Source organism: Streptomyces griseoruber (genome assembly GCF_001514205.1).
GTDB lineage: Bacteria > Actinomycetota > Actinomycetes > Streptomycetales > Streptomycetaceae > Streptomyces > Streptomyces griseoruber.
The window spans coordinates 392,279-446,330 of the sequence record NZ_KQ948766.1 but is presented as its reverse complement, the minus strand read 5'-3'; the positions used below and the strand labels follow the sequence as shown (position 1 = coordinate 446,330).

Genomic DNA, 54,052 nt, shown 5'->3' with positions numbered 1-54,052 from the left:
GAGCCGTCGCCCTCGGCCGCGGCCGAGTCGGAGAAGGTGCACACGAGCTGGGCGAGCGCGTACGAGGTGAGGGTGTCCGGGGGCACGCTCAGCCGGAGCGCGTCGTCGGGATCCTTCGCGCCCGGCCCGCCGACCGCCATCCCCCCGCGTACATCGGTGGTGTACCCGGCCTCCTTCTCGGCGGCCGACGGCGACTCGGCGAGCTGGTCGAGCAGGCCCTGTGCCACCAGCGCCCGCCGCTGGGAGTCCGCCGCCCCGTCCGTGACCCGCACCGAGCGGTCGACGGCCACCAGCGACGAACCGCACAGCAGGAACACCTGCACCGGCACCCCCACGCGCGCGGACTGGGCCGTCACGTCCGGCTCGCTGAGCGAGCAGCGCACCCGGGACGGCGCGGCCCCGAAGTCGGTCGGCACCTCGGTGGCCCGGATCCCGCAGCCGGTGAGCAGACCGGCGAGCAGGGGTAGCGCGAGCAGACGGCGTACGTTCATCAGGCGTCCCCCTTGTTGTCCTTCCCGGCCTTCGCGCCCTGCGCGCCCGGGCCCCCCGGCACACCCGATCCGCCCCGCGCCCCCTGTTCGCCCGGGTCCACCAGCTCCGACGCGTCCCTCGGCAGCCGCAGCGTGAACACCGCGCCGCCCTCCTCGGAGTTGGCGGCGGTGATCTCGCCGCCGTGGATGTGGGCGTTCTCCAGGGCGATCGACAGACCGAGCCCGCTGCCGTCGGAGCGCGGCCGCGAGGCGCTCGCCTTGTAGAACCGGTCGAAGACGTGCGGCAGCACCTCCTCGGGGATGCCCGGCCCGTGGTCGCGTACGGCGATGACGACGTCCTCGGCCGACTCGCGCACCGACACCCGCACCGGGGAACCGCCGTGCTTGAGCGCGTTGCCGATGAGGTTGGCGAGGATCACGTCCAGCCGGCGGGGATCCAGCCGGGCGTGGATGCCGCGCTCGGCGTCCAGGTCGACCGCGTCCAGCCACGCGCGCGCGTCGATGCAGAAGGTGATCTGGTCGGCGACGTCGACGGTGTCCACGACCAGCCGCGCCGTACCGGCGTCGAAGCGGGTGACCTCCATCAGGTTCTCGACGAGGTCGTTGAGCCGCCGGGTCTCGCTGACCACCAGCCGTACGGCGGGCTCGATCATCGGGTCGATGCTGCCCGACTCGGCGTCCAGCTCCTCCTCCAGCACCTCCGTGACGGCGGTGATGGCGGTCAGCGGGGTGCGCAGCTCGTGCGACATGTCGGCGACGAACCGCCGGGACGCCTCGTCCCGCGCGGCCATGTCGTCGACCCGCTTCTCCAGGGCCTCCGCCGTCCGGTTGAACGTCCGGGACAGATCGGCGAGTTCGTCCGTCCCCGACACCAGCAGCCGGGTGTCCAGACGGCCCTCGCCGAGCCGCCGCGCCGCGACCCCCAGCCGGTGCACCGGCTTCAGCACGGTCGTGGCGGCGGCCTGCGCGAGCAGCGCGGCGCCGATCAGCGCGAGCCCGGTGGCGATCCCCAGCGACCAGGACAGCGAGTTGAGGTCCTTGGCCTCCGGCTCCAGCGACTTGCGCATGTACCCGGTCGGCCCGCCGCCGATCACCTTCGTACCGGCCACCAGATACGGCGTGCCGTGCTCCACGACCCGCTGCCAGTACAGGTGGTACGGCGACTTGTTGCCGTCGGTGACGTCCTGCCGCTTGTTCACCGCCGTCCGCAGCGACTTGGGCACGTCGTCCAGCGAGAAGCCGTTCAGCCCGGCGGAGTTGCCGTACACCTTCCGGCCGTTCGCGTCCTCGCCGACCAGCAGCACACTGAACCGCTGGCTGCTGTTGGCCATCTGCCCGGCGGTGTGCTGCAACTCGTCCTGTGTCGGATGCTCGGGCAGCGAGCCCGCCCGGTTCTGCATCTCCTGCTCGAAGTCCCGCAGCACCGCGCCCTGGGTACGGGTGAGCACGGCCTCGCGGTTGAGCCAGTACGCGATGCCGGACGCGGACACGGCGGCGGTCAGCGCGACCGCCCCGAAGACGACGACGAGCCTGAGGCGCAGGCTGGTGAACCGCAGCCGTGACAGATGACCCTTGCGCACCGCGGACCAGCCGCGGTGCGCCTCCTGCTCTTCCGTCACTGAGGGACGTCCAGGCGGTAGCCGACCCCGCGGACGGTACGGATCAGCGTCGGCGACGAGGGCACGTCCTCGACCTTGGCGCGCAGCCGCTGGACACAGGCGTCGACGAGCCGCGAGTCACCGAGGTAGTCGTGCTCCCACACCAGCCGCAGCAGCTGCTGCCGGGACAGCGCCTGCCCCGGCCGCCGGCTCAGCTCCAGGAGCAGCCGCAGCTCGGTCGGCGTGAGCTGGAGATCCTCGCCGTTCTTCGTGACGGTCATCGCCGCGCGGTCGATGACCAGGCTGCCGAAGGTCGCCGCGTCGTTCGACTCGCGCTCCCCGCGGCGCAGCACGGCCCGGATCCGGGCGTCCAGCACCCGGCCCTGGACGGGTTTGACGACGTAGTCGTCGGCGCCGGACTCCAGCCCGACCACCACGTCGATGTCGTCGCTGCGCGCGGTGAGCAGGATGATCGGCAGCTGGTCGGTGCGCCGGATGCGCCGGCACACCTCGAACCCGTCGATGCCGGGCAGCATGACATCCAGCACGATCAGATCCGGCCGCTGCTCACGCAACAGCTTCAGACCGTCCTCACCGCTCGCAGCGGTCGCCACACGGTGCCCCTGGCGCGTCAGTGAGAGCTCCAGGGCCGTACGGATGGCGTCGTCGTCCTCGATCAGCAACAGGGAAGGCACGGGCTCATTCTGGCCCATGAGGGGGCTGTCGTTCGACCTGTGGGTCGGGGCTGGGACGCCACAGGGAGATGCATTCCGCGGCGCGGGCGGCGTGGAGGGGGTCGGAGGTGTCCCGCGCGCGCCGGTGGCGGGGGTGGGTGTCCAGGCGGTCGCGTACCCGCGGACCTGCGGTTTCGAGGTGGGCGAGCAGTTCGGCGCGGGTGCGCGGACCGAGGTGTCCGGCGAGGCCGGAGAGGATCGGCCGGCCCTCCCCGCCGGGCCGCAGATGCCGTACGGGACCGGTCGGGAAACCGCGCGGCAACGCCTCCCTCCTCGTCGTACCCGCCGGGCTCCGGCGGCGCGGAGGGCCGGGCGGGCAGCCAGGCCGGGCCGCGGACGACCGGATCCGCCCGGCCTCCCGGCCACAGGCCGGCGCGGGGGCTGACGCCCGTCCCGACGACCCGCCCCACGCCCCGCCGGGCCAGGACGGCCGCGAGCCCCCGGTGCCGGTGCCCAGGCCGAGGGCGGTCGCCCGGCACCCCACGCGGACGCGGTGGGCGCGGGCGCGCCGGTGGAGGTGTGCGGTGGCGGCGCGCAGCCGGTCGTCGGCGAGGACCACGGGGTGCGGGACGTGCGGGAGTCGTGGGCCGGTGTCGGACACCGCACGCTCCTTGTGATCGTAAGTGCCGGGTCGCGGAGGGCACTTCGACGAGGGAGCGGGCAGGCACCAGGCCGGCAATCACCAGGTCGGGGCGGCGCGGTGGGGCCGCGGCAGCAAGCCGGCGGTGGTACCCCCGACGACTGTGAACGCGCTGTGGTGTCGGCATGACGGACCCCTGTGACAGGTCTGTGACAGTCGGCGGACACGGCGATGAAGTGGCCCGGGCAGTCTTTTCGGCACAGGCAAGAACGCAAAGAACGAAACACCGGAAGTCCACGACGGGGGGCGCGAGATGAACACGCTGCACGGCCTCAGCACCAGGGCAGTTGTCACGCGTCTCCACGACGTGAACGTCGGGCGGGTTTCCGAGAAGTCCGGTGCGGTGAGCGGGCGGGGGTGCGCTCGCGGCACCGGGCGTCAGCACACCGGGTTCATGACGGTGGTTGACGAGGCTCACGGGGGAGCCGCGTACAGGGAGGACACGGGGGAGCGCCGCTCGCTGACCGAGGCGGAGTTCACCGCCTACGTCCAGGAGCGCCGCGCCTCCCTGTACGCCACCGCCTACCACCTCACCGGCGACCGCTTCGAGGCCGAGGACCTGCTGCAGAGCGCGCTGTTCTCGACGTACCGGGCGTGGGACCGGATCAGCGACAAGGCCGCCGTCGGCGGATACCTGCGTCGCACCATGACGAACCTGCACATCAGCGCGTGGCGCCGCCGCAAGCTGAACGAGTACCCGACCGAGGAACTGCCGGAGACGCCCGGCGACACGGACGCGATGCGCGGCACCGAACTGCGCGCGGTCCTGTGGCAGGCGCTGGCCCGGCTGCCCGAACTCCAGCGGACGATGCTGGTCCTGCGCTACTACGAGGGCCGCACCGACCCGGAGATCGCGGAGATCCTCGACATCAGTGTCGGCACGGTGAAGTCCAGCATCTGGCGGTCGCTCCGCCGGCTGCGCGAGGACCAGGTCCTCAGCTTCGGCCGTGACGAGGAGGACGCCTTCGGGGAGCTTGTCGCCTGAGGGTCACGGGGGAAGCACGGGGGAGGGAACGCCGGGCTCCGGTCCGGTGACGGGGGAAAGCACGGGGGAAACGGGGGGGAGCGGTACCGCGGACCCGACGGGGGAAGCCGGGGAGCGGTGCCGCGCAGCACGGGGGAACGCCACTGGGGGGTGGCGTGGGGGGAACGGGGGAAGCGGGACTGGAGGGCCGGGGGGTCCATCCAGTCCCGCTTTTCATGTGTCCCTCGTTCGGGTGGATCCGGCGTGCGGGTGGATCCGGGAGGTCAGGCCGTCGTGCGTGCCGTGGGCGCGCAGCGGCCCGCCGCCGCGGACGCCAGCCGGCCCATCGCCTCGTCGCGGTCGCAGGCGTACGCGCCGAGCGCGGTCTGCCGCGCCACGATGGAGCGCTCCGCCCGCATCAGCCGCCAGCCCCGGCGCAGCAGGAACGGGACCGACTTGCGGCCCTCCCGCAGATCGCGCAGGAAACGGCGGCGGAACGTCTTCACCGGGCCGCGGCTCAGACACAGCGCGTCGGCCAGCACCCCCAGCTCACGGCAGCGCTCGACGATCTCGGCGGCGAAGATGCCCTCCGCGATGAACAGCGGGGTCCGCCCCACCTCGACGGCCTCCGTGCCGGTGCGGGCGCTGAGCGAGATGTCGTAGAGGGGTACGTGCGTACGGCCCGACGCGCACAGTTCCACGATGGCGGCGACGGCCGTGTCCGCGTCCCACGACCCGGGGTGGTCCCAGTCGATGTCGGAGCTCCCGGCGACCAGCGGCAGGGTCGGGTCGTCGCCCTCCTTGTAGAAGTCGTCGAGCCGCAGCACGGGCAGGCCGGAGCGGGCGGCGAGAAGGGACTTGCCGGAGCCGGAAGGGCCGCAGAGCAGCACGACTCGGGTGGGTATCGGCGGTTGGGAGCTCACGGGACACCAGTGTGCGGCATCCATCGGGCCCGGTACGACCCCGCGGGTCGGCTTTGAAGCGCGCGTCACACCTCGCCTACCCTTTGTGTCGATCCGATTACCTTGCGCAGCAGAAGGTGGCAGCAGCGATGGCCCGACACGCCTCTCCCCAGAACCCCACCGGCCGGCGCGTGCTCGCCGCCCTCGCGACCGCCTCGGTGGCGCTGGGGGCGGGCGCCGGTGCCGCGTCCGCGGCGCCGGGCGAGCCCGTCGTCGACGTGATGCGGACCCACCCCACCTCGCTCGGCAACCTCGATCCGCAGACCGGGGTGCGGGGCGTGCTCACGACCCTGCCGTACGTCACCGGTGCGCTCACCGGGCTCAAGCCCAACCCTCTCGCGGGGACCGGTGTCGACCCCCTCGACAACGGCGTCGGCACGCAGGTCGCCGACTTCCAGCCGCTCACCTCGCAGATGCTGACCGCGCCGGTGGCGCAGGCGCGGTCGCTCGGGGCGGTTCCCGTGCTGGGGGAGGTGACGCGGGTGCTGGGGGGGTGAGGCCGGTGGGGAACCGCGGGTCCGTGGTGGCCGGTCGCGCAGTTCCCCCGCGCCCCTGGTGAGGGGTGCCGGTCAGTACGCCGAGCCCGACGCGCCCAGCGATCCCGTCGGGTGCCAGACCGTCTTCGTCTCCAGGAAGGCCGTCATGCGGTCGATGCCCGGAGTCGCCGACCAGTCGTCCACAGGCTGTGGACGCAGGACCCGCTTGAGGTTGTCGGCCGCCGCGATCTCCAGTTCCTTCGCCAGGACCTCGTCCGCGCCCGCGAGGTCGATCGCGTTGACGTCCTGGTGCGCGGCCAGCGGGGCCGCGATCTCCGCCGTACGGCCCGAGAGGACGTTGACGACACCGCCGGGGACGTCGGAGGTGGCCAGGACCTCGCCGAGGGAGAGGGCCGGGAGCGGGGAGTTCTCGCTCGCGATCACGACCGCCGTGTTGCCAGTCGCGATCACCGGGGCCAGCACCGAGACCAGGCCCAGGAAGGACGACTCCTGCGGGGCCAGGACCGCGACCACGCCCGTCGGCTCGGGGGAGGAGAGGTTGAAGTACGGTCCCGCGACCGGGTTTCCACCGCCCACGACCTGGGCGATCTTGTCGGTCCAGCCCGCGTACCAGACCCAGCGGTCGATCGTGGCGTCCACGACGGCGGCCGCCTTGGACTTGCCGAGCCCCTCGGCTTCGCCCACCTCGCGCACGAACTGGTCCCGGCGGCCCTCCAGCATCTCCGCGACGCGGTAGAGGATCTGGCCGCGGTTGTAGGCGGTGGCGCCGGACCAGCCGCCGAAGGCCTTGCGGGCGGCGACCACCGCGTCACGGGCGTCCTTGCGGGACGACTGCGGTGCGTTCGCCAGCCAGTTGCCCTTGGAGTCCGTCACCTCGTACACCCGGCCGCTCTCCGAACGCGGGAACTTCCCGCCGACGTACAGCTTGTAGGTCTTGAAGACAGTCAGACGCTCGTTGGTGCGCTCAGACATCGAGGTATGCCTCCAGGCCGTGGCGACCGCCCTCGCGGCCGAAGCCCGACTCCTTGTAGCCGCCGAACGGCGAGGTCGGATCGAACTTGTTGAACGTGTTGGACCAGACGACACCGGCCCGGAGCCTGTTCGCCACCGCGAGGATGCGGGAGCCCTTCTCCGTCCAGATGCCCGCCGACAGGCCGTACGGCGTGTTGTTCGCCTTGGCGACGGCCTCGTCCGGGGTGCGGAAGGTGAGGACCGACAGCACCGGGCCGAAGATCTCGTCGCGGGCGACGGTGTGGGCCTGGGTGACGTTGGTGAACAGCGTCGGGGCGAACCAGTAGCCCGACTCCGGGAGTTCACAGGCCGGGGACCAGCGTTCGGCGCCCTCCGCCTCGCCCCGCTCGACCAGCGAGGTGATCCGGGCGAGCTGCTCCTCGGAGTTGATCGCGCCGATGTCGGTGTTCTTGTCCAGGGGGTCGCCCAGACGGAGCGTGGACAGACGGCGCTTGAGCGAGTCCAGCAGCTCCTCGTGGATCGACTCCTGGACGAGGAGCCGGGATCCGGCGCAGCAGACCTGGCCCTGGTTGAAGAAGATGCCGTTGACGATGCCCTCGACGGCCTGGTCGATCGGGGCGTCGTCGAAGACGATGTTGGCGCCCTTGCCGCCCAGCTCCAGGGTGACCTTCTTGCGGGTGCCCGCGACCGTCTTCGCGATCTCCTTGCCGACGGCCGTGGAGCCGGTGAAGGCCACCTTGTTCACGTCCGGGTGCGCGACGAGCGCGGCGCCCGTGTCGCCGTAACCCGGCAGGATGTTGACGACGCCCTTGGGCAGGCCCGCCTGGCGGCAGATGTCCGCGAAGAACAGGGCGGAGAGCGGGGTGGTCTCGGCGGGCTTCAGGACGACCGTGTTGCCGGTCGCCAGCGCCGGGGCGATCTTCCACGCGAGCATCAGCAGCGGGAAGTTCCACGGGATGACCTGGCCCGCCACGCCGAGCGGCCGCGGGGAAGCGCCGAAACCGGCGTGGCCGAGCTTGTCGGCCCAGCCCGCGTAGTAGAAGAAGTGCGCGGCGACCAGCGGAAGGTCGGCGTCGCGCGTCTCCTTGATCGGCTTGCCGTTGTCCAGGGTCTCCAGGACGGCCAGCTCACGGCTGCGCTCCTGGATGATCCGGGCGATGCGGAACAGGTACTTCGCCCGCTCCGAGCCGGGCAGCGCCGACCACTTCTCGAACGCCTTGCGGGCGGCCTTCACCGCGCGGTCGACGTCCTCGGCGCCGGCCTGCGCGATCTCGGAGAGGACCTCCTCCGACGACGGCGACACCGTCTTGAAGACCTTGCCGTCGGCCGACTCCACGAACTCGCCGTCGATGAACAGGCCGTAGGAGGGGGCGATGTCGACGACCGAGCGGGACTCGGGCGCCGGTGCGTATGCGAATACGGAAGCCATGGTGATCAGTCCACCGTCACGTAGTCGGGGCCGGAGTAGCGGCCGGTGGCCAGCTTCTGACGCTGCATCAGCAGGTCGTTCAGGAGGGAGGAGGCGCCGAAGCGGAACCAGTGGTTGTCCAGCCAGTCCGGGCCGGCCGTCTCGTTCACCAGGACCAGGAACTTGATGGCGTCCTTGCTGGTCCGGATGCCGCCGGCGGGCTTCACACCGACCTGGACCCCGGTCTGCGCCCGGAAGTCCCGCACCGCCTCCAGCATGAGGAGGGTGTTGGCGGGGGTGGCGTTGACGGCGACCTTGCCGGTGGAGGTCTTGATGAAGTCGGCGCCCGCCAGCATGCCGAGCCAGCTCGCCCGGCGGATGTTGTCGTACGTCGACAGCTCGCCCGTCTCGAAGATGACCTTCAGCCGGGTCGCCCCGCAGGCCTCCCGGACGGCGGCGATCTCCTCGTACACCTTGAGGTAGTTCCCCGCGAGGAACGCGCCGCGGTCGATGACCATGTCGATCTCGTCGGCGCCCGCGGCGACCGCGTCGCGCACGTCCGCCAGCTTGACCGGGAGGGCCGCGCGGCCGGCCGGGAACGCGGTGGCGACCGAGGCGACCTTCACGCCGGAGCCGGCGACGGCCTCCTTGGCGACGGTCACCATGTCGGGGTAGACGCAGACCGCTGCGGTGGTGGGCGTGGTGCGGTCGGTCGGGTCGGGGCGGACCGCCTTGGCGCCGAGCGCCCGGACCTTGCCCGGGGTGTCCGCGCCTTCCAGCGTCGTCAGGTCGACCATCGAGATGGCGAGGTCGATGGCGTACGCCTTCGCGGTCGTCTTGATGGAACGGGTGCCGAGCGAGGCGGCGCGCGCCTCCAGGCCGACCGCGTCGACGCCGGGCAGCCCGTGGAGGAAGCGGCGCAGCGTGCTGCCGGACGAGGTCACGTCCTTGAGGGCTGCGGTGGGTGCATTGGTGGGCATGGTCACCAGACGAGCATATCTACGCGCGTAGCGGATGTATAGCCCGGGGAACGGATCCCGCAGGGACCGGGTGAGTGGTCCGGCCCGGCAAGGTGCGCGGGAACTGCGCGACCGGTCCACGGACGGCCCGCACCCGCGCGCGGACGGCAAACCCCTACGGGCGCGGGCGGCTCGGCCCACCGCCGGAGGCGTGCGGCAGAATCGGCCCCATGACCACCCCGGAAGACCAGCCCTCCGCACAGCCCCCGGCCCCCGAGTCCGACGACCGTGTCCACCGGTCGTCCGCCGGTATCGCCAGTGGCGCCCTGCTGCTGGCCCTCGTCGGCTGGCTCGGCATCGACGCGATCGTCGCGGGCGAGGGGCGCACGCCGTGGCTGGCGCTCGCGATGCTCATCCTGGTCGTGCCGCTGGTGGTCGCCTTCACCCTGCGGCCCGCCGTGTACGCGGGCCAGGACCGGCTGCGGGTGCGCAACCCGTTCCGGGTGGTCGTGCTGCCCTGGGGACAGGTCGCGGCGCTGCGCTCCGGGTACTCCAACGAGGTCGTCGCCAAGTCGGGGACCAAGTTCCAGCTCTGGGCGGTCCCGGTGTCGCTGCGGGCCCGTAAGTCGGCGGCGCGGCGGGAGGCCCGGGCGGCGGCGCAGGGCACTCCGGGGAGCGGGAGCGGCCGGAGCGGGCTCGGTGGCTTCGGCGGTTCCTCGCGGGCGGTGCCGCAGGGGCCCGTGCGGGCCTCGACCGACCAGGTCATGGACGACCTGCGGAACCTGTGGGAAGGGCGCGAGAACGCGGAGAGCGCGCAGGGCGAGGTGACCGTGCGCTGGGCGTGGGAGATCCTCGGCCCTGCCGCCGCCGGCGCCGTGGTGCTGGCGATCCTGCTGGCGATGGGGTGAGCCGCCGGGGCCGGTGAGGTCTTTCGCGACTGGGTTGTGCCCCGGCCGTTCTTCCAGCCGCCTGGTGTCTTGCGAGGAGGCCCCGGCGTTCACGCCAGGGAGGAATCGCATCCCGCGACAACGACGCGGAGCGTGCTGCTGCGCGAGGGCCGGGACGGCGACATCGAGGTGTACGCCGCCGACGACACGGCGGGCGGGCGGCCCCGGTTCACGGTGGCGACCGAGGAGGCGGGCGAGGACGACGAGGACGACACCGGGGACACCGGGGACACCGGGGACGAGGACGGCGAGGACGGCGAGGACGGCGAGGAGTCGCTGGACCGGCTGGTCGAGGAGCGGGTCGGGCCGTTGCGGGAGGCCGTGCTGTACGGGGTGCCCTGGGACGGGGCCGAGGCCGTGGTCCTCGCCGCCGCGGAGGAGGCCGATGAGCCGCCGGTGGGGGAACTGGGCAGCGGGCCGGTGCGGCCGGTCACCGGGTGGAACCTCCGGCGCCGGGCCTGGGAGACGCGGCGCAGGGTGGCCCGGGAGCGCTGGTACCGGGCCCAGGGGCGGAGCGCCGAGGAGGCCGCCGAGCGGGGCCTGGACGGGGCTCCCGTCGCCCTGCGGCGGTGGCGGGCCGGGTGGGGGGACTGGATCAGCATGGCGGTGCTGGTGCTGTACGCCACCTGGTTCACGGGCGGTCACGGCATACGGCACTACGTCGTCGGCGTCGCGGTGAGCCTGCTGGCGGCGCGGGTGCTGCCGCGCCGGCTGTGCCGGCGTATCACCGCCGACCGCGACGGGCTGTGGCTCGCCGGCTTCCGTGGCCCGCGGCTGTTGGCCTGGGACGACATCCGGACCGTGCGCTGCCGCCGGAGCGAGCCGAGGATCGTGGGTACCCGGGCGTCCTCCGACGAATGGGCGGTGGACGCGTTCCGCCGGCCCTGGCTGGAGGGGCGGCTCGGGGTGCTGCACCGCTACGGGCGGACGGCCGCCGAGATCACCGCGATGTGGCGGGACCCCGGCGCTGCGGCCGACGGGGGCGGCGGACGAACGGCGGCGCGGGCGGGCGGTGTGGCCGCTCGGGGTGGTCATCGGGGTGGTGCGGGTGGCGGCGGTGCCGCTCCTGCCCTGAGGGGGTGCCGCTCGTGTGGCGCCGGGCCTCCGGTGCGGGGCCGGCGCCACACCGCCCGGGGCCGGCGCCCCCGGAGCGATCGTGGAACACGGCCCGACCCACGCCATGTTCCACAGCCCGCAGGACCCCCGCGCACCGCGGACTATGTCAACGGCCGCTTCGGCTGAGCGGCCCGGCGCGGCCGGTGCGCCCGGTGCGGCTCAGAGGCCGGCCGCCGCCGACAGCTCCCGCTTGATCGTGGCGAGGACCTCGGCCGCCTCGGCGCGGGCGGCCGGCAGCGCGGCGAGGCCGGCCACCGGGAGAACCACCTCCAGGTAGCACTTCAGCTTGGGCTCGGTGCCGCTGGGCCGGACGATCACCCGGGCGCCTTCGAGGGTGTAGCGCAGACCGTCGGTCGGCGGCAGCCGGTCCGTGCCCCGGGTGAGGTCCTCGGCACGGGTGACGGGCAGCCCGGCGAGGGACGCGGGGGGCCGCTCGCGCAGCCGGCGCATGGCGTCGGCGATGACGGACAGGTCCTCGACCCGGAACGAGAGCTGGTCGGTGGCGTGCAGACCGTGCTCCACGGCCAGCTCGTCCAGCAGGTCGAGCAGGGTACGGCCCTGTTCCTTCAGCTCGGAGGCCAGCTCCGTGATCAGCAGCGCGGCGGTGATGCCGTCCTTGTCGCGCACGCCCTCCGGGTCCACGCAGTAGCCGAGGGCCTCCTCGTAGCCGTAGCGCAGGCCCTCGACGCGGGCGATCCACTTGAAGCCGGTGAGGGTCTCCTCGTACGGCAGCCCCGCCTTCTCGGCGATCCGGCCGAGGAGGGAGGAGGAGACGATCGACTCGGCGAACGTGCCGCGCGCGCCGCGCCGGACCAGATGGGCGGCGAGCAGGGCGCCGACCTCGTCGCCGCGCAGCATCCGCCAGTCGCCGCCGTCGGGGACGGCCACGGCGCAGCGGTCGGCGTCCGGGTCGTTGGCGACGACCAGGTCCGGGCCCGTCGCGCGGGCCTGCGCGAAGGCGAGGTCCATCGCGCCGGGCTCCTCCGGGTTGGGGAAGGCCACCGTCGGGAAGTCCGGGTCGGGCTCGGCCTGCTCGGCGACCAGCACCGGCTGCGGGAAGCCGGCACGGGCGAACGCGGCGAGGAGGACGTCCTTGCCGACGCCGTGCATCGCCGTGTACACCGTGCGGGCGGTGCGCGCCGAGCCCTCGGCGAGCACCGCGTCCGTACGGGCCAGATAGGCGTCCAGGACCGAGTCGTCCAGGGTCTCCCAGCCGCTTTCGGGGCGGGGGACGTCGTCCAGCGAGGCGATGGCGTCGATCTCGGCGGCGATCTCGGCGTCGGCGGGCGGCACGATCTGGGAGCCGTCGCCCAGGTAGACCTTGTAGCCGTTGTCGCGGGGCGGGTTGTGGCTGGCGGTGACCTCGACCCCGGCGACCGCGCCGAGGTGCCTTATGGCGTACGCGAGGACGGGGGTCGGCAGGGGGCGGGGGAGCACGGCGGCGCGCAGTCCCGCGCCGGTCATCACGGCCGCCGTGTCGCGGGCGAAGTCGGCGGACTTGTGGCGGGCGTCGTAGCCGATGACGACGAGTCGGCCGGTGTGGCCGTGCTTCTTGAGGTAGGCGGCGAGACCGGCGGCCGCCCGGATGACGACGGACCTGTTCATCCGCAGGGGCCCGGCGCCCAGCTCACCGCGCAGACCGGCCGTGCCGAACTGGAGCGTTCCGCCGAAGCGGGCGGCCAGTTCGGTGACGTCCCCCGACTCCAGGAGCTTCGCGAGTTCGGCGCGGGTCTCCGGGTCGGGATCCTCGGCCAGCCAGGCCCGGGCACGGGTGGTCAGGTCGTCTTGCACGTCGGTCAGCCTCTCGTGTGTGGTGTCTCGCCGCGTCCAGGGAAGCCGGTTACAGGCGGTCCAGCACCTGGGTCAGCAGGGCGCCCATGCGCGTCGCGCTGTCGCGGCCCGCCTGGAGGACCTCCTCGTGGTTGAGGGGCTCACCCGTCATCCCCGCGGCGAGGTTCGTCACCAGGGAGATGCCGAGCACCTCGGCCCCGGCCTCGCGGGCCGCGATGGCCTCGAGGACGGTCGACATGCCGACCAGGTCCGCGCCGATGACCCGCGCCATCCGGATCTCCGCCGGCGTCTCGTAGTGCGGGCCGGGGAACTGGGCGTAGACACCCTCCTCCAGCGTGGCGTCGATCTCCTTGCACAGCGCGCGCAGCCGCGGCGAGTACAGATCGGTGAGGTCGACGAAGTTCGCGCCGACGATCGGAGAGGTCGCCGTGAGGTTGATGTGGTCGCTGATCAGGACCGGCTGCCCGGGACGCATGCCCTCGCGCAGACCGCCGCAGCCGTTGGTCAGGACGACGGTCTTGCAGCCCGCCGAGACGGCCGTACGGACGCCGTGCGCGACGGCGGCCACCCCGCGGCCCTCGTAGAAGTGGGTGCGGCCCAGGAAGACCAGGGCACGCTTCTCGCCGATGCGGTACGAGCGGATCTTGCCGCCGTGGCCCTCGACCGCGGGCGCTGGGAATCCGGGCAGCTCGGTGACCGGGAACTCGGCGTCGGGGGCGCCCAGGGCGTCCACGGCGGGGGCCCAGCCGGAGCCCATCACGAGGGCGACGTCGTGGGTCTCGGCGCCGGTCAGTTCGCGCAGGCGCGAGGCGGCGGCGTCGGCGGCGGCGTGCGGGTCGCCCTGGATGTCGTCCGGGAGAAGAGATGCGTTCACGCGGATGAGGGTAGCCGGTTCTTGCCTACGCGCGTAGATGACAGAGCCCACGGGAAAGGGATCGTTGTCTTGTCGTTTCCAACCAGCGGCGTCGCCTCGGGGGGCGGTCAGTCCTCCGGGACCAGCACGTCCTCGTCGCTGAACACCTCGACCACGAAGATCAGCAGCCGGCCCCGGCTGACGATGTACTCCGCGAACATGTGCTCGGTGAGCCGCACCGTGCGGTCGTCGCCCGTGCCGCTCACGGCGCGCGACGCGGGCAGGTAGGGGTCCCGGGTGAGGACGGCGACCCCCTTGTCGAACCTGGCGCGCTGCCGTGCGTCCAGGCGGTCGCGCGCCGCCGCAGCGTGCTCGGTGTACTGGACCTGGTAACCGTGACGTGCCCCGCTCATGCCTTCCAGGATCGATCAGCAGGGACGCTTCCGCAGCTCCATCACGTAGTCGTGGGGTGCGCCCGCCGACTCGGCGGCGTCCGCGACCTCCCCGAGGTAGCGGGCCGACGGCAGACCGCCCTCGTACCCGTTCAGCACGTACACCCACGCCGAGGCCTGGCCGTCCAGGGTGTGCACCCGCACCCGCAGCCGGCGGTAGATGCCGAGGCCGACGCCCTCCCAGCGGTCCAGTGACTCCTCGTCCATGGGCGCGATGTCGTACAGCGCGACGAACACCTGTGCCTCCGGGTCCTCGACCAGGGTCGCCAGCGCGCCCTCCCAGCCGAGCTGCTCCCCGCCGAAGGTCAGCCGCCAGCCGTTGAGCCAGCCCGTCGCGCGCAGGGGCGAGTGCGGGGCGCGGCGGGTCATCAGCCGCGCGTCGAGGTTGCCGGCGTACGCGGCGTAGAGCGACATGGGAGGAGGGTACGGCAGCCGGTGCGCGGGTCACTTGCGTCACAGGCGTATCTCCGTTCGGCCCCGGGCGGCGGGCACCGCGGACCGTGCGGGACAATGGGGCATGTGACTCGGATCGTGATCATCGGTGGCGGACCCGGCGGCTATGAGGCGGCGCTGGTGGCCGCGCAGCTCGGCGCGGAGGTGACCGTCGTCGACAGCGACGGTCTGGGCGGGGCGTCGGTGCTGACCGACTGCGTGCCGTCGAAGACCCTTATCGCTACGGCCGAGGTCATGACGACCTTCGACTCGTCGTACGAGGAACTCGGCATCATCGTCGCCGACGACACCCCACCGCTGGAGCAGGCGGCCCGGGTGGTCGGCGTGGACCTCGGCAAGGTCAACCGCCGGGTGAAGCGGCTCGCGCTCGCCCAGTCGCACGACATCACCGCCTCCGTCACCCGGGCCGGCGCCCGGGTGCTGCGCGGCAAGGGCCGGCTCCGGGGCATGCAGGCCCTCGACGGCTCCCGCCAGGTCGTCGTCACCGCCGCCGACGGCACCGAGGAGGCCCTCACCGCCGACGCCGTGCTGATCGCCACCGGCGGTCACCCGCGCGAGCTGCCGGACGCCCAGCCCGACGGCGAGCGCATCCTGAACTGGACCCAGGTCTACGACCTCGGCGAGCTGCCCGAGGAGCTCATCGTGGTCGGCTCCGGCGTCACCGGCGCCGAGTTCGCCGGCGCCTACCAGGCCCTCGGCTCCAAGGTCACCCTCGTCTCGTCCCGCGACCGGGTGCTGCCCGGCGAGGACCCCGACGCCGCCGCCGTCCTGGAGGACGTCTTCCGGCGCCGCGGGATGAACGTGATGGCCCGCTCCCGTGCCGAGTCCGCGAAGCGGGTCGGCGACCGCGTCGAGGTCACCCTCGCCGACGGCCGGGTCATCACCGGCTCGCACTGCCTGATGGCCGTCGGCGCCATCCCCAACAGCGAGGGGCTGGGTCTGGAGGAGGCGGGCGTCAAGGTCCGCGAGTCCGGGCACATCTGGACCGACAGGGTCAGCCGCACCACCGCGCCGGGCGTGTACGCCGCCGGTGACGTGACCGGCGTCTTCGCGCTGGCGTCCGTCGCCGCCATGCAGGGCCGTATCGCCATGTACCACTTCCTCGGCGACGCGGTGGCCCCGCTCAACCTCAAGACGGTCTCGTCGAACGTCTTCACCGACCCCGAGATCGCCACCGTCGGCTACACCCAGGCCGACATCGACGGCGGCAAGATCGAGGCCCGGGCCGTCAAGCTGCCGCTGCTGCGCAACCCGCGCGCCAAGATGCAGGGCATCCGCGACGGCTTCGTCAAGATCTTCTGCCGCCCGGGCACCGGGATCGTCGTCGGCGGAGTGGTCGTCGCCCCGCGTGCCTCGGAACTGATCCACCCCATCTCGATCGCCGTCGACAACAATCTGACGGTCGAACAGATCGCGAACGCGTTCACCGTGTACCCGTCCCTTTCGGGGTCGATCGCCGAGGTGGCCCGGCAGCTGCACACCCGACGCGAGCTCTGAGAAGCCCGGAAAGGGGACGGGGCGGGGTCCTATACCACTCCCCGTCCCCTTGTGCGAACAACTTCTACTATTCGGCGCAAAGAGCTGAAAGCAGACGGTCGCCCGCGTTACTGTCAGTTTCGTGTTCGCTGCAGAACGTCGCCAATTGATCCTCGAAATGGTGCGAGCGAACGGGGCCGTGTCGCTCCGTGAGCTCGCCCGCGTCGTCCAGACCTCCGAAGTGACCGTACGGCGGGACGTGCGCGCACTGGAGGCAGAAGGACTCCTCGACCGCCGGCACGGCGGTGCGGTATTGCCGGGCGGATTCACGCGGGAATCCGGCTTTCCGCAGAAATCCCATCTCGCGACCGCCGAAAAGACCGCCATCGCGGACCTCGCCGCGGGCTTCGTCGAAGAGGGCGAGGCCATCGTCGTCGGAGCCGGTACGACCACCCAGGAACTCGCCCGCCGGCTCGCCCGCGTCCCCGGGCTCACGGTCGTCACCAACTCCCTCCTGGTGGCCCAGGCGCTGGCCCACGCCAACCGGGTGGAGGTCGTCATGACCGGGGGCACCCTGCGCGGTTCCAACTACGCCCTCGTCGGCAGCGGGGCCGAACAGTCCCTCCAGGGGCTGCGCGTCTCCAGAGCCTTCCTCTCCGGGAGCGGACTGACCGCCGAGCGCGGACTGTCCACGTCCAACATGCTGTCGGCCTCCGTCGACCGGGCGCTCGTCCAGGCCGCCGCCGAGGTCGTCGTCCTCGCCGACCACACCAAGCTCGGCACCGACACCATGTTCCAGACCGTGCCGACGGACCTCATCACCCGCCTGGTGACCGACGAGCCGCCCGCGCACGACGACCGCGCCGCCACCGAGCTCCAGGCCCTCGCGGACCAGGGGGTGCAGATCGCCGTGGCCGGGGCGTCCGGGAACCCGGGGGGTGAGGCGGTCCCGGCGCGACCGCAGCCGCAGCGCCGGGACGTGCCGCTGCCTGCGCCGCGGCGGGGTCAGGTGCCGGGGCTGCGGGCGACCGCGGTTCTCGGTGACGCGCCTGTCGGTGGCGAGCGGGCCCGGGTCGCGGATCTTCGCCGCCGCTGATTCAGGCAGCACCGGCATTTCGTTGCCCAGGCGCCGTAGGGGTGTGCCTTGTGGGGCGAGTGCGGGTTTGTTGTGGCTGATCGCGCAGTTCCCCGCGCCCCTTTGAGGCGGGCGCGGGGAACCGGTGTGGTGAAAGTGCCCTCAGTCCTTGATCTCGCAGATCGGGGCGCCCGAGGTGATGGAGGCGCCGACCTCTGCCGCGAGGCCCTTGACGGTGCCGGAGCGGTGGGCGTTGAGGGGCTGTTCCATCTTCATGGCCTCCAGGACGACGACCAGGTCGCCTTCCTTGACCTCCTGGCCCTCCTCGACGGCGACCTTGACGATGGTGCCCTGCATCGGGGAGGCGAGGGTGTCGCCGGAGGCGACCGGGCCGGACTTCTTCGCGGCGCGGCGCTTGGGCTTGGCGCCGGCCGCGAGACCGGTGCGGGCCAGGGTCATGCCGAGCGAGGCCGGGAGGGAGACCTCCAGGCGCTTGCCGCCGACCTCGACGACGATCGTCTCGCGGTCCTTCTCGTCCTCCTCCGCCTCGGCGTCGGCCGCGGCGGCGAAGGGCTTGATCTCATTGACGAACTCGGTCTCGATCCACCGGGTGTGGACCGTGAACGGCTCGGCGGAGCCGGTGAGTTCGGGCGCGAACGCCGGGTCCGTGACCACCGCGCGGTGGAACGGGATGGCGGTGGCCATACCCTCGACCTGGAACTCCTCCAGTGCCCGGGCGGCCCGCTGAAGGGCCTGCTCACGGGTGGCGCCGGTGACGATCAGCTTCGCGAGCAGCGAGTCCCACGCCGGACCGATGACCGAGCCGGACTCGACGCCCGCGTCCAGGCGCACGCCCGGACCGGTGGGCGCGCTGAACGTGGTGACCGTGCCGGGGGCCGGCAGGAAGCCGCGGCCGGGGTCCTCGCCGTTGATGCGGAACTCGAAGGAATGTCCGCGCAGCGGCGGGTCGTCGTAACCGAGGGCCTCGCCGTCGGCGATCCGGAACATCTCCCGCACCAGGTCGATGCCCGCGACCTCCTCGGTCACCGGGTGCTCCACCTGGAGCCGGGTGTTGACCTCCAGGAAGGAGATCGTGCCGTCCAGGCCGACGAGGAACTCCACCGTGCCGGCACCGACGTAACCGGCCTCCTTCAGGATCGCCTTGGACGAGGAGTACAGCTCCGCGACCTGCTCGTCGGAGAGGAAAGGCGCCGGGGCCTCCTCCACCAGCTTCTGGTGGCGGCGCTGGAGCGAGCAGTCGCGCGTGGAGACGACGACCACGTTGCCGTGGCTGTCCGCCAGGCACTGGGTCTCCACGTGACGGGGCTTGTCGAGGTAGCGCTCCACGAAGCACTCACCGCGCCCGAACGCGGCGACCGCCTCACGGACGGCCGACTCGTACAGCTCGGGGACCTCTTCCAGCGTCCGGGCCACCTTCAGACCGCGGCCGCCACCGCCGAACGCGGCCTTGATCGCGATCGGCAGGCCGTGTTCCCGCGCGAACGCCACGACCTCGTCGGCGCCGCTCACCGGGTCGGGGGTGCCCGCGACCAGCGGGGCGCCGGCGCGCTGGGCGATGTGCCGGGCGGCGACCTTGTCACCCAGGTCACGGATGGCCTGCGGCGGCGGGCCGATCCAGATCAGACCGGCGTCCAGGACCGCCTGCGCGAACTCGGCGTTCTCCGAGAGGAAGCCGTACCCCGGATGGACGGCGTCCGCTCCCGACTCACGGGCCGCGTTCAACACCTTGTCGATGTCCAGGTAACTGCTCGCCGGGGTGTCACCGCCCAGGGCGAACGCCTCGTCCGCGGCACGCACGTGCAGAGCGTCCCGGTCCGGGTCGGCATACACGGCCACACTGGCGATACCGGCATCCCGGCACGCCCGGGCCACGCGGACTGCGATTTCGCCACGGTTGGCGATGAGCACCTTGCGCACGATTGAGGCTCCCTCCTTGAAACAAGCCGAGTTTAGGGACTGCCGACACGACACATCGACCCGTCCCCAAAGGTGAGCTTGCCCACACGGAGCGTGATGCCAGGCTCACTCGACCGCGAAATCCCTTGTAGTACCGCCGTACGCAGCACTCCACCCGGCAACCCTAGCCCTCTCGTGTGGTCAAGGTCTCTGTGAGAGCGTGCTGCGGCACACTCCGTTTCTTTGTGGAGTCCCTACGAATGGCCCAACGATTCTTTGCCCCGCACAGAACCCTTGTCCCCGGGTTTACCCGTTAGTAGCGTTCACGATGTTTCGAACGTACTTGGGGTAACTGAAACCCTGCTCGACTCCGGATCGAGCGAAGGCGAAAGTGGGTGGGGACCGGTGGTGCGAAGACCGCTGGCGGGGATCGTGGCTCTGGTGCTGTTCGCGGAGGGGTTCGGCATCGCTCTGCTGAACTGGGCCCTGGGGATCATGGCCGACTCCCAGAACATGTCCATGGCCGGGATCGACCCGGACGTCATGTCGACGTCCTCGAAGGTCGGCGGGATCGTCTTCGGCCTCTACTTCGCCGCCTGCGGCGTGGTCGCCCTGCTGGTGGCCGTACGCAACCGGGCGCCCTCCCTCCTCGGCCGCATCCTGCTGATCAGCGCCGCCGTGACGCACGGCCTGCTCGGTGCCTTCGCCTGGGGGCTCCTCGGCCGGACCCAGTTCGCGTTCATGGTCGTGGTGCTCGGGCTGATCGTCCTGCTCCTGATGACGTACGACGCCCAGCCGGGGCCCGCGGCCGAGGGCCCCGGGGACGGTGGCACGGGCGGCGGTGCGCCCGAGGACGCCGGTACGGCGGAGGAGAGCGGGGGACGCGAGGAGAGCGAGGAGGGTGACGGCTCGGCGGTCACGCCTCCGGCGGCGCCCACAGCTCAGTGATGCCGACGCCCAGCCGGCCCAGCAGTCTGCGGACCAGCGGCAGGCTGATGCCGATGACGTTGCCGTGGTCGCCGTCGATGCCGTCGATGAACGGGGCCGAGCGGCCGTCCAGGGTGAACGCCCCCGCCACATGGAGGGGCTCGCCCGAGGCGACGTACGCCGCGATCTCCTCGTCGCTCGGCTCGCCGAAGCGGACCACCGTGGAGGCGGTCGCGGAGGCGTACTGCCCGCTGAGGGTGTCGTAGACGCAGTGGCCCGTCTGGAGCGTGCCGGCCCGGCCGCGCATCGCCTTCCAGCGGGCCGTGGCCTCCGCGGCGTCGGCGGGCTTGCCCAGCGCCTCGCCGTCCAGGTCGAGGACGGAGTCGCAGCCGATCACCAGCGCGCCCTTGGTGTCCGGGCGCGCCGCCACGACGCTCGCCTTGGCCTCCGCGAGCGCGAGGGCCAGTTCGGCGGGGGTGGGGGCGGTCACCGCGTCCTCGTCGACCCCGCTGACGATGACCTCGGGGGAGAGGCCGGCCTGCCGCAGGAGGTTCAGCCGGGCGGGGGACTGGGAGGCGAGGACGAGTCTGCGCATGCGGTCAGCGTAGGCCCAGCACGATCATCGCGACCACCATGGCCAGGGCGAGGAAGAAGCCGAGCCGCCTCAGGGTCTCCTGCATGTCGCGGAGTTCCTCGGGCGGCTCGTTCTTCGGGTCTGACCACAGCATGCCTCTAGCGTGGGGCCTGCCCGGGGGGTTGGCCTGAGTAGGCGTACTTATTTCGGTGCCGTGAGTTGTCCCTCTGCGCGCGGTTCCCCGCGCCCCTGAAGGAACTCCGGTCACACCGGCCAGTAAGTGCGCGCCCACGCGGCCTGGCCCGGCTGAGGCGTGCGCCGCGCCGCGATCCGGGACGGGTCGGACCATGCGTCCCTCGGGCCCTCCGCGCCGGGCGGCGTGGCCGCTGCCGCCGCGGCGCGGGCTCTGACCACCGCCAGGGCGGCGGCCAGCTCCTCGGGGGTCGGGTTGCCCCGTACGACCTTGATCGTCACAGCGGCTCCTTAGAGGGGGATGTTGCCGTGCTTCTTCGGGGGCAGGGATTCCCGCTTGGTGCGCAGTTGACGCAGGCCGCGGACGATGTGGCGACGGGTGTCAGACGGCATGATCACGGAGTCGACGTAGCCGCGCTCGGCCGCGACGTAGGGGTTGAGGAGGGTGTCCTCGTACTCCTGGATCAGCCGGGCGCGGACGGCCTCCAGATCCTCCCCGGCCGCAGCCGCCTCGGCGATGGTGCGACGGTGCAGGATGTTGACCGCGCCCTGGGCGCCCATGACGGCGATCTGGGCGGTCGGCCAGGCGAGGTTGAGGTCGGCGCCCAGGTGCTTGGAGCCCATGACGTCGTACGCGCCGCCGAAGGCCTTGCGGGTGATGACCGTGATGAGGGGGACGGTGGCCTCGGCGTAGGCGTAGATCAGCTTGGCGCCGCGGCGGATGATGCCGTCGTGCTCCTGGTCGACGCCGGGCAGGAAGCCGGGGACGTCGACGAAGGTGAGCACCGGGATGTTGAAGGCGTCGCAGGTGCGCACGAAGCGGGCGGCCTTCTCGGACGCCTTGATGTCGAGGCAGCCGGCGAACTGCATCGGCTGGTTGGCGACGATCCCGACCGGGTGACCCTCGACGCGGCCGTAGCCGGTGAGGATGTTCGGCGCGAACAGCGGCTGCGTCTCGAAGAACTCGGCGTCGTCCAGGACGTGTTCGATCACCGTGTGCATGTCGTACGGCTGGTTGGCGCTGTCCGGGACGAGGGTGTCCAGCTCCAGGTCCTCGTCGGTGACGGAGAGGTCCGCCTCCTCGGGGAAGACCGGGGCCTCGGAGAGGTTGTTGGACGGCAGGTACGACAGCAGCTGCTTGATGTACTCGATCGCGTCCTTCTCGTCACCCGCCATGTGGTGGGCCACGCCGGACACGGAGTTGTGGGTCCTGGCCCCGCCCAGCTCCTCGAAGCCGACGTCCTCGCCGGTGACCGTCTTGATGACGTCCGGACCGGTGATGAACATGTGGGACGTCTGGTCGACCATCACCGTGAAGTCGGTGATCGCCGGGGAGTACACGGCCCCGCCCGCACAGGGGCCGACGACCAGGCTGATCTGCGGGATGACACCGGACGCGTGCGTGTTGCGGCGGAAGATCTCGCCGTACGCCCCGAGGGAGGCCACCCCCTCCTGGATGCGGGCGCCGCCGGAGTCGTTGATGCCGATGACCGGGCAGCCCGTCTTCAGCGCGAAGTCCATCACCTTGACGATCTTCTGGCCGTACACCTCGCCCAGCGCACCGCCGAAGACGGTGAAGTCCTGGGAGAACACGGCCACCGGGCGGCCGTCGACCGTGCCGTAACCGGTCACGACACCGTCGCCGTACGGGCGGTTCCTGTCCAGGCCGAAGTGAGTGGAGCGGTGCCGGGTGAACTCGTCGAGCTCGACGAACGATCCCTCGTCGAGGAGGAGTTCGATGCGCTCACGGGCCGTCAGCTTGCCCTTGGCGTGCTGCTTCTCCACGGCGCGTGCGGAGCCGGCGTGCGTCGCCTCCTCGATCCGGCGCTGAAGATCCGCGAGCTTGCCCGCGGTGGTGTGGATGTCGATCTCTTCCGGCTCGGACATCGGGATGCGGCTCCCTGCCTGCTCAAAAGGGGGGACGGTTACTCATCCGTAGAGTAGTGGTGCCCCCACCAATCAGCAGTGCGGCGTTTCACACACCTAGGGTGGCTTGCATGACGCCCCGAGATGCCTCAGACGCCGACGGCAGCCGCTGGTCCGACCTCGACCGGCCGCCCCTCAACGCCACCTCCCTGCGCCGGGCGCTGGTCCGTGACGGCGGCCACGGGGGCCTGTACCGCGACCTGGAGGTCGTCCAGCGCACCGGGTCCACCAACGCCGACCTCGTGGCCCGTGCCGTGGCGGGGGACGCGGACGAGGGGGCCGTCCTCGTCGCCGAGGAGCAGACCTCCGGGCGCGGCCGCCTGGACCGGCGGTGGACGGCACCCGCGCGTTCCGGCCTGTTCCTCTCCGTGCTGCTGCGGCCGGCCGAGGTCCCCGTCGCCCGCTGGGGCTGGCTGCCGCTGCTCACCGGCGTGGCCGTCGCCACCGGCCTGGCGCGTGCGGCGGGCGTGGACACGGCACTCAAGTGGCCCAACGACCTGCTGGTGACCGTGGGGGGCGAGGAGCGCAAGGCGGGCGGGATTCTCGCCGAGCGGGCCGGGGAGGACGGCGTGGTCGTCGGTGTCGGCATCAACGTCACCCTGCGCGCGGACGAACTGCCGGTCCCGCAGGCGGGTTCGCTGGCGCTGGCCGGCGCGGTGAACACGGACCGCGACCCGCTGCTACGGGCCGTCCTGCGGTCGCTGGAGGAGTGGTACGGCCGCTGGCGCGCGGCCGGCGGCGACCCGGCGGCGAGCGGTCTCCAGGAGGCGTACGCGGCGGGTTGCGCGACGCTGGGGCGTGAGGTGCGGGCCGAGCTGCCGGGGGACCGCTCCGTGGTGGGGGAGGCGGTGGCCGTGGACGGCGACGGCCGCCTGGTGATCGCGACGAGGGACGGGGTGCAGGAGCCGGTGGGGGCGGGGGACGTCGTGCACTTGAGGCCCGCGTAGGAGAAATGCGGCAGGGCCCGCGCGGACGCCGGGTGCCGTACAGCCGTACGGGACTTAACGTCGGCTCCACGGGCGTGAGCTACCGCACACTGCCGTACAGTTGAGGCCGGTCGATACCTGACCGCGGAAGATCGGAAGGGCAGCAGGCGTGACCGTCGACGACACGGGCTCCGGCGCGGGCGCGGAACGCCGGGTGGACCCCCACGCCGCCGATCCCGGCGAGGACAACCCGCTCGCGCTGCGCCTCGAACAGCTCATCCTCGGCGCCGAGCGCCGCTACACCCCGTTCCAGGCCGCCCGCAGCGCCGGTGTCTCCATGGAGCTGGCGTCCCGTTTCTGGCGGGCGATGGGCTTCGCCGACATCGGGCAGGCCAAGGCGCTCACCGAGGCCGACGTCCTGGCGCTGCGCCGGCTGGCCGGTCTGGTCGAGGCGGGGCTGCTCAGCGAGGCGATGGCGGTGCAGGTGGCGCGGTCGACGGGGCAGACCACCGCCCGGTTGGCGGAGTGGCAGATCGACTCCTTCCTGGAGGGCCTGACCGAGCCGCCCGAGCCGGGGATGACCCGTACCGAGGTCACGTACCCCATCGTCGAACTGCTGCTGCCCGAGCTGGAGGAGTTCCTGGTCTACGTCTGGCGCCGGCAGCTCGCCGCGTCCGCCGGGCGGGTGGTGCAGGCCGCGGACGACGAGGAGATGGTGGACCGGCGGCTCGCCGTCTGCTTCGCCGATCTGGTCGGCTTCACCCGGCTGACCCGCCGCATGGAGGAGGAGGAGCTCGGCGAGCTGGTCGAGGCGTTCGAGACGACCTCCGCCGACCTGGTGGCGGCCCGCGGCGGACGGCTGATCAAGACCCTCGGCGACGAGGTGCTGTACGCGGCGGACGACGCGGGCACCGCCGCCGACATCGCGCTGCTGCTGGTCGAGACGATGAGCAACGACGAGACGATGCCCGAATTGCGGGTCGGCATGGCGTTCGGCACGGTCACGACCCGGATGGGCGACGTCTTCGGCACGACGGTGAACCTGGCCTCCCGGCTGACGTCGATAGCGCCGCGGGACGCCGTGCTCGTGGACAGCGCGTTCGCCGAGGAGCTGATCCGCACCGGGGACGCGCCGGCCTCGGAGGCGGAGGCCGCCGAGGCGGCCGCGGCGGCGGAGAAGGAGGGCGAGGAGCCGCCGAAGTACCGCTTCGCGCTCCAGCCGATGTGGCAGCGCCCGGTGCGCGGCCTCGGTGTGGTGGAGCCCTGGCTGCTCAGCCGCCGCCAGGAGCCGGGCGACTGACCTGGCGCCCTGGGGGTGTCACCGTGTGGACGGCATGTTCAGTGCGTCCACGCACAGGCCTACGACGGGGACGCACACGCCCGGTTGCCGGGTCTGGGCGGGCTGTGGCGGGGCGGGGGCCGGGGAGGCGGCGGTCGTCGGCGGGGGTGCCGGGGGCGGCGGTGCGGGTGTGGTCAGGGGCGCGGCGGTGCGGGGCGGTGCGGGTGCCGGGGTGTGTGCGGGGGCGGGGGTGGAGGAGGCGCCCGGGGTGAGGGCGGCCGGGGTGGGCGTGCCAGGGGTGCCGGGGACCAGGCTGGCCTCGGGGGCCGGCTCGGGGCTCGCGCCGCCCATCGCGGAGGGCGCGGTCGGGGTGGCCGCGACGGTGGCCCCGGCGCCTGCGGCACGGTCCGTGGCGGTGCCGGCGCCGGTGACGGGCTCCGGGTGGGGTTCCGCCTCCGCGGTGCCGATGCCGGTGACCCCGCTCGGGCCGGACGACATCCTCACCAGGCTCAGCATCCCCGCGGCCAGCGCGAGGCCGCCCGCGGCGAACAGCACCTTGCGGGGCCGGGGCCGGCGGTGCCGGCCGCGCGGGGCCGCCCAGAGCCGAGTGGTCTCCACCTGCGTGTCGTCCACCGGTGTGCCGGCCATCGCGTTCCCTCCCGCTGCGGTCGCGCCCCCACTGCGCCGGGGCGGACGCACGTTATGCGCTCCTCTGGGCGGTCGGAGACGACTTGGGCGAGATGTCACTCGAACGGGTGGACGCCCCCGCTGAGGGCGTGTGAACGGGCCCCGCCGGGGAACCGCTGCCGCTCCCGTCGCCCGGGTCGGCCCTTTCCTCCGGCGGGCGGGCCTGGGATGATCGGGCGGTGCGCGGTGTTAACCGTCGTTAACTGGGTGCCTTGGAGGATGTCATGGGCGAGGAACGGTTCGGGGAGTTCGTGGTGGTGCGGCGGCACGGGGACGGGGGGCATGTCGCGGAGCTGGTGCTCGACCGGCCCAAGGCCATGAACGCCGTGTCCACCGAGATGGCCCGGTCCCTCGGCGGGGCGTGCGCGGCGCTGGGGGAGGACCGGGACGTACGGGTCGTCGTGCTCACCTCGACGCACGAGCGGGCGTTCTGCGTCGGCGCCGACCTCAAGGAGCGCAACTCCTTCACCGACGACGACCTGCGGCGCCAGCGGCCGGTCACGCGCGCGGCGTACACCGGGGTGCTGGAGCTGCCGGTACCGACGGTCGCCGCGGTGCACGGGTTCGCCCTGGGCGGGGGGTACGAGCTGGCCCTCGCCTGCGATGTGATCGTCGCCGACCCCACGGCCGTGGTGGGACTGCCGGAGGTGTCGGTGGGGGTGATCCCGGGCGGTGGCGGCACACAGTTGCTGCCGCGCCGGGTGGGGGCGGCGCGGGCCGCCGAGCTGATCTTCACGGCGCGGCGGGTGGAGGCCGGGGAGGCGCGGGAGCTGGGCCTGGTGGATGTGCTGGTGGAGGAGGGCCGGGACCGGGAGGAGGCGCTGGCCATGGCCGCGAGGATCGCGGCGAACTCACCGGTGGGGCTGCGGGCCGCCAAGCGGGCGCTGCGTCTGGGGCACGGGCTGGACCTGCGGGCGGGGCTGGAGGTCGAGGACGCCGCCTGGCGGACCACGGCGTTCTCGGGGGACCGGGCGGAGGGCGTCGCCGCGTTCAACGAGAAGCGGGCGGCCCGGTGGCCGGCGGAGTGACCGCCGTGCCCCGGGCCGCGGCGCCGTCCCCCGTCACTCCAAGTGCCCACTCGTAGCCCATTTCACAGTAAATATCCCTAACCTGGGGCAATGGGTGAGGACAGACGCCTTGCGGCCGTCGTGGCGCTCGCGCAGGGGATGGCCGCCGCGCACACGCCCCGCGAGTCGTGGCGGGCGGCGGCGCTCGGGGCGTGCCGGGCACTGGCCGGCGGGTTCGCCGCGCTGTCGGTGTGGGAGCGGGACCTGGGGCGGCTGCGCGTCCTGGTGAACGTGGGGGACCGGGCCGCCGACGAGGAGGAGTTCCCCGACGTCGAGGCCTACCCGGTGCACCAGTTCCCCGAGATCACCGAGTTCCTGCACGAGCGCTGGGCGTCCGGGGGCGAGCCCAACGCCTGGGTGGAGACGGCGGAGGGGGCGGCGGAGGGACGGCCCGGGTACTGCCATCAGAGGGTCGCCGCCCTGCGCCGCCGGGGCCGCGGCTCGTGCGTCGTCGCGCCGATCGTGCTGCACGGGCGCGCCTGGGGCGAGCTGTATGTCGCCCGCTCCTCCGGCACCCCCGTCTTCGACCGCGCCGACGCCGACTTCGCGACGGTCCTCGCGGCCGTCGTCGCCGCCGGGCTCGCCCAGACCGAGCGGCTGGAGGAGGCCCGTCGTCTCGCCTTCACCGACGCCCTCACCGGGCTCGCCAACCGCCGTGCCGTCGACGTACGCCTGGAGGAGGCGGTCGAGCAGCACCGTGCGCGAGGGGTCGTGGTGAGTCTGGTGGTCTGTGACCTCAACGGGCTGAAGCGGGTCAACGACACCCTGGGGCACGCCGTGGGGGACCGGCTGCTGGAGCGCTTCGGGTCGGTGCTGTCGCTGTGCGGGGCCATGCTGCCGGAAGCGCTGGCCGCCCGGCTCGGCGGGGACGAGTTCTGTCTGCTCGCGGCCGGGCCGAGCGCCGACGACGTGGTGCGGGTGGCCGGCGAGCTGTGCCGCCGGGCCGGGGAACTGGAGTTGGGTGAGGGCGTGGCCTGCGGGGTCGCCTCCACCGGCGACCCCATCGGGCCGGTGCGCACCGCCCGCAGGCTCTTCCGGCTCGCGGACGCCGCCCAGTACCGTGCCAAGGCCGTGCGGGCCGCCCGGCCGGTGGTCGCGGGCCGCGAGGGCCCCGACGATCCCGTCGTACGCCTGGCCGACGAGCCGCCGCGGGAGCGGCCCGCGGCCGAGCGGCGCAGCTTCCGCGGCCGGCCCTGAGCACCCCGGACCCGACTGTGACGTATTCGGTAAGGGGTGAACCGCACACCCACTGGTGACATCTTCGTCTTCACTGCGTACGCTCCTGAATATGGATATGCACACTGTGGTGGTGGGGACGTCCGGGGTGACCGCGTCCGACGTACTCGCCGTGGCGCGCGGCGGCGCCCGCGTCGAGCTCTCCGGGGAGGCGGTCGCGGCCCTCGCCGCGGCCCGCGGGATCGTGGACGCGCTCGCGGCCAAGCCCGACCCGGTCTACGGCGTCTCCACCGGGTTCGGCGCCCTCGCCACCCGGCACATCAGCCAGGAACTGCGCGCCCAGCTCCAGCGCAACATCGTCCGCTCGCACGCCGCCGGCATGGGCCCGCGCGTCGAGCGCGAGGTCGTCCGCGCGCTGATGTTCCTGCGGCTGAAGACCGTCTGCTCCGGCCACACCGGCGTACGGCCCGAGGTCGCGCAGACCATGGCCGACATCCTGAACGCCGGCATCACCCCCGTCGTCCACGAGTACGGCTCCCTCGGCTGCTCCGGCGACCTCGCCCCCCTCTCCCACTGCGCCCTCACGCTGATGGGAGAGGGCGAGGCCGAGGGCCCGGACGGGACCGTACGCCCCGCCGGCGACCTGCTCGCCGAAGCCGGCATCGACCCGGTCGAACTGCGCGAGAAGGAGGGCCTGGCCCTCCTCAACGGCACCGACGGCATGCTCGGCATGCTGATCATGGCCCTCGCCGACCTGGACCGGCTCTACAAGTCCGCCGACATCACCGCCGCCCTCAGCCTGGAGGCGCTGCTCGGCACCGACAAGGTCCTCGCGCCCGAGCTGCACGCCATCCGCCCGCACCCCGGCCAGGGCGACTCCGCCGCCAACATGCTCGCCGTCCTCACCGGCTCCGAGCTCACCGGACACCACCAGGACGACGCCCCCCGCGTCCAGGACGCCTACTCGGTGCGCTGCGCCCCGCAGGTCGCCGGCGCCGGACGCGACACGATGGCCCACGCCCGGCTCGTCGCCGAGCGGGAGCTGGCCTCGGCCGTCGACAACCCCGTGGTGCTGCCCGACGGGCGGGTGGAGTCCAACGGCAACTTCCACGGCGCCCCGGTGGCCTACGTCCTGGACTTCCTCGCGATCGCCGTCGCCGACCTCGCCTCCATCGCCGAGCGGCGCACCGACCGGCTGCTGGACAAGAACCGCAGCCACGGCCTGCCGCCGTTCCTCGCCGACGACGCCGGTGTCGACTCCGGGCTGATGATCGCCCAGTACACGCAGGCCGCGCTGGTCGCCGAGCTGAAGCGGCTCGCCGTACCGGCCTCGGCGGACTCGATCCCGTCCTCCGCGATGCAGGAGGACCATGTGTCGATGGGCTGGTCGGCGGCGCGCAAGCTGCGCACGGCCGTCGACAACCTCACCCGCGTCATCGCCGTCGAGCTGTACGCGGCCACGCGCGGCATCGAACTGCGCGAGGGTCTCACCCCGGCGCCCGCGACCCGCGCGGTCCTCGACGCCGTACGCAAGGCCGGTGTCGAGGGGCCCGGTCCCGACCGGTTCCTGGCGCCCGACCTCGCGGCGGCGGACGCGTTCGTGCGCGAGGGACGGCTGCTCGCGGCGGCGGAGACCGTCACCGGACCGCTGAGGTAGCACAGTTGGGCCCTGCCGTACGGAAGTGACGGCAGGGCCCTGTGTGGCGTGTGGGTTATTTGAGCTTGCCGAGCTGGGCCGTGACCACGGCCGCCGGGACCGGACCCATGTCGCCGCCGTCGGCGAACGCGGCGAAGTTGACCGTGTAGAACGTGGCCACGGTGTTGTCCTTGCGGATCACCTCGGCGTGGAACGTGGCCGTGCCCTCGCCGTCCATGTCGACGTCCTCGGAGAACGCCACCGACTCGTCGCCGCCCCCGGTGCCCTTCTCCTTGGCGACCTTGGTGACCTTGGAGGTCTCGCCGTCGGCCTTCAGGCCGTACCCGCCGGAGCAGGCCGCGATGCCGTCGGAGACGGCCTTCACGGCCTTCTGGGCACCGTCGCCGTCGTACGAGGACAGACCCACGAACGTCAGGGTGATGTCGAACGCGTCCTCGATGTCGGCCTCGCTGACGTCGTCCAGGGAGGTCGGGGCGTCCGAGGCCTTGTCCGCCGACACGGTGTTGCCGGCGTTCGCGTCCGTGTCACCCGGGGCGAGCGCGGCCGTGGCCCAGGCCAGCGGGTCGCACGCCGCCTTGTCGGTCTTCACCGCGGACTTGGACTTGGGGAGCGTGTCGTCCCCGTCGGCCACCTTGTAGCCCTTGACCTCGCCCTGCGCGAGCAGCAGCTTCTCCAGCTCGGCCGAGGTCAGCGCCTTCGCGTCCGAGCCGGACGACGAGGACGACGAGGACGACGAGGACGAGGCCCCCTTGGAGTCCCCGGAGTCCTTCTTCGACCCCTCGTCCGACGAGCAGCCCGTGAGCAGGGCGAGTGACAGTGCGCCGATCGCGGCTGTGGAGCACAGCCGCGCCCCCGTTGATCTCTTCATGGGCGGACTATGAAACGTCTGTCAAAGAAGAGTCAAGCCAATTCAAAAACCCAGACGTTCCCGGCGTACCGAATAGACGACGAAACCGGCGCCCAGAGCGAGCAGCGTGGTACCGCCGATCACGTACGGGGTGGTGTCGAAGCTTCCGGTGTCGGCGAGCCGGGTGCCGTCGTCGGACGCGGTCGACGCGGTCGACGCGGTGGTCGCGTGCGTCACGGTGGCCGTGGACGCGGCCCGCGCCTGGGCTGTGACCTGCGTCGTCGTCTCTGTTCTGGCCGCAGTGTCCTGGGTCGCGTTGGCGGACGGGACGAACCACAGGGCGCCCAGCAGGGTGCCCGCGGCGGTGGCGGTCAGCAACGGACGGCGAGCGGATGACACCGGATATCGATCCCCTTGTGGCGCTGGCGAATTGGCCCTGGGACCCGATGCTAGTGAAAGGCGCGGGTCGCGGGAAAGTTGCGGGAGCTGTGAGCCGTACGCTCCGGGCATGAGTGCCGAGGAGACATCACGTTTTGTACGGGTCCGGGTGGATCTGGTGGTCGAGGTGCACGACCCGGACGCGCTGACCGGGGCGGCGGTCGCGCGGATCGAGGACGATCCCGAACTCCCGGACGCCGAGCGCGTTCACGCCCGCAGCGCTGTGACGGAAGACACCGCCGAGGCGATCGCCTCTCTCGTGGATCCGTTCGACCTGGTCAGCGAGGTGCCCGGGGTGGAGCTGCAACAGGCCTCCTGGTCCACGGAACAGATCGACTACGACCCGGACTCGCCTGAGTGGGGTCCGTACGAGGATGATGGCGAGGACGAGTAAGGCGACGGGGGAATTACATGCCCCCGGAGGGCAACCGCCCTCCGCGGTTTCGCCGTCTCAGCGGACGCGTGGACCGACCACCGCACCACCCGTCCCGGGCGGGTCCCACCGCCCGCGTGGACGTGGCGTGGCCCACACATTCGGAGAATGTGGAACGGGGCCAACCGGTCGCAGCGTTTAAGTTCTTTAACGGGGACTCTCGGGGTTTCAGGGAATCGGCAACGATGGAGAAGCGTGTGATGACGGACAGTAGGCGGCGCCGAGGTCTGATGACGGCGTCCGCACTGCTCGGCGGTGTGCTGATGCTGACCGCGTGTTCCAGCGGCGACAGCAGTGCCTCGGACGGCAAGGACAGCTCCTCGCAGGCCAAGGCCGACGAGGCGGCGGCGAAGAAGTCCTCCGAGGCACAGATCAAGATCACACCCGCGGACGGCTCGAACAACGCCTCCATCAACAACTCGGCGGCCGTCACGGTGAGCAAGGGCACGCTCACCGAGGTGACGATGACCACCGCCGAGGGCACCGCCGTCGAGGGCACGCTCTCCGCCGACAAGACCAGCTGGAAGCCGAACGTCCAGCTGGAGCGTTCGACCACCTACAAGGTCGCCGCCAGCGCGAAGGACTCCAAGGGCCTGGAGGCCCATGAGAACGCGTCCTTCACCACGGTCTCCCCGGACAACAGCTTCATAGCCAACTTCACGCCCGAGGACGGCTCGACCGTCGGCGTCGGCATGCCCGTCTCGATCAACTTCAACAAGGAGATCACCAACAAGGCGGACGTGCAGAAGGGCATCACCGTCACCTCCAGCAGCGGCCAGGAGGTCGTCTGCCACTGGTTCTCCACCGTCCGCATGGACTGCCGTCCCGAGGACTACTGGAAGGAGAACTCCACCGTCACGCTGAAGCTGGCGCTCGACGGTGTCGAGGGTGCCAACGGTGTCGTCGGCGTCCAGCAGAAGACGGTCACCTTCAAGATCGGCCGCAACCAGGTCACCACCGTCGACGCGCAGACCAAGCAGATGAAGGTCACGCAGGACGGCAAGGTCGTCAAGACCATCCCGATCTCCGCCGGTTCGCCCGACAACAAGACGTACGAAGGCCAGATGGTGATCTCCGAGAAGTTCAAGGAGACCCGGATGAACGGCGCGACGGTCGGCTTCACCGACTCCGACGGCAAGGGCGAGTACGACATCAAGGACGTCCCGCACGCCATGCGCCTGACCACCTCCGGCACCTTCGTGCACGGCAACTACTGGGGCGCGAAGTCGATCTTCGGCGCGGTGAACACCAGCCACGGCTGCGTCGGCCTCTCGGACACCAAGGGCGCCAACGACGCGAGCACGCCGGCCGCGTGGTTCTACAACAACTCGATCATCGGTGACGTCGTGATCGTCCAGAACACCGGCGACAAGACGGTGGCCCCGGACAACGGCCTCAACGGCTGGAACATGGACTGGGCCCAGTGGAAGGCCGGTTCGGCCGTCTGATCCCTGGTCAGCTCAGAGTTTTCCGATGCCGCCCCCAGGGGCGGCATCGGTGTTTCCGGGGTCAACCACAGCCTTCTCATGCTTCTCTTATTTCTGCCTTATGGAGTCATCACACGCCGTATCTACCTTGCGGCGCATGTTCTTCACCTACCTGAGGCGCGAGCTGCGCCGCCGCAGAAAGGCGGCCCTCGTCGTCGCCTCCGGACTCGCGCTGGGCATCGCGCTGGTCATCGTGGTCTCCTCCGTGTCCTCCGGCATGGGGAAGGCCCAGGACAAGGTCCTGCAGTCCCTGTACGGCCTGGGTACGGACATGACGGTCACCAAGGCCGCCTCGCCCACCGCGAGCGCCTCGGACCGCCCGCGCTTCCAGTTCGACGCGCAGGACAACGACTCCGACGAGGAGCAGAGCACCGACCGGGTCCTGGTCCAGGGCTTCCAGACCCTCGCGACCTCCACCGTCTCCAAGGTCGGCAAGCAGAGCGGTGTCTCCGACGCCGTCGGCGGACTGAGCCTCCAGGTCATCAAGGTCAGCGGCCAGTTCACCCGCGGCCAGTTCCAGCAGAACGGCAACGGCGGCACCCAGGGCGGCCCCGGCGGCGGTCAGGGCGGCGGCCAGCCGCAGGGTGAAGTGCAGGGCGGCGGCGCCAACTTCGACGTCAACAACTACTCCGTCTTCGGCACCGACGTCGCCCGGCCCGACCTCGGCCCGCTGACCTCCTCCAAGATCACCAGCGGCCGTGCCTTCAAGGCCTCGGAGACGAACGCCAAGGTCGCCGTCATCGACTCGGCGTACGCCAAGGAGAAGAAGCTCAAGGTCGGTTCGACCGTCACCATCAAGAGCGTCAAGTTCAAGGTGGTCGGCGTCGCCACGGCCGACAGCGGCGACTCCGCCGCCAACGTCTACATCCCGCTGACCCAGGCCCAGACGATCAGCGACTCGAAGAACAAGGTCACCACGATCTACGTCAAGGCGACCGACTCGCAGAAGATCGACAGCGTCAAGTCGGCGATCCAGAAGAACGTCTCGGGTACGACGGTGACGACCTCCGCCGACCTCGCGGACACCGTCTCCGGCTCCCTCTCCACGGCCTCCTCCCTCGCCACCAACGTCGGCAAGTGGCTGTCCATCGCCGTCCTCGTCGCGGCCTTCCTGGTCGCCGGCCTGCTCACCTCCTCCGCGGTCTCCCGCCGCGTCCGTGAGTTCGGCACGCTCAAGGCCCTGGGCTGGAAGTCCCGCCGGGTCACCGGCCAGGTCATCGGCGAGGCCATGGTCAACGGCCTGCTCGGCGGCGCCCTCGGTATCGCCCTGGGCCTCGCCGGCGCGTACGCCGTGACGGCCGTCAGCCCCACCCTGGAAGCCTCCCTGGGCGGCGGCGGTGGCGGCGGCATGGGCCAGGGCGGCCCCGGCGGTGGCGGCGGCTTCGGCGGCCCCGGCCGCGCGGCGTCCAAGACCCTCGACGTGGCCCTCACGGCACCGGTCAGCGTGACGACGGTGGCCATCGCGGTGGGCCTGGCGGTGGCGGGCGGCCTGATCGCCGGCGCCTTCGGCGGCTGGCGGGCGTCGCGGCTCCGGCCGGCGGACGCACTGCGCCGAGTCGAGTAGTCCCGCCAAGCCCCATACCAACTCAGGGAGTTGACCCCACCATGTACGAACTCAGAGGCGTCACCAAGCGCTACACCCGCGGCAAGGACATCGTCCACGCCCTCGACGGCGTCGACCTGACCATCGCCGACGGCGACCGCCTGGTCATCCAGGGCCCCACCGGCGGCGGCAAGTCCACCCTGCTCCAGATGCTCGGCGGCCTGGACCGCCCCTCCGAGGGCGAGGTCGTCCTCGACGGCACCGACCTCGCGAAGCTCTCCGAGGCCAGGCTGACGAAGGTCCGCAGCGAGAACATCGGCTTCGTCTTCCAGTCCTTCAACCTCATCCCGACGCTCACCGCCCAGGAGAACGTCGAGACCGCCCTCGTCCCGCTGGGCGTCAAGGTCAAGGACCGGCGCGAGCGGGCGGCGGAGGCGCTGAAGTCGGTGGGCCTGGGTGAGCGCCTGGGCCACCTCCCCTCGGAGATGTCCGGCGGCCAGCAGCAGCGCGTCGCGATTGCGCGAGCGCTGGTCAAGCAGCCGAAGGTGCTGCTGGCCGACGAGCCGACGGGCAACCTCGACGAGGGGATGCGCGACGAGATCATGGACGTGCTGGAGCGCCTGTGGAAGGAGCACGGGCTGACCTTCATCATGGTCACCCATGACTCGTCGATCGCGAAGAAGGCTCCGCGGGTGGCGACGATCCGCAAGGGCAAGATCACGGTGAAGGAGAACGCGGCGTCTTCGTGACGCGGTGACTCGACGACTCGGCCCGACCTGGCCCCCCGGCACACTGCGGTGTGTTCCGGGGGGTTCGGGCTTCTTGCACCTCGCACCAGACGGTCTTGCGACCCGCCCCCCGCTCGACGCCCCACCTCTCCGCGAGGGCGTCGAGCAGGGCGAGGCCTCGACCGGACTCCTCGGTGGTGGTCGCGGGCAGGAGGACGGGCAGGGCGCGGGGGTCGGGGTCCGTCACCTCGATGCGGGTACGGCCGTACGACGTGCCGGTGACGCGGACCGTCACCGGGGTGCCCTCGCCGAGGTGGTCGATGACGTTGGTGAGCAGCTCGCTGACGCAGAGGCGTACGTCGTGACCGTGCCGGCGGAGCTGGTCGCGGAGTTCGGGGACCGACTTCGGGGTGGCGAGGAGGCTGAGTTCGAAGGTCACCGGTCGGCGGCCTTCCTGAGGAGGGCGGCCAGGTCGCGGGCGGTGGCGGGGTTGCAGTTCCCGAGTGCCACGAGGGTCTGGCGGTAGGGGGACGTGAACGTCGGCAGGTCGATCCGGAGCGAGGGCAGGGTGATGCCGTGCAGGGCGAGCGCGGCGCGGAGTTCCTCCACGCAGGCGATCGAGTCGTCGGGGGTGGCCACGGGCTCTCCTGTGCGTACTGTGACGAAACGCTCACAGAATGCTTCCCCGGTGGCTACCGTGAAAGAGGTTTCGCGTTCGCGATCCGTACGGCGGAGGAGGATGAGCGGTGGCCCGGGGCAAGGACATTGACGGCTCGATGAGCGTTCCGACCTTCTACGGCAAGGAGTTGCGGTGGAAGAGGGAGGCGGCGGGGCTGTCGTTGGATGCGTTCCTCGAAGGCAGCTTCTACGGGAAGACGTACCTGAGCGACATCGAGCACGGGGAGCGGAGGATGCCGATCGATCTGGCCCGGCATGCGGATCGGGTGCTGGGGACCGACGGGTTCTTCGAGCGGCACTGTGAGGACGTACGGAAGGCCCGGAGGGGTCCGCACGCTGCGTACTTCGAGAAGGTCCTGGAGGCGGAGAAGCACGCGGAGTCCATTGAGGAGTGGTGTCCGATCACCTTCCCCGGACTGCTCCAGACCGCCCCGTACGCACGGACGCTGGTCCGGTCGGCCCACCCGGCGGCCTTCGACGAGTGGGTGGAGGAGAAGGTGACGGCCCGACTGGCCCGAGCCCGCCTCTTCGAGGAGGATCACTCAACCCCGGAGTACTGGGTGATCCTGCACGAGTCGCTGATCACGGAGCCGATCCTGCCGCCGCTGGAGATGGCCGAACAACTGGACCGGATCGTGGAGTTGGCCGAGAGGCATCGGATCACTCCGCAGATCGTTCCGCGAACGTGCGGCGCGTATCCCCTGATGGCCGCCTCCGTCATGGTGATGACCTTCCCGGACGCGCCGCCGCTGGTCTACACCGAGGCTTCGTACAGCGGTGACACCATCGACGATCCGGCCCTCGTGAAGCAGTACCGCAAGGCATACGATCGGCTCAGGGCCGTCGCGCTGTCACCGGAGACGTCCCTGGCGATGATCAAGGCGGCGGCAGAGGACTTCCGACATGGCGAGCAACCGGATCGACTTGAGTGACGCGCTCTGGACCAAGAGCAGCTACAGCAACGGTGATGGCGGCAACTGCGTCGAAGTCGCCGCCAACCTCCCCCACCTCATCCCCGTCCGGGACTCCAAGCTTCCCCACGGCCCCGTCCTCCTCCTCACCCCCACCGCCTGGTCCCCCTTCCTCGCGGCCATCAGTGAGCGCTGAGCGAACACACCCCCGGAAGTACAGCCTCCGCCGGCCCACTCATGCTTGCGTGGGCGTATGACGGCACCCGAGGCAGCCACGACGGTCACGACGGGCACGACGGTCGAGTACATCCGCTACCGCATTCCCGAGGAACGGTCCGCCGAGTTCCTCGCCGCCTACACCCGCGCCGCGGTCCATCTCGCGGCCTCCCCGCACTGCGTCGACTACGAACTGGCCCGCTGCGAGGAGGACTTCGAGCACTTCATCCTGCGGATCACCTGGACGTCCACGGAGGACCACCTCCAGGGGTTCCGGAAGTCGGACCTGTTCCCGGCCTTCCTCGCCGAGATCCGGCCGTACGTCGCCGCGATAGAGGAGATGCGGCACTACAAGGCGACGGCGGTGCGCGGAGAGGGCTCCGCCGTGCCGACGCCGTACGCGTGGGCGGGTGGGGCGGAGGCGTTCGCCCGGCTGACGGAGGCGTTCTACGCCAAGGTCGTCGAGGACGATCTGCTCGCCCCGGTCTTCGCGGGGCTCGCCCCCGAGCACGCCGAGCACGTCGCCCTCTGGTTCGGGGAGGTGTTCGGGGGGCCGAAGGCCTACTCCCTCACCCAGGGCGGTCACAGCCACATGGTCGCCAAGCACTTCGGGCTCGGCATCACCGAGGCCCAGCGGCGGCGCTGGGTCAATCTGGTCCAGGACGCCGCCGACGAGGCCGGTCTGCCGACGGACGCGGAGTTCCGGTCCGCGTTCCTCGCCTACGTCGAGTGGGGCACCCGGCTCGCGGTGTACTTCTCCGGGCCCGACGCCGTGCCGCCCGCCGAGCAGCCGGTGCCCCGGTGGGGGTGGGGGGCTGCTCCGCCGTATCAGGCCGACGGCGACGGCGACGGCGACGTCGACGGGGACTGAGAGCCGGCCCGCGTCGCGTCCGTCCCCCACGCCGCGAGCAGGCGCAGGGCCTCCGCCGAGGCGGAGCCGGGTTCCGCGTGGTAGGTCACCAGCGTCTGGTCGCCGTCGTCCGCGAGCTTGAGGCCCTCGAAGTTGAGGAAGAGCTCGCCGACGAGCGGATGCCGCAGGTGCTTCACGCCGTGGCTCTTCTCCTTCACGTCGTGGGTCGCCCACAGCCGGCGGAACTCCTCGCTCTTGACGGAGAGCTCACCGACGAGGGCGGACAGGCGCGGGTCGTCGGGATAGCAGCCGGCGTTCATGCGCAGGGCGCAGACGATGTCGATCGCCTTCTGCTCCCAGTCCACGAACAGGTCCCGGTACTCCGGCTTCAGGAACACCATCCGCGCCCAGTTCCGCTCCGCCGGCGGCAGCTCCGCCCAGTCGCCGAACACCGCGGCCGCCATCCGGTTCCACGCGAGGACCTCCGCCCGCCGCCCGACGACGTACGCGGGTACGGCGTCCATCGCGTCGATCAGCTGCTGGAGCGCGACCCGCACCTGCTGCGGGCGCGCGGCCTGCTTCTTCTTGTGCTTCGGCTTCGCGAGATGGGTGAGGTGCGCGTGCTCGGCGTCCGTCAGCCGCAGCGCCCGGGCGATCGAGTCCAGCACCTCCGCCGACACGTTCCGCCCGTTGCCCTGTTCCAGACGGGTGTAGTACGCCACCGACACCCCGGCCAGCTGCGCCAGCTCCTCGCGCCGCAGCCCCGGTACGCGGCGGTGCCGGCCGAAGTCCGGCAGCCCCACGTCCTCCGGCTTGAGCCGGGCCCGCCGGGTGCGCAGGAACTCGCTCAGCTCGGCCCGCCGGTCCAGGGCGGGTCCGGTGGAATCGGGCTGTTCGTCCATGCGTCCAGTATTCACGGTCGTACGACCAGCATCCTGACCCCGCCAGTGGTAGGCACGGCAGACGTACGCAGAAGCGTGGCCTGGGTGGATCCCCCGGGGTGCGGCAGGCTGTACACCGTGCCCCGGCCGGAAGGCAGGCCGGGACGACGAACCCCCCTCTAGGAGATCCCCGGCATGACCACCGTTGCCGCGTACGCCGCACCCGCCGCCAAGGCTCCGCTGGAGCGCACGACGATCGAGCGCCGTCCGGTCGGCGAGTTCGACATCCTGATCGACATCAAGTTCGCCGGCATCTGCCACTCCGACATCCACCAGGCCCGGGAGGGCTGGGGCGAGGCGATCTTCCCGATGGTCCCGGGCCACGAGATCGCGGGCATCGTCTCCGAGGTCGGCCCCGGCGTCACCAAGTACACCGTCGGCGACCGGGTCGGCGTCGGCTGTCTTGTCGACTCCTGCCGCGAGTGCGACAACTGCAAGGCCGGCCTGGAGCAGTACTGCACCGGCGGCAGCGTCGGCACGTACAACGCGATCGGCAAGGACGGCGAGCCCACCTACGGCGGCTACGCCCAGAAGATAGTCGTCGACGAGAACTTCGCCGTCCGCATCCCCGACGGCCTCGCCCTCGACGTCGCCGCCCCCCTGCTGTGCGCCGGCATCACCACGTACTCCCCGCTCAAGCGCTGGAACGCCGGCCCCGGCAAGAAGGTCGCGATCCTCGGCATGGGCGGCCTCGGCCACATGGGCGTCAAGATCGCGCACGCGCTCGGCGCCGAGGTGACCGTGCTGTCGCAGTCGCTGCGCAAGAAGGACGACGGCCTGAAGCTGGGCGCCGACCACTACTACGCCACCAGCGACGAGCGGACCTTCCAGGACCTGCGCGGCAGCTTCGACCTGATCCTCTCCACGGTCTCGGCCCCGCTGGACTTCAACGCCTACCTGTCGCTGCTGAAGTCCGAGGGCGCGCTGGTGAACGTGGGCGCCCCCGAGGAGCCGATCTCCCTCAACCTGTTCTCGGTGATCGGCGGCGGCAAGACCCTCGCCGGTTCCATGATCGGCGGCATCGCGGAGACCCAGGAGATGCTGGACTTCTGCGCGGAGCACGGCTTCGGCGCCGAGATCGAGGTCATCCCGGCGGAGGAGATCAACGACGCCTACGAGCGGGTGCTGACGAGCGATGTGCGGTACCGGTTCGTGATCGACACGGCGACGATCTGACGGTCGTACGCGAAGGGCCCCGGGCGTACCCGCCCGGGGCCCTTTCGCCGCCCTTTCGCCGCCCGGGTTCAGCGCAGGCAGTCGAGCGCTCCGCCCGACGCCGGCTGGAACACCGACCACACGATCATGGCCTGGAGGACGAGCAGCAGGACCCCGGCCGGCAGCACCATCCCCGCCATCTGCACCGGCCCGCGCGGGCGGCGCGGCAGCAGCAGCCGCCGTCCGGCGAGCGCCACGGACGCGAGGGTGGCGAGCAGCCCGGCGCAGGCCGCCGCATACATCGGCCAGGTGTTCGGCAGCGTACGGCAGGCGTCCAGCTCGGCGGCGGCGTGCCGGTCCTCGAACACATTGAAGCCGTACGCCATCAGCACCCCGACGGCGAGCAGCGCGACGGAGGCGGAGGCGATCCGCCACCCCTCGTCGGCCGCGTCGGCGTCGGCGGCGGGGCCGGTGCCCAGGTCCGTGAGCGTGTCGGTACTCATGCCCATCAGGATGCGCACCGGCCCCGATCAGGTTCCCGTCAGGCGCGCAGCCCCTTGAGCCCGTCGTAGACGGACATCACCACCTCCAGCCCCCGGGTGTCCTGCGCCGGTTCGCGCATCTGGTTCGTCACGTACGCCACCGTCATCCGCGACTCGGGTTCGATCATCACCAGCGAGCCGCCCCAGCCGCCCCAGCCGAACGTGCTGCCGAACAGTCCGTAGCCCAGCCCCCAGCGCATCGGCCGGCCCAGCACCCGGTCCTCGCCGTCGAACTGCTCCTCCCCCGCACGGGCACAGCCCGCCGACGACAGCAGCCGTACCCCGCCGACCGTGCCCCCGCAGGCCATCACGGACTGGACGAGGGCGACCGAACGGGCGTTGCCGAAGCCGCTCGCGGCCGGGATCTGCGCCCGGCGCCAGGCCACGCTGTTCCCGTCCCGGACCCGGAGCGGGGTCCCGCCGGTGCCCGCGGGGGCGTCGGGCGCGCTCGCGGCGTACTCCTCGTCCTGCGACGGCGGCGGCACCGTGAGCGCCACCCGCCCGTCGTGCTCCGCACCCAGCCCCAGGTGGAAGTCCGCGCCCAGCGGCCCGGCGATCTCGTCGGCGAAGAACGCGCCCGGGCTGCGGCCGCTGATCCGCCGCACGACCTCTCCGACCAGGAATCCCTGGGTGAGCGAGTGGTACCCGGCCGCGCTGCCCGGCTCCCAGTCGGGCGCCCGCGCGGCGAGCCGGGCCGTGGCGGCCGGCCAGTCGTAGATCTCCGCCACCGGCCCGTCCCACTCCGGCAGACCCGCCGTGTGCGCGAGCAGATGCCGGACCAGCACGCCCTCCTTGCCCGCCGCGGCGAACTCGGGCCAGTACCGGGCGACCGGCGCGTCCAGGTCCAGCTCACCCCGGTCGGCGAGCACCAGCGCGCACAGCGCGGTCATCGTCTTCGTCACCGAATAGACGTTGACGATCGTGTCCCGCTGCCACGGCACCGTCCGCTCCGCGTCGGCGAACCCGCCCCAGACGTCGACCACCGCCTCGCCGTCCACGAACACGGCCACCGAGCCGCCCACGTCCCCGCCGTCCAGCAACGCGGCCAGCGCACCGGGCACCGCCGAGAACAGATCGTCGTACGAGCCGTGAATGTCAGCCATGGGGGTATTAGCCCGCGCCGACGCGACGACGGCAACCGAATTCCTGGGCGCGGCACGGCGTCCGGGCGCAGTAGCGGGGGTACGTAGATCTACTGACGTCAGGGTTTCCGGGGCCGGATAGCGTCCCAGGAGGACGGACGACTGGGGGAAAGCGCGTGTTCGGCTGCCTGGGGATCGTGCTCTTCCTCGTCGTCGTCGGCGAGTTCCTTGTCATGCCGGTCTGGATGTACGACCTGATGGCGGCCCAGACGCCCCCGCAGCGCCTCGACTTCGGCGAGACGACCCTGCTGGTGCTCGTCTCGTTCCTCACCGCCACGGCCATCGCCTGGTCCGCGGGCCGCCGCAGACCGGGACGGTTGCCGGATGCCGTCGGCTGCGGGCTGCTGCTCCTCGGGCTCTGTCTCGCCGAGGCCCTGTGGCTGCGGCAGAAGATGGACACCGGCAACTGGAGCCTCGAGGCCGGCATCGAGTGCCTCGCGGCGGGCGCGACCGCCTTCGCCTTCCGGCGGCTGCTGCGCCGCTGGGAGCGCGGCAGGCCCCTGCCGGGGGAGGTCTGGCTGGCGATGGTGCCGTTCCGCGAGCGGGAGGAGACGGCCCGCCACTACTGCGTGGTCGTCGGCCGCGGACTGACCCGTGCGAAGGTCCTTCAGATCACCTCGCAGAACAAGGACGACCGCGCGGACCACGTCCGCATCCCCGGCGAGGGCTGGGCCTTCAACTCCTCCAAGGACGCCCACTGGATGGAGATCGGCCTGCCCCCGCGGCACGTCCCGTACCGCGACTTCCTCAAGGCCACCCCGCAGGGTCCCTGCCCCCGGACGACCTGGCGCCGGATCCGCACCCACCGACGGACCGACCTGCGGCGGACGCTCACGGAAACCGTGCGGCGCGCCTCAGCTCTCCTGCCCAGCTCCAGGGGCAACTGATCCGGGCGCCGCCCGGCGCGCACTGCTCCGGGCGCGGGATACACGGGTGGCTCCTTACCCTCGCAGGGGACGCCCTCGTAGGGGACGCCCTCGTAGGGGACGCCCTCGCAGGGGACGCCCTCGTACGGGACCCCTTCCCTTGGACCGTGCCGAAGCGGTCCCGGAGGTGACAGCCATGCGTGCCTCGCTGATCCAGCTGTCCGTGGACTCGACGGACTCCGCCGACGAGCGCCGCCGCCGGGCGGCTTCACTGGTCCGCGACCGGGCGGGCGACGACCTGGTGGTGTTGCCCGAGCTGTGGGCGGCCGGCGCCTGGTCGTACGACCGCTGGGACCACGACGCCGAGGGCCTCGACGGCCCCACCGCCGAGGCCATGTCCACCGCGGCGCGGCAGGCCGGGGTGTGGCTCCACGCCGGGTCGATCGTCGAGCGGGACGGGGACGGGACCCTGTACAACACCGCACTCCTCTTCGACCGGTCCGGCGACCTGCGCGGCCGCTACCGCAAGATCCACCGGTACGGCTTCGACACCGGCGAGGCGACCCTGATGGGCGGCGGCGACGACATCGTGACCGTCCCCACCGACCTCGGGGTGATCGGCCTCGCCACCTGCTACGACCTCCGCTTCCCCGAACTCTTCCGCGGCCTGCTCGACGCGGGCGCGGAACTGATCGCGGTCCCCGCGGCCTGGCCCGCGGCCCGGCTCACCCACTGGCAGCTCCTCACCCGCACCCGGGCCCTGGAGGAGCAGGTCTTCCTCCTGGCCTGCTGCGCCACGGGCACCCACGGCGACATGCGCCAGGCCGGCCACAGCATGGTCATCGACCCCTGGGGGACGGTCCTGGGCCAGGCCCGCACCACGGAGGAGACGGTGACGGTGGACCTCGCCCTCTGCGAGGTCACCCGCATCCGCTCCGAGCTCCCCGTCCTGCGCGACCGCGTCCTCGCGATCGAGGCTCCGGTACGACGGTGAAGCGCGCCGTGCCCGCACGGAATCGTCAGGAGCCCCCGGGCGTTGAGAACAGAGGCCAGGGGATGCCGGTGGTGAGTGAGCCGAGCAGCCCGAGGGACCGAGCTGAACGACATTGGAGGGGCCGTAATGGCTGCGCAGACGCAGAGGGCCGTGCTGGCGGGCGGATGCTTCTGGGGGATGGAGGAGCTGATCCGCCGGCTCCCGGGCGTGACGGCGACCAGGGTCGGATACACGGGGGGTGACGTGCCGAACGCGACGTACCGTAACCACGGTACGCACGCGGAGGCCATCGAGATCCTTTACGACCCCGAGAAGACCGACTACCGCGCACTCCTGGAGTTCTTCTTCCAGATCCACGACCCGAGCACCAAGAACCGCCAGGGCAACGACATCGGCCTCAGCTACCGCTCGGCGATCTACTACGTGGACGACGAGCAGAAGCGGATCGCCGAGGAAACGATCGCGGACGTGGACGCCTCCGGCCTGTGGCCCGGCGCGGTCGTCACCGAGGTGGAGCCGGTCGGCCCCTTCTGGGAGGCCGAGCCCGAGCACCAGGACTACCTCCAGCGCTACCCGGACGGCTACACCTGCCACTTCCCCCGCCCGGGCTGGCGACTGCCGACCCGCACACAGGGCTGACGACGGAACGGCCCGGCGGAAGGCGACCGCCGACCGCCGGCCGGGACTCCGCAGTCGATCACGCCTGCGAGTGGGACCGCGAACCTGGGCGGTGCGCCGAGCGCGGCCGTCGCACCGACCAGATCCGTGTGCTGCGGCTGTACGTCAGCGGATCTCGTCCGGCTTGACCACGAGCCAGTTCTTGTCGGCTGTCACCGGCTGGCCGAGCTCCTCCTGCCGGGCCGCGTTCGCCTTCTGCATGTCCTGGATCTGCGTCAGGTACTTGTCCTTGCGGTTGACCCAGATCCGGGTCCCGCCGTGTTCCACGTCGGTGGACTGGAAGAGCATGGGGCCGTCGCTGACCGGGGTGTCGCCCGCGACCAGAATCGGCTTGCGCCACTGGTCGATGTACGTGTCGATGGCGGCGGGCTTGCCCTGGAACCAGGTCAGCGGGGCCCACAGGGTCGGGGTCACCTTGTCGTTCGCGAGCTCGTGCGGGTCGTAGCGGCCCTCGGCGATCTCCTTGCGGGCGGTGGTGAGATTCCCGGTGACCGGGTCCTTGAGCAGCATGGAGACGCCGATGACGTTCTGCGGCTTGGCGCCGTAGCCGTGTTCGGGGTCGGACAGCACGTCCCGGACCAACTCCTCACTGGCGGCGCTGACGACGTAGACCTCGATGCCGTTGTCCCGCAGGGCCTGGTACAGCTCCTGCATGCCCCGGTAGAACTGCGGCGGCTGCACCTGGGTCTTCGTCAGCTGGTCACCGACGTAGTACTCGGCCGGGATGGGCTTGCCGTATGCGAGCAGGTCGTCGACGTAGCCCTTGAGCTGCTTCAGCGTGAATCCGGAGAAGATCTGGGCAACCCAGGGGTAGCAGACCTGGTCGTCGATCTCGCAGAGCCGGTTGTAGTAGCTGTAGAGACTCTCCTGATGGTTCTTCGTGTCCTTGAACGGGATGAGCCTCAGGGACCGGTCCATCGTCGAGCGCTTGAGCTTCCCCTTCATCTCCAAGTAGGGGAGCAGCGACTCCTCGAGGTCGTACCGGTAGGTGGTGTTGTCGGCGTCGAAGACCGCGTACGCACCCTGGTGGGCGTGCTCTTCGATGACCTGGCCGAGCTTCTCGGCGACCGGAGCGGGCCAGTGCTGCAGCTGGGCCGCCACGGCCTTCCCGTCCGTGCCCGCCGCCGTCGCCTCCTGAGGCGGCCACAGCCCGACGGCGCTCGCGATCAGCAGCGCCACGAGCGCGCTCATCACCGCCGACAGGCCGAGCCGTCTTCCCCTGCGTGGTGTCATCTGGCCTCCCTTGAGGAGAGTGGAACGCCCCGTGACCGCTCCGTCCCCTCGGAGCACGGCGGGGCGGCAACGAGGTTCGAATACCGCGTCGAGCGCGGCAATCATGGCCCGGTCATTGCTTGATACGCAACAGGCTGCACAATGCGAAATTGGTGGAGTTGAACGCGCATTGATGACCCACGTCATGCGGTCAGGCCTCCACGCGGCGGGAAAGCGGCCGTCGCGGATGGCGGCCTCCGATGTCAGGGGAGTACGCCGTCCCGGCCGTGCCGGAAGGCCTGCCCGGCCCTCGAAGCACGGGAATCGGCGCGCACCGTCAGCTCGTTTCCCACAGCCTCACCGTGGTGTCGACACCGCAGCCGGCGAGCATCCGTCCGTCCGGGCTGAACGCCACACCCCGTACGGCCTTGCGGTGGCCGGTGAGATGGGCGGCCGGGGTCAGGTGCGTGGGGTCGGTGACGTCCCACAGGGTCACGGCCGCGTTCTCGCATCCGGAGGCCAGCAACCGGCCGTCCGGACTGAACGCCACCGCGTACATCTGCCCCGTGTCCCCGCGACTGGCCAGGGGCAGGGTGCCGGTGCCCGTCCGCACGGGATGTGCCGGGTCGGTGACGTCCCACACCGTGACGGCTCCCTGCCGCCATGACCCGTAGGTGCCCGAGACGACGCCCAGATCCCCGCTAGCGGTGGCCAGCAGCCGTCCGTCATGACGGAATCCCACCGAGTGGACGGCCGGCGCCCCGCCCGCGGACAACGCCTTGGGCCAATCGCGGGCCTGCGGTCGGATGACGGCGGTTCGTACCGGATGGGTCGGCTCGCTGACATCCCACAGGACGCCGGTGTTCCTGGCGCCGTCGGAACCCGAGGCCAGTAACCGTCCGTCCGGGCTGAACCTCACGGATATGACGGGACCTGACTGCCAGACATGCCGATGGTGGGTGACACGGGCGCACCGACTCGGCCGTGCCAGGTCGGAGAGATCCCAGATGACCACGGTGCGGTCGCTGGCGCAGGCGATGAACCGTCCGTCCGGGCTGAAACTCACCGCGTGGACACCGCCTTGCCGCCAGCCGTCGCGTGACAACCAGCCGGGGCGTTCATGGACGAGGACCGCCGACCGGGTCGGGTTCGCCAGGTCCGTGACGTCCCAGAGGATCACGCTCCAGTCGGTGCTTCCGGACGCCAGCAGCCGTCCGTCCGGGCTGAACGCCACCGCGTTCACCGCTCTGTGATGGCCGGTGAGGCCGACGGCCCGGGCCGGGTGGGATGCATCCGTGACATCCCAGAGGACCACGGTCCTGTCGCTGCTTCCGGACGCCAGCAGCCGTCCGTCCGGGCTGAACGCCACCGCGTTCACCGCTCTGCCGTGCCCGCTGAGGGTATTGGCCGGTCCCCGCGGCGGAGGTGGCGACGGCCGTCCCAGGAATGCCATGGTGCAGTCTCGCGCGATCCGGCATCCCACGGAAGGCGGAGCACTGGCTTCCGCTGTCCGGCCGCGCAACGGTGCCGACGGATCCGCGCGCCCGGCCCGTGGACGCAACCATGCCCGTCACCTCGCATCACACCGGCATCAGGGCAAGGGTCCGTGCGGTCATTCGACCGCCACGACCCCATGGACGCCGTCCTCACCGAACCGGCCCGAGCCCACCGCGGCCGTCGGTGGGCTCGGGCCGTCCGTGGAGCTGGTTTTCCGTTACGTCCCGAATGCCTGGCGGAACTCGTCGACGGCCTCGTCCGGGGCCCCGTTCGCACCGCACGCCGGAACGACACCGTTCTCGGCGGCCACGCCGTAGTCGGGTACCCGCGCAGGGTGTCGGGACTGGGTGCCACACACTTCTGGCTGCCGCGGCTGATACGGGGCGCCCGGGCCGAGTTGGACCTCGTTCGTGCTGTCCGATTCTCGTCCGGGCACGTGCTGAGGGCCGCCGCCTGCTCCGTTCGTGGAACCTGTGCTCACGTCGCCGGGACCTGACGAAACGCAGACGGTGACGGCGGCAGGTAGGCGAACGAAGTCGGCCACGCGACGTCGTCGATCGCGAGCCACGGCGCAGCGGCCACGGCGGTGGGCGTCACCCCGGTGAACGCCTTGACCTCGCGGTGGAGGTGGGACTGGTCGACGTAGCCGCTTGCGGCCGCCACCCGAGCGGTGGCGTCACCCGCTGCGAGAAGGTGGGCGGCGTGGTCGAAGCGCACCAGCTGGGCGGCGCGCTTGGGAGTGAGGCCGATCTGGGACCGGAAGCGGGACCATAGGCGCTTACGGCTCCATCCCACCTCGTTCGCCAGGCTGTCGACCCGCACCCGTCCCCGGCTGGTGAGCATCCGCCACCAGGCAGCCGCGATCTCCGGATCGAGCGGCGGGCGGGCGTCCAGCCGTCGGCCAAGGACATCCGCCGCGATCGTAAACCGTTCGTCCCACGACGTGGCGGCGCGCAGCCTGTCCTCGACTCGCCCGGCGTCGCGCCCCCAGACATCTTCCAGGGAGACCACGGTCCCGACAAGCTCGGTCGATGCGCCGAGCACTGCAGCCGCCACGTCCGGCGACAACCGAATCTGGAGGCACTGGCCTGCCTCGGCCGTCCGGCCGCTGATCCGAAGGTCGCCCGGGATCAGTCCTACGACCACGCTGCCGCGTTCGCGTCGGCCGTGGGCGTCGTAGACGAGGCCGTCTCCTTCGCGCAGGTCCACGAACAGGGTGACCGATGGGTGCGCGACCATGGCGATGTCCACGAGCGCCGGGACACGTTGACCGAACCCGGCCATGCTGATCCCGGGCAGTCGCTCTGACTGCCGCGGGATCGCGACCTCCACCGACGTCCAGTCAGGTGGTGACTCTGTGGCCCACACAGCACCAGGGTAGCGATCGGTGTCAACGGCCCGCCGCCGCGAAGGCCAGCAGCAACTCGCTTGTCGCCTCCGGTGCTTCGAACATAGGGAGGTGTCCGACGTCGGGCAGTTGCTCGACGCGCGCGTTCGGCACCGTGTCGTAGTGGTGTGCCGAAGAAGGATCCCAGCGGCGGTCGGCAGCGCCGAAGATCACCAGGACCGGGACGTCGAGGGCGGTGAGGCGCTCGGACACGCTCCGCTCGGCGATGTACGCGGTGTTTCGGCGCAGCACCTTCCTGAACGTGCGATAGCCGATGCCCCGGACCTCGGCGACCAGGTCGTCAGGGACGTCCACCGGGCGGTTGCATACCGCGGTCACCCCCCTGCGGAGCATCGCGTCCGAGCGGATCGACCAGAGGAGCGGGCCCAGCGGCGGGGCAATCAGCATCCGAAGGAGGACGGGCTGCGGAAGGAGCGCGTCGGGACTCGGACCGCTGCTGATCAGTGCGAGCGAACCAACCAGGTCAGGGCGCTGTTCGGCAAGCGCGGTGGCGATGTATCCACCGCTGGAGTGGCCGACCACGGTGACCGGACGAAGGCCGAGCTCGTCGAGCACCGCGGCCAAGCGGCTCGCCTGCTCAGGCACGTCGTACGACGGCGCGGGCGAGGACTGGCCGTGACCCGGGAGGTCGACTCGGATGACGTGGTACTGGTCGGCGAGTGTCGGCACCACCGGGCTCCAGGAGCCGCCCGAGAGTCCCGATCCGTGGATGAGCACCAGCGGCGGCGCCTGCAGCGGGCCATAGTGGACCACATGCATCCCGTGCAAGTGCGTGACGTCGTCATGTCGCATGTACGGGACGATGCCTGCGCTGCCCGCTATCAGTCTTGTACAAATGTCGTCGCGAGGCTGACGCTCGCCGGACACCTCTACCTCCACGGCGAGCGGGACTTCCACGAAAGCCAGGCCGCCGGTATCCGGCTCCCCGATCCGGGGATGACCGAACTGGGACGCCTTGAGGTCTCCGACGGCCGGTCCGGTGAGACCGCCTTGGTACTCGGCTCCTTCCGCCGGAGGTCCAACGGGGACTGGGACTTCGTCCTCGGAGGCAAGGGATACACGGGCGGCTTGGAAGAACTCGTCCAGGACTACGGCATCGACGTGGAGTAGGCCAGCCAGCTGCCCGATGCGGCGAGCAGGACGGTCGCGGTCTGTGAACGCGGCTTTGATGTTCCATGTCAAGCCGCGTTCACAGCCCTCTGCCGGCAGGTCGCATGCCCGGCACTGAGGGATTTCCCACCTCGGGCTGACGTGCGGCCGGCCTGGCCGCAGGGTCGGCTGACCCGCGAAGCCGCCGGGGCGCGGATGTTCGGGTTGAGCGGGGCCGCTTGTGGAGGAGCACCAGGTCGCCCCTGCGTCCGCGCCGGGAACATCTGGTTCGCCGGGGCTCAGAGCCGAGCGGCGCGTAACGACCACCGACAGTTGTCCTCCGAGACGAACGTGATCACGCCGCTGCCCGGGACGAAGAAGCGCCCGCCGTCCTCGCCGGTCGCCTCCACGTAGTCGGCGAGCCGCGTGCCGATCCGCTCGGTCTCCCGGTCGGTGACCGCCTCGCACTCCCGGCAGAAGCGGTCGACGTACAGCGGTCCCCCCAACTGGTGGTCGCAGACGAACGACACCTCCCACCGCTGATGGTCCTGCGCCCTCTCGACCTCTACTTCGAGCAGTCCCGGCATGGCGTCGAAGCGGTACAGGACATCCGACGACTCTCCCACGTGCTCGCCGGTGAACGCCGCCGCCTCCCCCAGCGGTAGCACCCGCATCGCCCAGGAACACGGCTCGCCGTCGAACGGCTCGACCTTCAGGTGGGTGGTGTTCACCGGTAGGAGAAGCCGCGCATCACAGTCATCAGTGGAGTACACGGAGGGCAGCGTGTCTCGGGTCGCACCGGCACCGCGTTCCTGCCCGGACAGTATGAACTCGCCCTTGCCTCGCTTCACCAGATGCACCAACGCCGGTCGCCCCGCCTCCGGCCGCTTCACGGCGACACGGCAGCCGCGGCTGTTGTCACCGACGAACGGGAACTCCGCCTCCGGAAACTCCGCCGCTGCCATCCCGGTTCCAGCGTCCACCGGCCTCGCCTCCCTTTCGGCACAGCGACGTGTCGCGAGGATCTCGCGCGGACTCTACCTGGTGGCCGGCCTCGCAAACCTGCGCCTGTGCGGCTGAGCGTGATCGCCGGCGTTGACCCTGCGCATGTGCGTGAGGCCTGTGCGATGTTGTTCGGAGAGAGGTCCTTCGAGGGCGCTCGCCGCGTAGCCGTGGGCGTCCGCGTCGGGCATCACCAGGTCCTGATGGTCGACGTCCAGGCCGCGAAAGCCGGGCGGGAACGGCATGGCCATCTGTTCGGCAGTCATACGCGAGAGCGCATCCAACTCCTTCGACGGGTCGGCGATCATGCCAGGCACACGCAGGCATCCAGGTGCGGTTCGCGTGACTGGCACGGACGTCACGGCACATCCGAACGGGCGCGGCCCCAACGCGGCGGCCTACAAGGTCACAGCACTGGCAACCCGCACGGTGCTGCGTCCGACGTGCACCGTCGCAACGAGCGGCGGTCGAAAATCGGTGGCCTCCCGACCTGGCCGACTCCACGCTGTACGCCATGGAAGAACCGCACCGCAGGATCCGCGCACTTCATACGGCATCCACCCTCACCGTCTACCAGGCGTACTCTCCTGAAATCGGACTGCCCGCCATCCGTGACGGCCGCTTTCCGGCCGCGTGGAAGCCTGACCGGATGACGTGGATTAAGCCCAGTTTCATGTGGATGATGTACCGCTCCAACTGGGGCACGAGCACCGGGCAGGAGACCGTCCTTGCCGTCGAGGTCACTCGCGACGGCTTCGACTGGGCGCTGCGCCGCGCGTGCCTGTCGAGTTACGTCCGCGGACTGCATCCCGATCGCGGTACCTGGCAGCGTGACCTCAAGCGCGCACCGGCCCGTGTCCAGTGGGATCCCGAACGCGACCTGCACCTGCGTCCCCTGCCGCACCGCTCGCTGCAACTGGGGCTCTCGGGCGAGGCATCGTCGCGTTACGCGAACGAGTGGATCGTGTCCATCAGAGACGTGACCCCGCTCGCCCACGAGATCCACGCACTCGTCAGCAGCGGTGAACCGGACTCGGCAACCCGGCTTCTCCCCCGGGAACAGGAATACCCCGCCAGTGACGAACTACTGGCCCACCTGCGTCCCTGACCGGCAGTCCGGACACAACGGCCGGCATCACCCACGGGTCACACCGCAGCACCTGCTCGCCAGGACAGGGGCAAGCAAGGTGGCCTCCCACCGCAGGGACGCTGTCCGTCGAAGAGCAACGCGCCAGCAGCCGCTCACAGTCATGCCGGCCGCATGAATAAGGTCTGCGAACGCTGCTTGATGATCCACGTCATCCCGCCCCGCTCCCACGCGGCGGGGAAACGGTCGTCGCGGACGGCGGGCAGGCCGATTTCCGGGGAGTAGGCCTGGTGGACGGTGATCGTGGATTCCGAGTGGGCCGCACGGATCCTGCGGTGCGGTTCTTCCATGGCGTACAGCGTGGAGTCGGCCGGTTCGGGCGGCCACGGGGTTTCGACTCTCGTTCGCCGCGACGGAGAGGGCCGACGGCGGCACCGTGCGGACTGCCGGCGTCGCGGCTCTGAAGTACCTGCCGCCTACTCGTCCGTGGGCCCCGGCGCGGGAGCGATACCCGTCGGGCAGGACGCCTCCCGGTTCGTCCCGAACAGGTCACCCAGCTTGACCCCCGTCCCGCCGACCCCGCAGTACCCCGCCGGATTCCTGGCCAGGTACTGCTGGTGGTGCCCCTCCGCCGGATAGAAGGCGCGGTCCGCCGCCGGGAGGATCTCCGTGGTGATCGGGCCGTGGCCGGAGGCCGTCAGGAGCTGCTGGTACGAGGTGCGGGAGGCGGCGGCCGTGGTGGCGTGGGCCGGGGTGTGGGTGTAGATCGCCGAGCGGTACGGGGTGCCGACGTCGTTGCCCTGGCGGAAGCCCTGGGTGGGATCGTGGGACTCCCAGAAGGTTTTCAGCAGGCGCTCGTAGGAGACGAGGGCGGGGTCGAAGACGACGCGGACGACCTCCGTGTGGCCGGTGAGGCCGGAGCAGACCTCCTCGTAGGTGGGGTTCTCGGTGTGGCCGCCCTGGTAGCCGACCAGGGTCGTCCACACGCCGGCCGGGAGCTGCCAGAACATGCGCTCGGCGCCCCAGAAGCAGCCCAGGCCGAAGTCGGCGATCTCATGGCCCTCGGGGTGGGGGCCGAGCAGCGGGGTGCCGAGGACGGTGTGGCGGTCGGGGACCGTGTAGATCGGTTGCGGGCGGCCCGGCAGCGCCTGCTCGGCGGTGGGCAGGACGGGCGTACGGCCGAACAGCATGGCGCGGGCTCCTCTGTCGTGGCTCCGGGACGGCGCCGATCCGATGGCGACCGACGGTGCCCCCCCTGCGGGCGGCAGCCTGGAGAACCGCGCGGCGCCGTCCCGCATTCCGGGCACGTCCTGCCGTGGCGCCCGCCGTCCGGGGTCAGTGCGGGAGCGTCGCCGGGCTGCCGCCGTTCGCCTCGTAGCCCGCCACCGCCAGTGCCCGGTAGACGGCGAACTCGCCCGCCGGGTCCGGGGAGAGGGTCCAGGGGAGGGCGCCGACATGGCCGTCGACGTGTATCAGCTGGTTCATGGCCTCGGCCCAGCGTTCGCTGCGGACGAGGAAGAAGATCAGCAGATGGCGGACGTGCGCCAGCATCGGGTCGTCGGGGCGGGCCGCGTGGACCGTGAACAGGGCGCCGTGGATCGCCTTCGTCACGACCTCGCTCTGGTAGAAGCTGCTGACCAGGTTGACCTCGGGGAGGTGCTCGAAGACCCCGAACAGCGGCATCGCGGCGAGCAGGGAACCCTGGGGCGCGCGGGCCGCGGCGGCCTCCGTGAACGAGGTCGCCAGCTCGCGCGAGCCGTGCCACTTCTCGCACCAGTAGTGCAGGGCGGCCAGATGCGCGCCCATGTGCGTGGGAGCGCGGTCCAGGATCTTCAGCCAGAGCTGCTCGAACTCGGACCGCGTGTAGTGCAGGCCGCGCGCCACCGACAGCTCGACGATGTACGGCACCGGGTCACCGGGGGAGAGCAGCGCCGCCTGGCCGCAGGCGTCCTTCGCCTCCTCCATGATGATCCGGAAGTCGTCCGTGCCCGGCGTCGACGTCCGCCAGGCCTGCTGGACCAGGAACTCGGCGTGCACCGCCGCGCCGCCCGGGTCCTTGGGCGCCTCCGCCCGCCACACCCGCAGCCACTGCCCGCCCGGCGCCTCACTCACCCCGCCCGGCCGCTGCTGGAGTTCCAGCGCGGCCGCGCCCGCGAAGGCCTGCACCCGCTGCCAGCGCAGCTCGCCCTCGATCTCCGTGCCGGCCAGCAGCTGCTGTGCCGCCCGGTAGTCCTGGGTGTGCTGCACCACGTCCAGGACGTCCAGCAGGTCCTGGTCGGGGCCGGGCATACGGATGTCCAGCTCCTCCGTGCGCACGAAGCCGTAGTCGGCCGGGTCCGCGGCGTCCGGGTGGCCCGCCGGGACCTGCTCGATCATGCCGCGCCGACGCCGCAGGAACGGCAGCAGCACGAAGCTGATCATGATCAGAGCCATCAGGACCCAGAGAATTTCCATGTCTCAAGCGAACCAGACGCCGCCGACAATTGGCCAACCCCGGCCCGGGAGCCTGTGGAAAAACGTCTTTCCCGGTCGGGGGCGCGGCCCGGCCGCCGGGCGGCCGTCCGGCAGCAGTCCCGCGAGCGCACTACGCTC

59 protein-coding genes (1 of these 59 only partly in view) are annotated in these 54,052 nt (G+C 71.4%); 25 read left to right on the top strand and 34 right to left on the bottom strand.

Annotated elements, in window-relative coordinates; translation table 11 throughout:
- The 4 genes in view from AQJ64_RS14260 to AQJ64_RS49030 are tightly spaced (at most 4 nt apart) and all read right to left on the bottom strand, a layout consistent with a single transcriptional unit that may run on beyond the window.
- Positions 1-491, bottom strand: partial view of a hypothetical protein gene (locus AQJ64_RS14260; protein ID WP_055637971.1) — the 5' portion only. It extends 115 nt beyond the left edge of the window; 491 of the gene's 606 nt are visible here — the first part of the coding sequence; its start codon is at positions 489-491; its stop codon lies off the left edge, out of view.
- Complete coding sequence (locus AQJ64_RS14255; RefSeq protein WP_055637970.1) at positions 491-2,110, bottom strand: sensor histidine kinase; 1,620 nt, start codon at positions 2,108-2,110, stop codon at positions 491-493. The genes AQJ64_RS14260 and AQJ64_RS14255 overlap by 1 nt, the downstream gene beginning before the upstream one ends.
- Positions 2,107-2,784, bottom strand: a complete 678-nt coding sequence (afsQ1, locus tag AQJ64_RS14250) for a two-component system response regulator AfsQ1 (RefSeq protein ID WP_055637969.1) — start codon at positions 2,782-2,784, stop codon at positions 2,107-2,109. Before afsQ1 ends, AQJ64_RS14255 begins: the two co-directional genes overlap by 4 nt.
- A gap of 4 nt (positions 2,785-2,788) precedes the next feature.
- Complete coding sequence (locus tag AQJ64_RS49030; protein WP_157881137.1) at positions 2,789-3,424, bottom strand: hypothetical protein; 636 nt, start codon at positions 3,422-3,424, stop codon at positions 2,789-2,791.
- A gap of 292 nt (positions 3,425-3,716) precedes the next feature.
- On the opposite strand from AQJ64_RS49030, the gene AQJ64_RS14240 reads away from it, so the two are divergent.
- Positions 3,717-4,448 (top strand): SigE family RNA polymerase sigma factor, encoded by a 732-nt coding sequence (locus AQJ64_RS14240; RefSeq protein WP_055637967.1) that lies wholly within the window; start codon positions 3,717-3,719, stop codon positions 4,446-4,448.
- 263 nt (positions 4,449-4,711) lie between these two features.
- Here AQJ64_RS14240 and AQJ64_RS14235 read toward each other — a convergent pair whose 3' ends face one another.
- Entirely contained in the window at positions 4,712-5,419 is a 708-nt protein-coding gene (locus AQJ64_RS14235; protein ID WP_079061649.1) for a uridine kinase family protein, read from the bottom strand.
- A 59-nt stretch (positions 5,420-5,478) separates the two neighbouring features.
- On the opposite strand from AQJ64_RS14235, the gene AQJ64_RS14230 reads away from it, so the two are divergent.
- Complete coding sequence (locus tag AQJ64_RS14230) at positions 5,479-5,886, top strand: hypothetical protein (RefSeq protein ID WP_055634341.1); 408 nt, start codon at positions 5,479-5,481, stop codon at positions 5,884-5,886.
- Positions 5,887-5,958: 72 nt separating this feature from the next.
- Here AQJ64_RS14230 and AQJ64_RS14225 read toward each other — a convergent pair whose 3' ends face one another.
- Genes AQJ64_RS14225 through deoC form a run of 3 tightly spaced genes read right to left on the bottom strand, consistent with a single transcriptional unit; the run spans position 5,959 to position 9,246 of the window.
- On the bottom strand, positions 5,959-6,858 hold the full coding sequence (locus AQJ64_RS14225; RefSeq protein WP_055634342.1) for an aldehyde dehydrogenase family protein: 900 nt from the start codon (positions 6,856-6,858) through the stop codon (positions 5,959-5,961).
- Positions 6,851-8,287, bottom strand: coding sequence for an aldehyde dehydrogenase family protein (locus AQJ64_RS14220; RefSeq protein ID WP_055634343.1), 1,437 nt, complete (start codon positions 8,285-8,287; stop codon positions 6,851-6,853). Before AQJ64_RS14220 ends, AQJ64_RS14225 begins: the two co-directional genes overlap by 8 nt.
- A 5-nt stretch (positions 8,288-8,292) precedes the next feature.
- Entirely contained in the window at positions 8,293-9,246 is a 954-nt protein-coding gene (gene deoC / locus AQJ64_RS14215; RefSeq protein WP_055634344.1) for a deoxyribose-phosphate aldolase, read from the bottom strand.
- A gap of 209 nt (positions 9,247-9,455) precedes the next feature.
- On the opposite strand from deoC, the gene AQJ64_RS14210 reads away from it, so the two are divergent.
- Entirely contained in the window at positions 9,456-10,133 is a 678-nt protein-coding gene (locus tag AQJ64_RS14210) for a PH domain-containing protein (protein WP_055634345.1), read from the top strand.
- Between the two features lie 132 nt (positions 10,134-10,265).
- Positions 10,266-11,414 carry a hypothetical protein gene (locus tag AQJ64_RS14205; RefSeq protein ID WP_055634346.1) on the top strand — a complete coding sequence of 383 codons (1,149 nt, stop codon included), beginning with the start codon at positions 10,266-10,268 and terminating at the stop codon, positions 11,412-11,414.
- A 33-nt stretch (positions 11,415-11,447) separates the two neighbouring features.
- On the opposite strand, the gene AQJ64_RS14200 is transcribed toward AQJ64_RS14205, so the two are convergent.
- From AQJ64_RS14200 to AQJ64_RS14185, 4 genes are all read right to left on the bottom strand, one after another.
- Positions 11,448-13,079, bottom strand: a complete 1,632-nt coding sequence (locus AQJ64_RS14200) for a phospho-sugar mutase (protein ID WP_055634347.1) — start codon at positions 13,077-13,079, stop codon at positions 11,448-11,450.
- A 49-nt stretch (positions 13,080-13,128) separates the two neighbouring features.
- Positions 13,129-13,953, bottom strand: a complete 825-nt coding sequence (locus AQJ64_RS14195) for a purine-nucleoside phosphorylase (RefSeq protein WP_059202674.1) — start codon at positions 13,951-13,953, stop codon at positions 13,129-13,131.
- A gap of 107 nt (positions 13,954-14,060) precedes the next feature.
- Positions 14,061-14,345, bottom strand: a complete 285-nt coding sequence (locus AQJ64_RS14190; RefSeq protein WP_055634349.1) for a hypothetical protein — start codon at positions 14,343-14,345, stop codon at positions 14,061-14,063.
- 15 nt (positions 14,346-14,360) lie between these two features.
- Positions 14,361-14,798, bottom strand: a complete 438-nt coding sequence (locus AQJ64_RS14185) for a gamma-glutamylcyclotransferase family protein (protein ID WP_055634350.1) — start codon at positions 14,796-14,798, stop codon at positions 14,361-14,363.
- A gap of 96 nt (positions 14,799-14,894) precedes the next feature.
- Between AQJ64_RS14185 and AQJ64_RS14180 the strand changes: the two genes are divergently transcribed.
- Both AQJ64_RS14180 and AQJ64_RS14175 read left to right on the top strand, forming a co-directional pair.
- Positions 14,895-16,334 carry an NAD(P)H-quinone dehydrogenase gene (locus AQJ64_RS14180; protein ID WP_055634351.1) on the top strand — a complete coding sequence of 480 codons (1,440 nt, stop codon included), beginning with the start codon at positions 14,895-14,897 and terminating at the stop codon, positions 16,332-16,334.
- Positions 16,335-16,455: 121 nt separating this feature from the next.
- Positions 16,456-17,409, top strand: coding sequence for a DeoR/GlpR family DNA-binding transcription regulator (locus AQJ64_RS14175; RefSeq protein ID WP_079061648.1), 954 nt, complete (start codon positions 16,456-16,458; stop codon positions 17,407-17,409).
- 141 nt (positions 17,410-17,550) lie between these two features.
- On the opposite strand, the gene AQJ64_RS14170 is transcribed toward AQJ64_RS14175, so the two are convergent.
- Complete coding sequence (locus AQJ64_RS14170; RefSeq protein ID WP_055634353.1) at positions 17,551-19,326, bottom strand: acetyl/propionyl/methylcrotonyl-CoA carboxylase subunit alpha; 1,776 nt, start codon at positions 19,324-19,326, stop codon at positions 17,551-17,553.
- Between the two features lie 384 nt (positions 19,327-19,710).
- Between AQJ64_RS14170 and AQJ64_RS14165 the strand changes: the two genes are divergently transcribed.
- The gene (locus tag AQJ64_RS14165) at positions 19,711-20,253 is read left to right on the top strand and encodes a hypothetical protein (RefSeq protein WP_055634354.1); all 543 of its coding nucleotides are present in this window, start codon (positions 19,711-19,713) and stop codon (positions 20,251-20,253) included.
- Here the strand turns inward: AQJ64_RS14165 and AQJ64_RS14160 are convergent.
- From AQJ64_RS14160 to AQJ64_RS14150, 4 genes are all read right to left on the bottom strand, one after another.
- Positions 20,222-20,827 (bottom strand): Maf family protein, encoded by a 606-nt coding sequence (locus tag AQJ64_RS14160; RefSeq protein WP_055634355.1) that lies wholly within the window; start codon positions 20,825-20,827, stop codon positions 20,222-20,224. The two genes, AQJ64_RS14165 and AQJ64_RS14160, sit on opposite strands and share 32 nt — an antisense overlap.
- A gap of 4 nt (positions 20,828-20,831) precedes the next feature.
- Positions 20,832-20,960 (bottom strand): morphogenic membrane protein MmpB, encoded by a 129-nt coding sequence (mmpB, locus tag AQJ64_RS51710; RefSeq protein ID WP_099053973.1) that lies wholly within the window; start codon positions 20,958-20,960, stop codon positions 20,832-20,834.
- 110 nt (positions 20,961-21,070) lie between these two features.
- Entirely contained in the window at positions 21,071-21,280 is a 210-nt protein-coding gene (locus AQJ64_RS14155) for an acyl-CoA carboxylase epsilon subunit (RefSeq protein WP_055634356.1), read from the bottom strand.
- 9 nt (positions 21,281-21,289) lie between these two features.
- On the bottom strand, positions 21,290-22,885 hold the full coding sequence (locus tag AQJ64_RS14150) for an acyl-CoA carboxylase subunit beta (RefSeq protein ID WP_055634357.1): 1,596 nt from the start codon (positions 22,883-22,885) through the stop codon (positions 21,290-21,292).
- A gap of 110 nt (positions 22,886-22,995) precedes the next feature.
- Between AQJ64_RS14150 and AQJ64_RS14145 the strand changes: the two genes are divergently transcribed.
- Both AQJ64_RS14145 and AQJ64_RS14140 read left to right on the top strand, forming a co-directional pair.
- Complete coding sequence (locus AQJ64_RS14145; protein ID WP_055634358.1) at positions 22,996-23,871, top strand: biotin--[acetyl-CoA-carboxylase] ligase; 876 nt, start codon at positions 22,996-22,998, stop codon at positions 23,869-23,871.
- A 148-nt stretch (positions 23,872-24,019) separates the two neighbouring features.
- Positions 24,020-25,150 carry an adenylate/guanylate cyclase domain-containing protein gene (locus tag AQJ64_RS14140; RefSeq protein WP_055634359.1) on the top strand — a complete coding sequence of 377 codons (1,131 nt, stop codon included), beginning with the start codon at positions 24,020-24,022 and terminating at the stop codon, positions 25,148-25,150.
- Between the two features lie 18 nt (positions 25,151-25,168).
- Here the strand turns inward: AQJ64_RS14140 and AQJ64_RS14135 are convergent, their stop codons facing one another.
- Positions 25,169-25,777, bottom strand: coding sequence for a hypothetical protein (locus tag AQJ64_RS14135; protein ID WP_059202673.1), 609 nt, complete (start codon positions 25,775-25,777; stop codon positions 25,169-25,171).
- A 263-nt stretch (positions 25,778-26,040) separates the two neighbouring features.
- Here AQJ64_RS14135 and AQJ64_RS14130 point away from each other — a divergent pair, with 263 nt between their 5' ends.
- The 3 genes from AQJ64_RS14130 to hutH all read left to right on the top strand — a co-directional run bounded on the left by AQJ64_RS14130 (position 26,041) and on the right by hutH (position 29,716).
- Positions 26,041-26,844: an enoyl-CoA hydratase/isomerase family protein gene (locus tag AQJ64_RS14130; protein ID WP_059202672.1), complete on the top strand. Its 804-nt coding sequence runs from the start codon at positions 26,041-26,043 to the stop codon at positions 26,842-26,844.
- A gap of 90 nt (positions 26,845-26,934) precedes the next feature.
- Entirely contained in the window at positions 26,935-28,080 is a 1,146-nt protein-coding gene (locus AQJ64_RS14125; protein WP_055637294.1) for a GGDEF domain-containing protein, read from the top strand.
- 97 nt (positions 28,081-28,177) lie between these two features.
- Positions 28,178-29,716, top strand: a complete 1,539-nt coding sequence (hutH, locus tag AQJ64_RS14120) for a histidine ammonia-lyase (protein WP_055637295.1) — start codon at positions 28,178-28,180, stop codon at positions 29,714-29,716.
- Positions 29,717-29,771: 55 nt separating this feature from the next.
- Here the strand turns inward: hutH and AQJ64_RS14115 are convergent, their stop codons facing one another.
- Both AQJ64_RS14115 and AQJ64_RS14110 read right to left on the bottom strand, forming a co-directional pair.
- Positions 29,772-30,584, bottom strand: coding sequence for a hypothetical protein (locus AQJ64_RS14115; protein WP_055637296.1), 813 nt, complete (start codon positions 30,582-30,584; stop codon positions 29,772-29,774).
- A gap of 42 nt (positions 30,585-30,626) precedes the next feature.
- Positions 30,627-30,962 carry an LPXTG cell wall anchor domain-containing protein gene (locus AQJ64_RS14110; protein WP_206189838.1) on the bottom strand — a complete coding sequence of 112 codons (336 nt, stop codon included), beginning with the start codon at positions 30,960-30,962 and terminating at the stop codon, positions 30,627-30,629.
- Positions 30,963-31,071: 109 nt separating this feature from the next.
- On the opposite strand from AQJ64_RS14110, the gene AQJ64_RS14105 reads away from it, so the two are divergent.
- From AQJ64_RS14105 to AQJ64_RS14090, 4 genes are all read left to right on the top strand, one after another.
- On the top strand, positions 31,072-31,395 hold the full coding sequence (locus AQJ64_RS14105) for a hypothetical protein (RefSeq protein WP_055637298.1): 324 nt from the start codon (positions 31,072-31,074) through the stop codon (positions 31,393-31,395).
- 224 nt (positions 31,396-31,619) lie between these two features.
- A complete protein-coding gene (locus tag AQJ64_RS14100; RefSeq protein ID WP_206189839.1) occupies positions 31,620-32,882 on the top strand; it encodes a L,D-transpeptidase in 1,263 nt (420 codons plus the stop codon).
- A 136-nt stretch (positions 32,883-33,018) separates the two neighbouring features.
- Positions 33,019-34,485, top strand: a complete 1,467-nt coding sequence (locus AQJ64_RS14095) for an ABC transporter permease (RefSeq protein ID WP_055637299.1) — start codon at positions 33,019-33,021, stop codon at positions 34,483-34,485.
- A gap of 41 nt (positions 34,486-34,526) precedes the next feature.
- Positions 34,527-35,213 carry an ABC transporter ATP-binding protein gene (locus AQJ64_RS14090; RefSeq protein WP_055637300.1) on the top strand — a complete coding sequence of 229 codons (687 nt, stop codon included), beginning with the start codon at positions 34,527-34,529 and terminating at the stop codon, positions 35,211-35,213.
- On the opposite strand, the gene AQJ64_RS14085 is transcribed toward AQJ64_RS14090, so the two are convergent.
- Positions 35,182-35,631: an ATP-binding protein gene (locus AQJ64_RS14085; protein ID WP_055637301.1), complete on the bottom strand. Its 450-nt coding sequence runs from the start codon at positions 35,629-35,631 to the stop codon at positions 35,182-35,184. The two genes, AQJ64_RS14090 and AQJ64_RS14085, sit on opposite strands and share 32 nt — an antisense overlap.
- On the bottom strand, positions 35,628-35,831 hold the full coding sequence (locus AQJ64_RS14080) for a hypothetical protein (protein ID WP_055637302.1): 204 nt from the start codon (positions 35,829-35,831) through the stop codon (positions 35,628-35,630). The genes AQJ64_RS14085 and AQJ64_RS14080 overlap by 4 nt, the downstream gene beginning before the upstream one ends.
- A 137-nt stretch (positions 35,832-35,968) precedes the next feature.
- Here AQJ64_RS14080 and AQJ64_RS14075 point away from each other — a divergent pair, with 137 nt between their 5' ends.
- From AQJ64_RS14075 to AQJ64_RS14065, 3 genes are read left to right on the top strand one after another with little or no spacing between them, the layout of a single operon-like run.
- Complete coding sequence (locus AQJ64_RS14075) at positions 35,969-36,802, top strand: helix-turn-helix domain-containing protein (RefSeq protein WP_055637305.1); 834 nt, start codon at positions 35,969-35,971, stop codon at positions 36,800-36,802.
- Positions 36,774-36,977, top strand: a complete 204-nt coding sequence (locus AQJ64_RS14070; protein ID WP_059202671.1) for a DUF397 domain-containing protein — start codon at positions 36,774-36,776, stop codon at positions 36,975-36,977. Before AQJ64_RS14075 ends, AQJ64_RS14070 begins: the two co-directional genes overlap by 29 nt.
- A 57-nt stretch (positions 36,978-37,034) precedes the next feature.
- Positions 37,035-37,868, top strand: a complete 834-nt coding sequence (locus AQJ64_RS14065) for a group II truncated hemoglobin (RefSeq protein ID WP_059202670.1) — start codon at positions 37,035-37,037, stop codon at positions 37,866-37,868.
- Here the strand turns inward: AQJ64_RS14065 and AQJ64_RS14060 are convergent.
- Positions 37,826-38,749 carry a helix-turn-helix domain-containing protein gene (locus AQJ64_RS14060; RefSeq protein WP_059202669.1) on the bottom strand — a complete coding sequence of 308 codons (924 nt, stop codon included), beginning with the start codon at positions 38,747-38,749 and terminating at the stop codon, positions 37,826-37,828. The genes AQJ64_RS14065 and AQJ64_RS14060 overlap by 43 nt on opposite strands.
- Before the next feature lie 174 nt (positions 38,750-38,923).
- Here AQJ64_RS14060 and AQJ64_RS14055 point away from each other — a divergent pair, with 174 nt between their 5' ends.
- Entirely contained in the window at positions 38,924-39,964 is a 1,041-nt protein-coding gene (locus AQJ64_RS14055) for an NAD(P)-dependent alcohol dehydrogenase (protein ID WP_059202668.1), read from the top strand.
- Positions 39,965-40,032: 68 nt separating this feature from the next.
- Here the strand turns inward: AQJ64_RS14055 and AQJ64_RS14050 are convergent, their stop codons facing one another.
- Both AQJ64_RS14050 and AQJ64_RS14045 read right to left on the bottom strand, forming a co-directional pair.
- Complete coding sequence (locus AQJ64_RS14050; RefSeq protein WP_159060287.1) at positions 40,033-40,446, bottom strand: hypothetical protein; 414 nt, start codon at positions 40,444-40,446, stop codon at positions 40,033-40,035.
- Positions 40,447-40,484: 38 nt separating this feature from the next.
- Positions 40,485-41,588 (bottom strand): serine hydrolase domain-containing protein, encoded by a 1,104-nt coding sequence (locus tag AQJ64_RS14045; RefSeq protein WP_055634724.1) that lies wholly within the window; start codon positions 41,586-41,588, stop codon positions 40,485-40,487.
- A 155-nt stretch (positions 41,589-41,743) separates the two neighbouring features.
- Between AQJ64_RS14045 and AQJ64_RS14040 the strand changes: the two genes are divergently transcribed.
- The 3 genes from AQJ64_RS14040 to msrA (AQJ64_RS14030) all read left to right on the top strand — a co-directional run bounded on the left by AQJ64_RS14040 (position 41,744) and on the right by msrA (AQJ64_RS14030) (position 44,126).
- Positions 41,744-42,514, top strand: coding sequence for a hypothetical protein (locus AQJ64_RS14040; protein ID WP_055634725.1), 771 nt, complete (start codon positions 41,744-41,746; stop codon positions 42,512-42,514).
- Between the two features lie 175 nt (positions 42,515-42,689).
- Positions 42,690-43,487, top strand: a complete 798-nt coding sequence (locus AQJ64_RS14035) for a carbon-nitrogen family hydrolase (protein WP_055634726.1) — start codon at positions 42,690-42,692, stop codon at positions 43,485-43,487.
- 126 nt (positions 43,488-43,613) lie between these two features.
- A complete protein-coding gene (gene msrA / locus AQJ64_RS14030) occupies positions 43,614-44,126 on the top strand; it encodes a peptide-methionine (S)-S-oxide reductase MsrA (RefSeq protein WP_055634727.1) in 513 nt (170 codons plus the stop codon).
- Between the two features lie 144 nt (positions 44,127-44,270).
- On the opposite strand, the gene AQJ64_RS14025 is transcribed toward msrA (AQJ64_RS14030), so the two are convergent.
- The 4 genes from AQJ64_RS14025 to AQJ64_RS14010 all read right to left on the bottom strand — a co-directional run bounded on the left by AQJ64_RS14025 (position 44,271) and on the right by AQJ64_RS14010 (position 49,074).
- The gene (locus AQJ64_RS14025; protein ID WP_240512682.1) at positions 44,271-45,398 is read right to left on the bottom strand and encodes an HAD family hydrolase; all 1,128 of its coding nucleotides are present in this window, start codon (positions 45,396-45,398) and stop codon (positions 44,271-44,273) included.
- Between the two features lie 316 nt (positions 45,399-45,714).
- Entirely contained in the window at positions 45,715-46,830 is a 1,116-nt protein-coding gene (locus AQJ64_RS14020) for a WD40 repeat domain-containing protein (protein ID WP_079061645.1), read from the bottom strand.
- A gap of 521 nt (positions 46,831-47,351) precedes the next feature.
- Positions 47,352-48,158, bottom strand: a complete 807-nt coding sequence (locus tag AQJ64_RS14015; protein WP_055634751.1) for a helix-turn-helix domain-containing protein — start codon at positions 48,156-48,158, stop codon at positions 47,352-47,354.
- Positions 48,159-48,264: 106 nt separating this feature from the next.
- Complete coding sequence (locus AQJ64_RS14010; protein ID WP_055634752.1) at positions 48,265-49,074, bottom strand: alpha/beta fold hydrolase; 810 nt, start codon at positions 49,072-49,074, stop codon at positions 48,265-48,267.
- Here AQJ64_RS14010 and AQJ64_RS50735 point away from each other — a divergent pair.
- Positions 49,036-49,392: a TerD family protein gene (locus AQJ64_RS50735; protein ID WP_342342290.1), complete on the top strand. Its 357-nt coding sequence runs from the start codon at positions 49,036-49,038 to the stop codon at positions 49,390-49,392. The genes AQJ64_RS14010 and AQJ64_RS50735 overlap by 39 nt on opposite strands.
- A gap of 278 nt (positions 49,393-49,670) precedes the next feature.
- Here AQJ64_RS50735 and AQJ64_RS14005 read toward each other — a convergent pair whose 3' ends face one another.
- Positions 49,671-50,354, bottom strand: a complete 684-nt coding sequence (locus AQJ64_RS14005; RefSeq protein WP_159060285.1) for a hypothetical protein — start codon at positions 50,352-50,354, stop codon at positions 49,671-49,673.
- 54 nt (positions 50,355-50,408) lie between these two features.
- Positions 50,409-50,681 carry a hypothetical protein gene (locus tag AQJ64_RS14000; protein ID WP_055634730.1) on the bottom strand — a complete coding sequence of 91 codons (273 nt, stop codon included), beginning with the start codon at positions 50,679-50,681 and terminating at the stop codon, positions 50,409-50,411.
- A gap of 206 nt (positions 50,682-50,887) precedes the next feature.
- On the opposite strand from AQJ64_RS14000, the gene AQJ64_RS13995 reads away from it, so the two are divergent.
- Positions 50,888-51,481, top strand: coding sequence for a DUF4291 domain-containing protein (locus AQJ64_RS13995; protein ID WP_055634731.1), 594 nt, complete (start codon positions 50,888-50,890; stop codon positions 51,479-51,481).
- A gap of 140 nt (positions 51,482-51,621) precedes the next feature.
- Here AQJ64_RS13995 and AQJ64_RS13990 read toward each other — a convergent pair whose 3' ends face one another.
- The 3 genes from AQJ64_RS13990 to AQJ64_RS13980 all read right to left on the bottom strand — a co-directional run bounded on the left by AQJ64_RS13990 (position 51,622) and on the right by AQJ64_RS13980 (position 53,914).
- Entirely contained in the window at positions 51,622-51,810 is a 189-nt protein-coding gene (locus AQJ64_RS13990) for a DUF4291 family protein (protein WP_055634732.1), read from the bottom strand.
- 126 nt (positions 51,811-51,936) lie between these two features.
- Positions 51,937-52,650, bottom strand: a complete 714-nt coding sequence (gene msrA, locus AQJ64_RS13985; protein WP_055634733.1) for a peptide-methionine (S)-S-oxide reductase MsrA — start codon at positions 52,648-52,650, stop codon at positions 51,937-51,939.
- Between the two features lie 145 nt (positions 52,651-52,795).
- Positions 52,796-53,914 carry a hypothetical protein gene (locus AQJ64_RS13980; RefSeq protein WP_055634734.1) on the bottom strand — a complete coding sequence of 373 codons (1,119 nt, stop codon included), beginning with the start codon at positions 53,912-53,914 and terminating at the stop codon, positions 52,796-52,798.
- Between the last annotated feature and the right edge of the window lie 138 nt (positions 53,915-54,052).

Bases quoted from the DNA above. Each gene is read 5' to 3' on its own strand.
- AQJ64_RS14115 (WP_055637296.1), bottom strand. From the start codon at position 30,584: ATGAAGAGATCAACGGGGGCGCGGCTGTGCTCCACAGCCGCGATCGGC.
- AQJ64_RS13980 (WP_055634734.1), bottom strand. From the start codon at position 53,914: ATGGAAATTCTCTGGGTCCTGATGGCTCTGATCATGATCAGCTTCGTG.
- AQJ64_RS14125 (WP_055637294.1), top strand. From the start codon at position 26,935: ATGGGTGAGGACAGACGCCTTGCGGCCGTCGTGGCGCTCGCGCAGGGG.
- msrA (WP_055634733.1), bottom strand. From the start codon at position 52,650: ATGCTGTTCGGCCGTACGCCCGTCCTGCCCACCGCCGAGCAGGCGCTG.
- AQJ64_RS14100 (WP_206189839.1), top strand. From the start codon at position 31,620: ATGGAGAAGCGTGTGATGACGGACAGTAGGCGGCGCCGAGGTCTGATG.
- AQJ64_RS14025 (WP_240512682.1), bottom strand. From the start codon at position 45,398: ATGACACCACGCAGGGGAAGACGGCTCGGCCTGTCGGCGGTGATGAGC.
- AQJ64_RS13990 (WP_055634732.1), bottom strand. From the start codon at position 51,810: ATGGAAGAACCGCACCGCAGGATCCGTGCGGCCCACTCGGAATCCACG.
- msrA (WP_055634727.1), top strand. From the start codon at position 43,614: ATGGCTGCGCAGACGCAGAGGGCCGTGCTGGCGGGCGGATGCTTCTGG.
- AQJ64_RS14190 (WP_055634349.1), bottom strand. From the start codon at position 14,345: ATGAGCGGGGCACGTCACGGTTACCAGGTCCAGTACACCGAGCACGCT.
- AQJ64_RS14145 (WP_055634358.1), top strand. From the start codon at position 22,996: ATGACGCCCCGAGATGCCTCAGACGCCGACGGCAGCCGCTGGTCCGAC.
- AQJ64_RS14070 (WP_059202671.1), top strand. From the start codon at position 36,774: ATGGCGAGCAACCGGATCGACTTGAGTGACGCGCTCTGGACCAAGAGC.
- AQJ64_RS14060 (WP_059202669.1), bottom strand. From the start codon at position 38,749: ATGGACGAACAGCCCGATTCCACCGGACCCGCCCTGGACCGGCGGGCC.
- AQJ64_RS14135 (WP_059202673.1), bottom strand. From the start codon at position 25,777: ATGGCCGGCACACCGGTGGACGACACGCAGGTGGAGACCACTCGGCTC.
- AQJ64_RS14130 (WP_059202672.1), top strand. From the start codon at position 26,041: ATGGGCGAGGAACGGTTCGGGGAGTTCGTGGTGGTGCGGCGGCACGGG.
- AQJ64_RS14035 (WP_055634726.1), top strand. From the start codon at position 42,690: ATGCGTGCCTCGCTGATCCAGCTGTCCGTGGACTCGACGGACTCCGCC.
- AQJ64_RS14010 (WP_055634752.1), bottom strand. From the start codon at position 49,074: ATGCGACATGACGACGTCACGCACTTGCACGGGATGCATGTGGTCCAC.
- hutH (WP_055637295.1), top strand. From the start codon at position 28,178: ATGCACACTGTGGTGGTGGGGACGTCCGGGGTGACCGCGTCCGACGTA.
- AQJ64_RS13995 (WP_055634731.1), top strand. From the start codon at position 50,888: ATGGAAGAACCGCACCGCAGGATCCGCGCACTTCATACGGCATCCACC.
- deoC (WP_055634344.1), bottom strand. From the start codon at position 9,246: ATGCCCACCAATGCACCCACCGCAGCCCTCAAGGACGTGACCTCGTCC.
- AQJ64_RS14240 (WP_055637967.1), top strand. From the start codon at position 3,717: ATGAACACGCTGCACGGCCTCAGCACCAGGGCAGTTGTCACGCGTCTC.
- AQJ64_RS14095 (WP_055637299.1), top strand. From the start codon at position 33,019: ATGTTCTTCACCTACCTGAGGCGCGAGCTGCGCCGCCGCAGAAAGGCG.
- AQJ64_RS14000 (WP_055634730.1), bottom strand. From the start codon at position 50,681: ATGATCGCCGACCCGTCGAAGGAGTTGGATGCGCTCTCGCGTATGACT.
- AQJ64_RS14015 (WP_055634751.1), bottom strand. From the start codon at position 48,158: ATGGCCGGGTTCGGTCAACGTGTCCCGGCGCTCGTGGACATCGCCATG.
- AQJ64_RS14230 (WP_055634341.1), top strand. From the start codon at position 5,479: ATGGCCCGACACGCCTCTCCCCAGAACCCCACCGGCCGGCGCGTGCTC.
- AQJ64_RS14220 (WP_055634343.1), bottom strand. From the start codon at position 8,287: ATGGCTTCCGTATTCGCATACGCACCGGCGCCCGAGTCCCGCTCGGTC.
- AQJ64_RS50735 (WP_342342290.1), top strand. From the start codon at position 49,036: ATGCATCCCGTGCAAGTGCGTGACGTCGTCATGTCGCATGTACGGGAC.
- AQJ64_RS14050 (WP_159060287.1), bottom strand. From the start codon at position 40,446: ATGAGTACCGACACGCTCACGGACCTGGGCACCGGCCCCGCCGCCGAC.
- AQJ64_RS14090 (WP_055637300.1), top strand. From the start codon at position 34,527: ATGTACGAACTCAGAGGCGTCACCAAGCGCTACACCCGCGGCAAGGAC.
- AQJ64_RS14075 (WP_055637305.1), top strand. From the start codon at position 35,969: ATGAGCGTTCCGACCTTCTACGGCAAGGAGTTGCGGTGGAAGAGGGAG.
- AQJ64_RS14065 (WP_059202670.1), top strand. From the start codon at position 37,035: ATGACGGCACCCGAGGCAGCCACGACGGTCACGACGGGCACGACGGTC.
- AQJ64_RS14210 (WP_055634345.1), top strand. From the start codon at position 9,456: ATGACCACCCCGGAAGACCAGCCCTCCGCACAGCCCCCGGCCCCCGAG.
- mmpB (WP_099053973.1), bottom strand. From the start codon at position 20,960: ATGCTGTGGTCAGACCCGAAGAACGAGCCGCCCGAGGAACTCCGCGAC.
- AQJ64_RS14150 (WP_055634357.1), bottom strand. From the start codon at position 22,885: ATGTCCGAGCCGGAAGAGATCGACATCCACACCACCGCGGGCAAGCTC.
- AQJ64_RS14045 (WP_055634724.1), bottom strand. From the start codon at position 41,588: ATGGCTGACATTCACGGCTCGTACGACGATCTGTTCTCGGCGGTGCCC.
- AQJ64_RS14105 (WP_055637298.1), top strand. From the start codon at position 31,072: ATGAGTGCCGAGGAGACATCACGTTTTGTACGGGTCCGGGTGGATCTG.
- AQJ64_RS14160 (WP_055634355.1), bottom strand. From the start codon at position 20,827: ATGCGCAGACTCGTCCTCGCCTCCCAGTCCCCCGCCCGGCTGAACCTC.
- AQJ64_RS14225 (WP_055634342.1), bottom strand. From the start codon at position 6,858: ATGTCTGAGCGCACCAACGAGCGTCTGACTGTCTTCAAGACCTACAAG.
- AQJ64_RS14180 (WP_055634351.1), top strand. From the start codon at position 14,895: ATGGGGCATGTGACTCGGATCGTGATCATCGGTGGCGGACCCGGCGGC.
- AQJ64_RS14020 (WP_079061645.1), bottom strand. From the start codon at position 46,830: ATGGCATTCCTGGGACGGCCGTCGCCACCTCCGCCGCGGGGACCGGCC.
- AQJ64_RS14185 (WP_055634350.1), bottom strand. From the start codon at position 14,798: ATGTCGCTCTACGCCGCGTACGCCGGCAACCTCGACGCGCGGCTGATG.
- AQJ64_RS14055 (WP_059202668.1), top strand. From the start codon at position 38,924: ATGACCACCGTTGCCGCGTACGCCGCACCCGCCGCCAAGGCTCCGCTG.